Genomic DNA, 54,811 nt, shown 5'->3' with positions numbered 1-54,811 from the left:
GGTGGGCATCGGGGGGAACTCCTGTCTGGGTACTGGGGTCCGCAAAGGGCGCGGCCGGCCCGCGGGGTGCGATCCCCGGGGCCGGCCGCGCCGGTGGTGGGTGGTGCTATTCCTGTTCGAACCAATCGCGGCTGACCTTCTCCAGGTCCGTCACGTCGGAGCGGTCGAAGGCTTCCTGGAACCCGGCGTGGGTGGTGCGGGCCTGGTCGCCGGCGGCTTTCGCGGCCTTCGCGGTGTCGGTCGTCTTCGACGCGTAGGTGAGTGCGCCCTCCGACACCCCGCGGATGATTTTCGCGAGCTCCTGGCACTCCGCCAGGGAGTCGCGGTCCACGCTCTTGGCGCCCAGCGCGTCCGCGTCGGATGCGGTGTCGTCGGCGAGTTCCTTGATGTGGTCCGCGGCTTCCTTGACGCCCTCCGCGTTGCGGGCCAGGGCCTTCTCCTTGGCCTCCGTCTTGCGTACGAGGGCCTTGTACGTCAGCTCCGCCATGATCGAATCTCCCGTCTGGTGCTACGCGGCGGTCGCGTAGGAGCCCTTGTCGTTGTAGAAGCGGAGTTCGGCCGGCTTCGTCTCGTCGCTGTCGACGACGGCCTTGTACAGCGGCGCGTACCTGGTCCCGATGTTGGTCAGGACGACCCGGCACATCTCCGCCGCCCGCTTCGCGCGCTTGTTGAGCTCGGCGGCCTCCGCCGCCTGGGCCTTCGCCGCGTCGGCCAGCTTCGTCAGCTTCGCGGCCAGCTTCTCCCCGCCCTCGACAGCCTTCGCCTGCTCGGCCAGCTTCTGGCAGTCCTTCGCCTCGTCCTCCGCGGCGGCTTCGAGCGACTTGCACGCGTCGGCCACCTTGATCAGGTGGTTCTCCTTGGACTCCAGCTTGCGTTCGTACTGCTTGAAGTTGCGCAGCTCCTTGCGGCTGATCGACCCACGGGCGCCCTCCGTGCCCAGGGCCAGGGTGTTCGCGTCGATCTCCTTGACCAGGAGGGGCTTCACGTCCGTGCTCACTCCGTCGTCTCCTTCATCCGGCGGGGCGATGACAAGCGTCTGGCCGTTGGGCCCGGTGACCGTCGTCCCCTGCTGCTTCGGGGTCTGCTGTTTCGTCTTGTGCTGGGCGTGCGCCTTGTCCAGCCGTGCGTGTTCCTTGCCGTTCTCCTCCTTCTTGTCCTGGTAGCCGTCCTTCGCGCCCTTCGCGTACGCCTTCACGTGGTCGACCACGTCCCGGACCGCGGAGCCGTCGCCGTGACCCGTCTCCCGCGAACGCTGGAGCGGGGTCCGGTTGTCGGTCCCGTTCGAGCTGTGGCCGGCCGCGCCGTTCTTCCCGGAGCCGCCGCTCGAACCGGAGCCGCCGCTCGAACCGGATCCGCCGCTGCTCCCAGAGGAGCCGCCCGAGCCCTGGCCGCCGCCGCCCTTCTTCAGGTCGACCTTCTCGCCCTTGCCCTTGTCGGCCTTGTCCTTCGAGGCGCCGGAATTACCGCCTGACGAGCCGCCCGACGTCGATCCGCCGCCGTTTCCGGAGGCACCGGCCTTTCCGTCCTTGCCAGCCTTTCCGCCAGCTCCCGAGTTTCCCGAGGAGCCGTCCTTCCCTTTACCCCCGGAGTCCTTCGGCCCCTTGGAGCCGGCGTCCTTCGACGAACCTCCGCCACCGTTTCCGCTGGTGCCGCGCCCGCCGCCGGATCCGCCACTACCATTCGAGCCGGACGAGCCGCGCCCACCGCTTCCGGTGGCACCGCCACTTCCACCGCGCCCGGTGCCCGTGGAGCCGTTCCCCGTGGAATTACGGCCCGAATTGCCACCGCTATTTCCGCTGGAACTTTGGCCCCCTCCACCGGCCCCTCCGGAGCCGTTTCGGGTGGGAAGTCCAGGCGACTTCATGACCGTGGTGGTGCGGGCCTCTTTCACCTGGTGCGCACTGGCCCTGGCTTTCTCCAGATCCAGCCGTTTGTTCGCGGCCCCGCCGCCCTTCGCCCAGCGGGTCGCACCCGCCCGGATCAGCGTTTTGAACACGCCTTCCTTGTGCCGGGCACCGGCCGCGTCGGATCCGGCCCCGGTCAAATCCTCCGGGGCCTTGAACTGCTCGCTGGTGACGCCCGGGGAGGAGCGGTCCACCACTTTGTCGGGGTCCGCCTTCGCGGCCGGATCGTCGCCGTCCGGCCTGGCCCCGGCGCCGGTCGCGGTGACCGGTCGGGCGGGCTCCACCGCGGCCATCAGGGCGGCCATGATGCCGGTGTCCGCGGCGGGTGCCGGCGCGGCGGGGGCGGCCGGCGCAGCGGGCGGATCGGGGGGTCCCGCGGGGACCGGGGGCGCCGTATCGGTCGCCATGTTTTCCTCACTCTCCGTGGTCGCGGTGGTTCCTTACTCCTTACCTCCCAGCGGAGAGCAGCCGATCAGCCGGATCATGGGGGTCCGATTGCGGCGCTCTCCGCCAGGGAGGGAGGGAGTAATTAATCACCGTGCGTGACTACGCGTCGGCCTTCTTGCCCTTGCGTGCGAACAGCGCGACGGCCAGGCCGCCGCCGGCGACGAGACCCAGCAGGGCGGGGGAGTTGATCCCGCCGCCCCCCGCGTTCCCGGCGTCCTGGGCGTTGCCGGCGGCCTGCATGCCGGACCCGTCGGTGGTCTCGTACTGCTGCTTGCAGTCCGCCACGACGTCGCCCCTGGAGGGCGATCCGTACCCCTTGCCGATCAGGCCAGAGGAGTCCTTCACGCACTTGTCGACGGCCGCCTGGATCTTCTCGGCGGAGGCGGTGGCGGCCTTCTTGTCGGTGCTCGCCTGCTCGTTCCGGATCCTCATTTCCTCCAGTTCCAGCTTCTTCATCTGGATCTGGAGGGCGGCGGCCTCCTTCTCGTCCTTCGCGACGGCCGCCGAATGGACCTGGAACCAGATGGTTCCGCCGCCGACGACCGCCACCCCGGCCACCGCGATGGCGACCTTTCCACGGCGGGTCAGACCGGCCTTCTTGTGCACGACCGGGGTTCCGTACGGCCCTTCATCGGCGTACGGCGAAACGTCCGGAGCACTGTTCCCGAAGTTCATTCCGGCCGCCATTCCGGCCTGAATTCCTTCGAATGCCCTCTCTTCGTCCGGTGTCATTTCAGTCTCCGTTCTTACGCGCCATGTCGGAGGCCCCAGAAATCGTTGCCTCCACACCGTGGAAGGTGTTGCTGGAAAGGTCGTTCCATTCCCAGAACCGCATGTTCACGCCCTGGCGGGCCAACTGGGACTGGAGGTAATTCACGGCCTTCCCCCGGTCGATCGTGGTGACGTGCCCGGTGGATTCCAGAAAGGTCTGGGCACCCCTGATGCACATACGTCCGGTGGGGGAGAAATCGAAGGACTGGCACCAGCCGTAGCGGGTGAGGACTCCGATCACCTGGACCAGGTGGAACGAGGGCTTCAAGGGGCGCGGCTCCTGCCAGAGCCCCAGGTCAGCCATCGCGGACCGGATCCCCTTGGGGATCATGCGCTGGCCCCAGGTCGGGGGGTCGGGCGCCCAGATCTCCAGGGCCGGCGGGATCACCGCGGGGGGTGCCAGCGCGGGCGCCGGCGGGGTCGTCGTACGGGTGAAGCGCCCGGACTTCGGGGCTGGCCCGGTCGTCGTGGGTGCCATGCTGTGCTCCTTTCTTGCGTGAGTCGACAAGCCGAGGCCCCCCGCTGATCACGCTTCAGCAGGGGGCCTTCGTGCGCCTGAACCGCGTTCGCGGATCTCCAGCCGCTCGGGGCGGCGCCCGAGTTCGGTGCAGAGGAGAGGGATGCGGTCGTGGCGCGGGGCGGGTGGTGCTCGGTTGTGCCTGGCCCGCTGTGTCCGCGCTCGGGGCGCGGTGCGGGCGAGCGGCCTGCCGGCCGTGGCCGTCACCGGTCCGCGCTCGGTGGGTGAGCGCGGGCCGGGGGCGACCATGAGCGGCAGGGGGTGAGCGCGTCGGCGCTCACCGGGCGCTCACCTACGCGCCCGGGGCGGCCTCTTCCACCTGAGCGCGCAGGCGCTGGGCGGTCGGGCGGGAGACCGGAGCGTCGGACAGACCCGCGTCGGTGAGCGCGTCGCGGATCTCCTTCCACTCGGGACGGCGCCCGAGTTCGGTGTAGAGCAGACGGATGCGAGCGTGGCGGCGCTCGGTGAGCGCGTCGCTCTCGCTGCGCGTACGAGCGCTCTCCGCTCGGTGAGCGTCGTCATCGTTCGCGGGGCGCTCACTCCCGTGAGCGCTGGAGGTGAGCGCCGGGCGCTCGCGCTCGCCGCGTGTCTCCTCGGAGGTGAGCGCGCTCATGTCCGGGCGAGCGTGCTCGCTCTCCTCCACCCGTTCGACGGTGAGCGCGTCCTCGGGGGTGAGCGTGTCGGCGAGCGCGGCGGGCGCGGAGCCGAGCTTGAGCGCCATCCGCTTGTCCAACGGTGCCTTCCAGCGCCACAGCAGCCCGAAGTCTTCCTTGAGCTGCGCTCGCATGTAGGTCTCCTCCTGGAGGCGGGTGAGCGCCTGCTGGTAGGAGGTGATCTCCCACAGGATCATCCGGCGGCGAAGCCGGGCGGTCGGGATGGGAGCGAGGATCCAGCGGGAGCGGCGCACCGTCTCCATGCGCTTCTTGCCGGTGACCGCGCCGATCCGGGTGCCGTACACGTGCGAGGCGATCTCGGAGAAGATCACCCAGAGCAGTGTGAGGGCGGCGTGCCCGATGCGGCCTCCGGGGGTGGGGGACGCCTGCCAGTTCAGGTAGACCGTCACCGCCGTGAGCGCGCGGGGCACCCAGCGGATCCAGCGGAGCTCCATGCCCATCCGGATGAGGATGAGGCTGGCGCCGGTGAACGCGGGGATTGCGACGTCGATGCCGACGGGGAGCAGCCACGGCCAGTCCCAGCCCCAGGTGGCGGCCTTGGTCTCCAGCGCGGTGTACGAGGAGAGCAGCCCGAGGGTGGAGACGACCGCGGCCGCCAGGACGATCCCGACGACCAGCACCAGTTCCTGTCCGGACAGCGGCGGCACCCCGCCGGCGGGCCGGGCCTCGTCGCGGGCCTTGCGCCGTGCGGCGCGCGACTCGGCCCTGATCTCCCGGCGCCGCGCCCGCTGCACGGTGCGCTGCGTCGCCGCCTCGAGGACCCGGTCCGCTTCGGCGCGGGCCTGGGCGGCAGCGACCTGGTCGGCCGTGGCCTGCGCCGCCGCCTCCCGGGCCGTCGTCGCGTCCGTCTCGGCCTGCTCGCGCAGCCGGGCGGCGTCCTTGTCGGCCACCGTCCGCAGCTCCTCAGCGCAGGTGCGGGCGTCGGCCAGGGCACGGTCGGCGTCGGCGCGAAGGCCGGCGGCGACCTTCTCGGCTCCGGCCCGTACCTGCGCGGCCTGGCCGTCCGCGCTCTCGCGCACCCGGTCGGCCTCACCCCGCGCCCGCTCCAGCACCTGTTCGGCGTCGATGGTGGCGCGGGTTCGGGTCTCCGCCGCGGTGCGCTCCGCCGCCGCGAGCAGATGGGTACGCGCGGCCTCCGCGTCGGCGACAGCCTTCGCGGCCTCGGTGCGGACCTGCTCCGCCTGCGCGGCCGCCGTGGTGGTGACCTCCTGCGCCTGGCGGTTGGCGTCGGCGAGCAGCTGCTCGACAGTCGCGTTGGCGTCGGCGAGGGCCTGGTCGGCCTTGCCGGTCGCCGTCGTCGTGACGGTGTCGGCGTCGCGGTGCGCGTCGGCGAGCAGCTGCTCCACCGTCGCGTTGGCGTCGGCGAGGACCTGGTCGGCGTCGGCGGCCGCGGTGGTGGCGGCCTCCGTGCGGACCCGGTCGGCGTCCGTCGCGGCGGCGGCCAGGAGTCGGGACTGCTCCGCGGTGGCGGCCTCGGTGATCGAGGCCGCCTCTGCGCGGGCGCCGTCCAGCAGCTCGGTGGCACGCACCTTGCCGTCGGCGAGGATCCGCGCGACGTCGTCGGCGACCTGGTCCCGAAGGTCGGCGGCGCGGTCGGCGGCGTCGGCCTGAACCGGGTCGGCCTCCGGGTACACCAGCGGCACGCTGGTCTCCGGGGCGGCGGCCTGGGCGGGAATGGAGGCCAGCGTCGCCGGTGCCTTGGCGCGCCCGGCGTTACGGGGCTTCGTGTTCGCCGCGGGCTGGCGCCGGCGGCGGGTGGCGGGCTTGGTGGCCACGGGGTTCCTCTCTTCCGGGCGCCTCCGAGAAGGGGCACCGTGGATCTGCGGCGGTGGGTAAGGTCGTGACCAGGCCCTCCGGGGCCCCGGCAGCTTGAATGCCGGGGACTCGGAGGGCCGTCTGCTTGGGGCAGGTGATCAGGGCCGGGCGGGCAGCGTGCTGCTGTCCTGCGCGAGGTGCTGGCGCAGCCAGGCGACGGCGGCCGGGGTCATCGCCCCGGTGTCCGTCTCGCTGAGCGGCGCGGTGTCGATGTCGTGCATCGCGTCCGTCGCCGGGAGCGGCCTCATGTAGGCGGGGTCGATCCCGGCGACGGGGCGGTTGCCGCTCAGCTCGACCAGGTCGTAGAAGAGCTTGCCGTTGTGGACGTTCGTCCAGGACCGCTCCACCCGGCCGACGAAGGTGTGGCCGGGCTGCCCGAGCCAGAACCGCTCGACGTCGCGGAACAGGACCATGTCCCCCCTGATGTAGGTGGTCGTGGGACGGACGGCCTGTGTCCGCGGCCGCTGTGCCATGTTGTGTCCTTCCGTTGAAGTGCAGGGTTTCGGGCTGTGCCCGATCTGCGGGCACGCCAAGGGCCGGTAGCCCGTACGACGGGCGACCGGCCTGGTTGAACAGCGCGGTGCAGGAAGCGAATTGGCTGCGGCTCCCGCCGGGCGGGCGCGAGATCAGTTCTCGGGGAACTGCGGGCAGCCGTCAGGCCGCCGCCGTCTCGTCCTTGGCACCCGGGCCGTGGGTGCGGGCGAACTCGGCGCCGGCGGTGAGCAGGGCGGTGATGTCGGCGTGGGTACGGCCGAGGCGTTCCGACCACGGCGTGGCGCGGGCGGTGGGGGATCCGGTGTGGGCCTGGATCAGCAGGGTCAGGGCCTCGCCCGCGATGTCGCGGGTGTCGGAGTCGCCGTCGTCGCTCTCGCCGACGTGCCGCAGCGCCGCGAACAGGGTGCGGCGGTGGGTTTTGGCGCTGGCGATGTCCTCGCGGATGAAGCGGAGCAGGGCCTTGAGCATGGCCTTGACGGTCATCGAGTCGTCGTCGGCGGGGATGTGGCTGGTGGAGTCGTCGGTGCCGAAGTGCATGACGCGGTCCCAGCCGTCCTTGTCGAGGAGGGCCAGGGTGGCGTCGAGGTGACGGGCGACGGCCTCACCGGTGCTCTCCTCGCCCGACGGGCCGATCCACAGCGGGCGGTAGGCGTCGGCCTCGAGCTCGGCGGCCTTGCGGAGGGTCTCGGCGGTGAACACCACGGAGGAAGGGGTCACGGGCATGAGTGCCTCATTTCTGAGATCAGTGGTCCGGTCTGTCCGGCTCCCCGTCACCGCGAAGCGCCCCTGCACCGGTCATGTCGGTGGGGGCGCTTCGCGGATCAGGCAACCTGCAGACCTGTCACCAGCCGTCGGGGAGGGCCTCGTAGGACGGGGAGCCGAGGCGGGCGGCCGCCGCGTACTCACGGGACGCCTGCGCGCCGCGGCGCCGGGACCTGGCTGCCTCGGGGTGGCCCTCGGCGCTCAGCCGGTCCGCGATCGTCTGCAGGCATGCGGCGGACTGATCGTGGGCGGCGGCGGTGGTCTGCATCTCCGCGTAGGAGTAGAGCGGCGGGACCGGCGGGGCCAGCTCGCCGAGCACGGTGTAGCTGTCGATCTCGGCGGCGCACCACTTGGCGGGGTCGCCGTGGCGGTCGCGGAATCGGGTGAGGGTGTCGGTGTCGAGGGTCATCGGTTGCCTCCTTGTTCACGGATGCGGCGGATGCGGGCGTCCTGGATGTCGGCGAGCCGCCGGTACAGCGGGGCCCCGGCCGGGCAGTGCTGCTCGGACCGGCAGGGCTCGCAGGTCTCGCGGTGAGCGCGCCAGGTGGCGGCGGCCTGCATGTAGCGGGTGCGCAGGTCGTCAGCCATGGCGGTCGACCTTGGGTTTGGGCATGCGGGGTGGAGCCTCTCGGGCTGGTGCGGGGTGAATGTCGGTGACGGGGTGGCCGGCGTCCCAGGCCCTGGCGGCCGCCGTGACAGCGGCCGCGAGCAGGGCAAGGGTGATCGGGTGGGCCAGACCACGTGCGGCGATGGCCCGGACCGCACGGTGCTGTGCGGTCCGGGCAGCTCGTATGTGATGCACGGGTGCTACTTGCCGCCCCCGCACTGGCAGGGCTCGTGCACCACCGTCTGGTACGGCTTGCCGTCGGCCCCGACGTGATTGACCGTCACCAGGCGCGGCGGGTGTCCGCAGCTGCTCATCAGGCCACCGCCGCCCTGGCAGAGGCCGCGGCCGTCGGGGCGGGTACGAAGCCGGGCGGCGGCGGGCAGTTGCTGGGGTCGCAGTTCCACCGCCCGCAGATCCCGCAGGCATCGGTCGACGCCCGCATCGGGAGCGGGCGGGTGAGGAGGAGTACCGGCTGGCGGGTGTAGACGGGCGCCATCTCGGCGAGCGTGCGGCGGGCGTGACGGCCGGCGGACCGCGCGCGGTCGTCGCCGTCGGTCACCAGCTGGCGGACGAGCTGGTGGAAGGCATCGGTCTCGTCGCGCTCGTAGCCGGAGCCGTTGTGTCCGCTGCTCTCGTCTTCGCGGTGGATCTCATCGATGTCACTGGCCTGCGCCTGCAGGGGAGTTGCCATAATGCTCATGCGGATCAGGTCTCCTTGCTGGGAGGATCCGTGCTGGCCCCCGGCACATATGGCGTCTTCAGCGCCGTGTCGGGGGTCGCCCCGTTCCGGGGCAGCGCACAGGGGGGTTGTCCTGTAGCCCCACGCCGACACCAGCCCGCGATGCGGCGGGCTGGGGACGACGTACAGAACAGGAGCAGGTCAGGCCGCGACCGGCATGATGTGGTCGTTGCGCGCGACGTCGTCGGTGCTGCTGGCAGCGTCCGCGTCGCGGGCCGCGGTGGCGAGGTCCAGGGGCTGCTGCCAGTCGGTTGTGACTGCGGTGGTGATCCGGGCGGCCTGGCGGATCTCGCGGTCGATGGCCAGGTCCTGACCGCGACGGCCGCCACGGACCAGGTCGTCGCTCGCACGGTCGCCCGTCCCGTCGCGCAGCGCGAGTTCCTCGCACGCCGGCCTGACGGGGCACCTGGCACACAACTTCTGCGCTGCTGCCTGCTGCGCCGCCCACATCACGGTCGGGGCGCTGCGGTTGCGGTCGAACAGGTCGCGGTACTGCTCCCGCTCACCGCAGCGGGCGCCGGCAGTGACGGCGGCCTGGAGCACGGGGCGGCGAGCTAAGCGGGCGGCTTCGGGGGCAATCCTGTTGAGCGTCATGACGATTCCTCCGTTGTGGGCTGGTGTGCGGGCAGCGTGATGAGCCCCCAGGCCAGGAGGCTTGGGGGGCTCATCACGCTGTTGGGGTTGGTTCAGATATAGAGAAGGGGGGAAGGTCGAGGCGGCGCGGATCAGGCAGCGAGCACGGACCTGTTGTGGCAGCGGGCGGCATACGCGGCGGCGGTCTCGCCCGGGGCCGGGGCGGGCAGCGCGGCCCTGACCGCAGCCGCCAGGGCGGTGTGGGCGGGCTGGTCCGCAGGGGTCAGGGGGCGACCCTCGATCGTGGCCAGGTGCGTGTAGGCGGCGCGGGTGAGGTGCTCCGCGAGGGCGTCGCTCGCGCACCGGTCCTGGTTGGCGTCGGCCAGGGCGCGGAGGATGCCGGTGGCCAGGGCGCGGACGGAGCGGCGGTCCCCAGCGGTCTGGGGGATCATGGCCAGCGGAGCGTCGGCGGGTCCGTCGACGGCCCGGCCGCGAGTGGTGGGGATCGCGTCGGCGGGAACCGTACGGGCGGCGTCGGCCTGGCAGGCGGCGGGCACCGCGCGCTCCCACTGGTCTCGCCGGTCGGCGGGGCGCTCCTGGGGCCGGGCGACCTTGAGGGTCTGGACGGTGGCGCGGCGGTGACGGGTGACGTCGACGGCGAGTCGCTCTTCGCGCGCCCAGTCGCTGTACTGGCGGCGCCAGGCGTAGTCGGTGATGTCCACGTTGACGAGGCGGTTGCTGGAGCGGCAGCGGATCGCGTCGGCGACGCCGGCCTTGCCGGTGTGGTGCGGGACGAGCTTGAGCAGGTAGATGCCGCGGTTGGGGGTCAGGGCCACCCAGGTGCCGCAGTGCGGGCACACCAGCGAGATGCGGCGGGTCTGCGTGGTTTCCACGGTCCGCATGTCGATGTGGCCGGGCGACAGGGTCGAGAGGGTGATCGCGTCGAGGGGGCTGACGCGGGAGGTACGGGTGCGGCCCTTGCGCTGGGCGGCCTTGGGCATGACGAGCTCGGACATGGCGACTCCTCGACAGGAAGGAAGAGGGGGAGGGGGTTCGCGGGGCGGATACTCTCTCCGCCCGCCAGGCCCACGAGCCAAAGCCCCAGGAGTCCTGGCGGACAGACAGCGCATCAGCGCTGAGGTCGTACAAGCAGTTCTGCCGGCCGGGGGGTTTGATCGTGCTACCGCCTCCGACCACCTGCCCACCTCCGAAGAGACGAGCCGCAGAACTGCGACCTCGTTAACGAGGTGCAACCACAGTGAACGTGACCTCGTTAACGATGTCAAGTCACATCACTAACGAGGTAAGCTTGTGGCGAGATAGATCTGGAGGAAAGTCGAGATAGCCCCTTCCGACGGCTCGATAGCCATCGGCCTAGGATCGCTAACGAGGTAGGGAGTGGCATGGCGAGTGAGACAGGCCCGCAGAGGCCGAAGTACCAGCGGATCGCCGACGATCTGAAGGCGGCGATCGAGTCCGGCGAGTACGGTCCTGGGGACCGCCTGCCGGGGGAGAGCGCACTTGCGGCGCAGTACGACGTTGCAGTGCTCACCGCTCGCCAAGCGCTCAAGATCCTTCGCATCGAAGGGCTGGTGGAGACGAAGAAGGGCGCAGGCGCCCGCGTCATCGAGTTCCGTCCCATCAGGCGCCATGGCATTCAGCGCCTCGCACGCGAGCAGTGGGGCGCTGGCAGGTCCATCTGGTCCGCTGACGAGGAGCGCCCTGTCACGATCGATGTTCGAGTCGACACCGTGGCAGCACCAACGCACGTGGCGCGAATGCTGGAAGCGGAAGAGAGCGATCTCGTCTGCTCGCGGTCCCGCCGCTTCCTTCTGGACGGCAGGCCAGTCATGCTCGCGACCTCGTACTTCCCCCTGGACCTGGTAGACGGCACAGCAATCATGCGAGTCGACACTGGTGAGGGTGGCGCGTACGCCAGACTCGCTGAGATCGGCCACGCACCTGCGCATTTCCGCGAAGAGATCCGCTGCAGACTTCCTGTCGCCGAAGAAGCCGAGGGGCTCGGGATGCCCTTGGAGCGCCCCGTCATCAAGCTGTGCCGAACAGCCTTCGATGCTGAACTCCGGGCAGTAGAAGTGAACGAGATGACGATGGACAGCGCGGCCTACGTTCTGGAGTACAAGTTCGATGCGTGAGCGGCCCATCTCGAGCTCCCTCCGGCTGGTCGGTCGTGTGGGAGCCATCACACTCGCCGGGGCCGGATCGCAACATCACAGCGGTTTGTCGAAGCCCGTACGCACACTCATGCACGGGTTTTCAGCATCTGCGTACACATGAGATTTGAGGCCTGCGGCCTAGGCTCACGGCCATGACGATGACGGAGGGGCAGAGGGTGGCAAAGCACCGCGCGGGGTGGCGACCGGACCGGCTGCGGGAGCAGCGGGAGGCCCACGGCCTGACCCTGGAGAGGGCTGGCGAACGCCTTCGTGAGGTTGCCGAGCGGGCCAAGCTGAGGGGCATCCCCGCCGCGAATCCCCAGACCCTGTGGCAGCACGAACAGGGCGAGGTCTACCCGGGCCCGCACTACCGGCGCGCCTACTGTCTCCTCTACCGCGCCACCGAGCCCGACTTGGGCTTCCGCGCCGCCCTGCCGGGTGAGGAGGCGTCCTTCAAGCTCACGCCCATGGACGACGGCCGGCTCAACGACGCGCACGTCCTGGCCGTCGAACGGGCGATTCACCGCATCGCGCCGGGCACTGAGGACGCTGGGCATTTCGCTCTGCAGCAGCGGATCATCGACGCGTGGAAGCGCCGGCACACTGGTGGCGACCCGCACCGTCCGGTCCTGATCCTGGTGGGTGGTTTCGCTGGCAGCGGGAAGACGGAGCTCGCTCGCTTCTTCGTCCAGCTCACTGGCTGGCCGCTACTCGACAAGGACCCGCTTACCCGGCCGCTCGTGGAACGGCTCCTTTTGGCGCTGGGCGGCGACCCGAACGACCGGCACACGGAGCTCTACAGGGAGCGTGTCCGGACTGTGGAGTACGACTGCCTCATGCAGTCAGCCATGGCCAACATCAAGTGCGGGATCAGCACCGTCCTCAGCGCGCCGTTCATCGCAGAGATGACTGACCCGGCCTGGATGCAGCGCTTGGCCAACCGAGCGGGTTCGATGGGGGTCGACGTTTTCCCCGTGTGGGTGCGCTGTGACGAAGAGTCGATGCGTGAGTACATCGGGTTCCGGTCTGCGGCCCGGGACGCGTGGAAGCTGGCGCGGTGGGACGAGTACATGGCCACGATCGACCTGGAGCTGCGCCCGGCTGTACCGCACCTGGTGGTGGACAACCGGCTGGGGACTGCGGTGACGCTCGCGGACCAGGCCCGGCAGGCAATGGGGGCGATGTACGCGTGAACCCGGAGCAGGGCCTGATCCTCTACGGCCCGCCGGCCTCGGGCAAGGACACCGTCACCACCGCGCTCACCGGGCTGCACGCGAAGTACGCGCAGTTCGCCCGGCTCAAGGTCGGGTCCGGCAAGTCGACCGGCTACCGGATGGGCACCGCGGAGCAGCTGCACGAGCTGGAGGCCGCGGGCAACCTCGTCTACGCGAACACCATGTACGGCAACACCTACGTGATCGACCGGCCTGGCATCGACGCGGCGTTCGCGGCCGGGGTGCCCGTGGTGCACCTAGGGCAGATCGACGGCATCCGCGCGCTGGTCGACGGCTACCCGGCCAACTGGTCGGTGGTGCTGCTGTGGTGCCCGCGCGAGGTGACCGAGCAGCGGTCGGCGGGGCGCGGCGACAGCGACACCGCGGCGCGCCTGGCGGCGTGGGATGCGACCCGCGAAGACCTGGACGCGCACCCGGGTACGACCTGGGACCTGACCGTGGACACCACGGCGGCGGCCCCACAGGATGTGGCTCGACTCATCGACCAGCTGCTGGCGCAGCGGGCGGGGGCGGCGTCGGCATGAGCGCGCGCTACGGGTGGGCGAGTCGATCCAGGGCGTCGGTGAGCGTGAGCTCGCTGTCGTCCTTGACCTCATGCCACCGTGCCAGCGTGGACGCGGCCGCGCGCAGCATCTCCGGGGGAAGGCTGGCGGCCGCGAGGGCGTCGGCGGCTTCCTCGAGTTCCGGCCCCCAGCGCCAGGCGCGGGCCGCAGTCTTGGCTACGTACTGCGGCTCGGACAGGTACGATTCGGTGCGCTTCGAGGCGACCTCGATGAGCTCCTGGTCGACGCCGTGCTCGCGAGCCATCCCGATCGCGAGCGCCACCAGTACCCGGCTGGTCTTCTGGAACGACGCGTACGCCAGCTTCAGCGCGGACGCCTTCCCGATCTCCGTGCCCAGCACCGCCGTCTGGACGGCGGTGCCCGCGAACAGCGCCTCGATGCGCTCGGTCGCGACGGCTGGGCCGGACAGATACAGGGTCGGTGTCTTGCCGCCGACCGGTGGGGAGCCGACGACGCCGCCGTCCACGACGGTCGCATCCGGTTCAAGCAGCGCGGCGATCCGCCGGGCCCGTTCGGGGGCGATGGCGTTCGCCTCCACGTACACCCCGGCGAAGCGGTGGCCAGCGACATCGCGGGCCAGGTCCTCGGCAGCGGCCGGCGGGCAAAGGCTGATGACGATGTCGCTGCGATCCAGCAGTTCGCGCAGCGTGCCCACGGACGTCAGGCCAAACTGGGCAGCGCGCGCCGCGGACGCGGTGCTGCGCCCGGCCTCGCACCAGAGGACTGAGGCTGCGTTGGTCGCGGCGCAGGCTGCGACGGCAGCGCCCATGTTGCCGGGGTGGAGGATGCCGACCGTCGGCTGGTCCACGGTGCTACTCCGTCTTGTTCAGAATGGCGATGGCGTCGGTGACGTCGTCAACAACGTGGTGCGCGGCGGAAAGACCGTCAGGCCAGGGGCGACCGCGCAACCAGATGGTGCGCAGGCCTGCCTTGTGACCGCCTCCGATGTCCCCGGCCGGGTTGTCGCCGACCATCCAACCGCCGTCCGCGAGGCTGGCCCCGCAACGCGAGGCCGCGAGTGCGAAGAGGCGGCGATCCGGCTTACGGATCTCCAGGTCACCCGAGACCGCGACACCGTCGACCAAGTCGGCGAGGCCGGTTGCGGCGAGTTTGGCGCGCTGGATGTCGCCAGCCCCGTTGGTGACGACGCCGATCGTCCATGCGGCTGCTCGCAGTCGGGCCAGGCCCTCGAGGACCTCGGGGCGGCAGGTGGCCGTGGCCGTCATCAGGTCGACGTAGCGCTGCCACAAGTGCGCCGCAGGTTCCTGCAGTCCGAAGATGTCACGCAGCCGTGCGAAGTCGTCTGGGAAGGCACGGTCAGCGAGATGGGCGTACAGCCACTCCTGAATGTCCCGCCCGTAGTTCTGCTCGTTGGTAAGCGTGGCAATGGCGTCGGTGAAGGCGGCTGTGCGGTTGACCAGGGTGTTGTCGAGGTCGAAGAGGGCCAGCATGGCTATGACTCTATCGGCGTATCGAAGCCTGCTGCCAGAAACCAATCCCGTCGTGTATCTTTCAGATATTCGTCGATCATGAAAGGGTTGGGGCATGTCCAATGCGGATCCCATCAAGCGGATCGATGCGCTGCTGGACGACGTCCTGCCCCCTCCACATGTGCGAGGGCAGCTGCGCCGTGCCGCTGGGCTGACTCAGCAGGACGTCGCGGAGGCGATCGGTGTGAAGCGGCTCGCCGTAGCGCGCTGGGAGTTGGGCGAGACCTACCCTCGACGCCCGCATCGCGCTGCATACTTGCACTTTCTGAGACGACTGGCGGAGCGCTACCCGGAAGCGACGGGCCCGGATTCGGGCATGCCGACGCCAGCCTCGGAATCAAGGGGGTCGGGGTGACGTAGCCGCCACCGGCCGCGCGCGCCAGACGGCGGACTGACAATCCACCCGGCCTCGCGCGGCCCTTCGTTCCGACCGGGCTTGACACCCCGGATCGGCTACTCAGTCCCGGCTTGACACCCGGTTCCGAGCTTCGGCTCATCGAGCCACTGCATTTCCCACTGCAATACCCCGCCTTGACAAGCGGGTCGGCCCCTTTGACAAGGGCCAACAAGCAAGACCCCGGCCGCTGACAACGGCCGGTGTTTCGCCCAACCACGGGGTCCCGTGACAGGGGCCCTGTGGTCCACCACCGAGACGAGAGGAGAAATCTCCCCCAGCTGTTCGGCCCGTGCCCGCTCCTCACGGAGGGGGCTGGTGTCTCCCAGTTCGTTCGTCGGCCGTCCCGCGTTGCGGGGTGGTCCGGCTCGCTTATGAGAGTTGGTGTATCCGCCATAGTGCAGCACGCGGGTATGTCTTGTCAGCTTGACCTTGTCCGTTTCACCCCGGTACGGGCCACGCGATCTTCCTGTACATCAAGGAAGGCGCTTGCAGTTTGGGGCGTTTATTCAATTTGGCCGTATAAATCCTTGGTCAGAGGTGTAACCGACGCGACAAACGCCGCCGCTGGCTCGAACGGCGCTGACAGGCTCGGCGAGAGCGGGGCTTGCGGGGCTAACCCCCGCCCGGGCCACGGTGCCGCCATGCCTCTCTACCTCTCCTCCTCCTGCCCCGTGTCGACGTCGGCCGCCCCGCTCGTACGCTCGCTGCCCGAGTTCATCAACAACTCCGTCGACGACGTCCTCGAGGGGGCCGTCCCGCCACACGGGACGGGTTCCAAGATTTCTGCCCGCCGTGCGGGAGCGCGGGGGGTAATCCGGGCTAAGCGGGCTCTGTCCACAGGCCGCCTGTTGCAGGGTCGGCGGATGGATCAGGAAGCGCGCGTTTTGCCTGCTGAGGGGGGTGTCCGCTTTGGCGTGTACACCGGCCCGATGACGATGCAGACGGCTTCGGTCCTGGTGGTACCCGCCGCTCCTGTCGGGGCGGTGGGCCGGTGAGCGCCGTGGCGGCGTCGGCCGCCAGGTTCGCGCGCCCCCGTACGGAGTTGTCCGTCCTGGCCGGGCCGGTCCCGGAGCGGGCCGCAGGTCATCCGCTGTCGCTCGGTCGGGACGCGCGCGCCCGCCTGGGTGGCGCCGTGCGCATGTTGCTGGACGTGGCCGGCCTGACCGGGACGTCGGACGCGGTGCGCTTGGCGGTGCTCGTGCTGGCGTCGCGGACGCCGTCGGAGACCGGTGTGGTGAAGATCCATACCTCGGAGCTGGGCCGGTGGATCGGAATGTCGGCGTCGTACACGGCGTCCGTGGTGGTGCCGGGGCTGCGACGCTCAGGTGTGGTGTCGGTGGAGACCGAGATGGGCGAGTACCGCGAGGACATCGGCCTGGAGTGCCGGGTCCTGCCGCTGTGGGCAACCCAGGGGGTGGTGGGACATCCGCTGGCTCTGGCGAAGAAAGAGCTGGCGACGCTGCAGAGGCTGGTGGAGGCGGTGATGGCGCCGGGCTGGGCACACCGGGACGGCTCGGTCACTCCGGCCGGGCTGATCGGTACGCGTACCGGTCGCGGCGCGGCGACGGACCGGCTGGCGCTGCTGCTGCTGGTGCTGGAGGCGCGGGAGACCGGGCGGGTGCGGCAGTGCGGCGGAAGCGTGGACACCAAGCGCGGCCGGGCCGCGGCGACGGTGGCCCGGCTTCTGGGCTGCACGGCGTCGGCGGGGGAGCGGGTGCTGGAGCGCCTGGAGGACCGGAAGCTGGTGCTGCGGGTGCGCCTGAAGACGGCCTCGGGCCTGTCGAACCGGTCGCGGCTGATGGTGCCGGCGGTCGCCGCCGCACACGGCCGCACGGTCGCCGACGACGTCCAGGAGGACCGTGCGGAAGCCATGGCGCCCGAGTTTTCAGACCCCGACGATGCGGCAGGGCCTGGTGAGGCACCGGAGCTGGGGAAGGAACCACAGGTCAGCGGCGTGCCGGTGACGGATGAGGCGGATGTTGCAGAGCCCGACGTTGCGGCAGCCCTTCACACTGACCACCCTCACCTGGTTACTCCCGTCCTTCCTCTCGCTCTCTCTGATGGCTTTTCCGGCGAAGGCCGTGGTGGGTCCGGTGATCTGCCGGACCGCGCGTGCGTACGCGAGGACGGCAGCCCGCTGCGCGGGGAACAGCCGAAGAAGTCCCCGTCGATCAGCAGCGAGAAGCCCGGCCGCGGGCCGGTGGCCGGTGCTCCGGTGCGGACCGTGGACGGCGGAGGTCAGGGCAGGCAGCAGCGAGGGAGGGTGGCTCTGCCGTCGGAGGATCTGCAGGCCGTCTTTGCCCCGGTCGACCTGGTGTGGGCGCGCCTGGAGCGTCGGAGCGCCCGGAAGCTTGTGGAGGCCGCCGCCCGTAGAGAGCTGGCCCGGGTGGTCGGGTTCGCCGGCCGTGCGGACGCTCCGCAGGTCCTCGCCGACCGCGTCGCTCGGCGCCTGGAGGACCAGATGCGGCTGCACGGGCCGATCAAGGACCCGGTGGGCTGGCTGATCGGCCTGGCCCTGCCCCAGCGTCAGCGGTGCGGCGACGTCCGGTGTGACGACCGGCTGCTGCTCGACTCCGGGCAGGACTGCCCGCGCTGCGCAGAGAAGCAGGACGACCGCCGCGACCAGCGCCGTGCGGTCGCGGCCGCCGTCGACGCCGCGATGCCCGGCGCCTCGGAAGCAGAGCGTCGGGCGGCAACCGAGCAGCAACTGCACCAGGACGTGACGGCCAGGGCGTGGGCGAAGGTGTACGAGTGGGAGCAGCACCGGGCGCAAAGGGCCGCCGCAGCTCAGGCCCGTGCCGAAGCCGCGGCCGCGCAGCCCGAGGACGGCATCCCGGCCGCGCCGGTGGCTTCGGTCGTTCTGCCCGCGCCCCGTCCGGCCGCCGCGCTCGCCCCTGACGTCGACGACGTCGACCAGGAGCAGGAGCTCGTCCTCGAGGACCTGACCCGTGAGCAGGTCCGCGCCTGGCGGGTACGCGGGATGAAGGACCACGGCGTCGTCTTCGACCACATCGACCAGTACGGCGAGACGGCGGCCAGGCGCCTGTTCAGCAACCAGCTGGTCGATGAAGCGCAGCGCCTGGAGGGCACGCACCACCTGGTCCTCGGGCACACCACCTGGGGGCAGGCATGAACGACGGCGAGGTGTCCGGCGTCGACCTGGCCCGGGTCGCGCTGCGGGCCGCGATGGAGGCGGCCCGGAAGAACGGCAGCGGCCAGAAGACGAAGAAGAAGCCGCGGACCGGTACGGCGGTGCGGCGCCACGGGCGCGAGCCGATGGGCCTGGGCGCGGCGATCGGCGCGCTGGTCACCGACCGGGCCTGGGAGCTCCCGGCCGTCGGCGGGACCGTGCTGGACCGCTGGCCCGACATCGCGGCCGCCGTCGCGCCGCAGCTTCCCGACCACGTCGCTGCCGTCGCCTTCCACCCGGAGACCGGCCAGCTGGACCTGCGCCCCGACTCCCCGGCGTACGCCACCCAGCTGCGGTTGATCAGCGCCCGCATTGTCGCTGCGGCCAACGAGTCGGCCGACACCAGCGCCGTGCGCGGCGTCCGGGTCCTGGCCGTCGGAGCCGCACCCGCGCCCCGGACCGCGCCCGAGGTCCCGGCCGCCGCGCCGAACGCTCCGCAGGCGCCGGTGAAGGCGCGCGAGATGGGATCGCCCGGCTTCCACCAGGCGCTCGCCGCGCACCAGGCTGTCGTGCCCCCGAGCCGCGTCGACCCGTCGATCGCGGAGGCAGTGGAGCGGCAGACCAAGGCCATGCGGGCGTTCAGCCGCCGGGCGTTCCCCGAGCCGGAGGTGTCTCCGGAAAACCAGCTGGCCCCGATCGAGCAGGCACGTGTCCAGCGTCGCCGCCAGGCCGCGGCGACCGAGGCTGCCGCAATGCGCCGGGCCCGTGCCGAGCGGGCGGGAACGATGTCCCGCAGGTCCGAGCCCTCGTTGGGTAAGACGGCGTAAGTGGCGCCATCACAGTACGGATGGAGACGATCAGTGACGAAGCACCTGGACCCGTGGGACCCCGATTTTGAGTGGCCGGAGGAGGGTGAGCGAGAGCCCGAACCACCCTGTGGTCGCTGCGAATGGTGCCAGGTCGCACAGTCGGCATTCGACGGGCTCCTGGACGTCGCCGATGGCTTGTGGCGTCGCTACCAGGCCCCCGAGCAGAACAGCTTCACCGTCAACGGCCGCAATCTGCACCGGACGGTCTGTTCCTACATCCGAGGTGTGATGCCGACCGAGCACGCTCGCCTGGAAGGGGAGGCGTATGACCTCGCTCTCCAGAAGTGGGCGCACGACGATCACGACTACAACAGCATGGGCGCGGCCAGGCGCTACAGCGCTCATCTGCTACTCGAAATCATGACGCCCGGCGAAACGCAGGAGTGGATCGCTTCAAGAGCCCGGCCGCGCGGGAAGCCGGACTACCGGCTGTGCAAGACGTGCCGCCCAGAAGTGCTCACGGACTCGTAGCGCGTCCCCGTCGTCGGGGGATACGGCACGGCTGCCTGGCAGGGCACGGCGATCAGGGGCGGCGGGCAAGGACGTCGTCGATACGCGACGCGTCAGCGACCCAGGCCGCAGCGGCGGGCGCTATGAAGCCGAGCACGGTCTGGATGTCGTCACGGCGGGCTTCGAGCGGCAGGTGCCAGATGCCCTCGTGGTGGGCGATGCGGTTGCGGAACTTGTGCAGTCGCTTGACCGGGTCCTCCACCGTGTTCAGGGCACGGTTGGGAGCGTGCGGGAAGGCGCCGGCCACGTCGGGCCAGAGGCTGGTCTTGTACTGGCGGGCCAGCAGGAAGCGCCAGAACCCGAAGCTCAGCTCCGCGATGATCTTTCCGCGCGGGATGGCCGTGCCGCCCCGGCCTGCGCGCTGCTGTGCCTGGACGATGTCGCCGCGGGCCTTGCCGCTGAGCGGGACCGCCGCGTCGGCGTACCACTCCGCGGTGCGTCCCCGGCGCTGCTGGCGGGCCACGAGCCGGGCATCGACCGCGTTGCGCAGCATGATCTCCAGGTGCCCCAGCGGCTCGAAGAACGCGGCGGCGAGATCGCTGTTCCACCGGTACAACGCGAGCGCGGCGGTGGTGTCGCCGACGCGCGCGGCCAGGTACGGGTTCAGCCGGTCGGGGCTGATCAGCTCGATGACGGCCTTGTCGCCGGGCGGCTGGATGCTGGTGGGTGGCGTGCTGTGCATGGTGGGGTAATCGTAGGTACACTGGTCGACGAAGACCCTGGAATCGTCCCTGGTAGCCCTCTAACGAGGGCAGGCCATACCCCCAGGGTTCAGACTTTGAGGGCCCCACCAACTGGTGGGGCCCTCAGTTTTTTGTCGCCGTTCCTCTCAGTCGTCAACCCCGGTATTGCGGCGCCGCCCGTTTCGGTGATCTCCGGCCCGATCACGCTCACAGCGACCGAGGCCGTCACCAGACTCGCGATCGTGACCGACCTGAACATCCCCGGCCCCGCCTCCGAAGACCTTCCCAGCGGGGCGGGCCGGACGACAGTCGGCACCGGCCGCGTCCGCTTCCCGCTCGCGCGGTGGGTGCTTGCCCCTCGTACGACGTGGCAGGCGCGCCGCCTGGCCGCCGACTTCGGCGAGGGGATGGACGCCCGGACCGCATGGGTGATGGCACGCCTGGCGCGCCACCCCGACGAGCGCGTCTATGCCATGGGCCACCTGAACGACGACCGACGGGCCGCGGACTGAGCAGAGCTCAGGCGCCGGCCTTCGGCTTGTGCAGAGCGGTTCCCTCGCCGGGCACAGCCTCGTCATCGGTGGACCACAGGGCGCGTCCGAGGAAGTACAGGGCGATCATCCCGGCGTAGATGAACGTGCCCCAGCCGAGGATCAGCAGGAAGACGTTCGCGTCGCCGCGTGGGGCGCTGTAGGCGACGCCCTGCCCGGTGGTGAACAGCCACGGGAACCAGGCGGAGCGGATGAAGCCCGGGTCGGCGTGCCGGCCTCCGCCCCGGCGCCACGCCATCAGCGGGACCGATGCGAAGCCGACACTGGCCAGGCAGTACATGAGGGCGAAGAAGCCGTTGGCGATGAACCGGTGGCCGTTGGTGATCCCGAGGTAGGCAACCCCGGGCAGGAACATCACGGCCGCCGCTCCGAAGCCCAGCACCTCGCCACGGTCTCGAACCTTCGCCACGCTCTTCCCCTGCTGTCGACGTCTCACCCGGCACCGTACCGGCCGCGCCCGGCCGGTACCGCCGATCGGCAAGAAGGGCCGGGAGGACGGGGCCGGCGGCGCGCGGGCTCCTCGGGGGTGGGAACGTGCCGGGTGACGTGCCGGCTGACCCTGGCACTGTGCAGCAAACTGGCTGATGCCGTCAGCAACCGACTGCTCCTGCCGGCCTGGTTCGCCACCGTCCTCGGCCCGGCAGCACCACCCGCGCAAGCTACCGAACGCTGGCTCGAATGCGCGATCCGCGTCCTGCTTTACCGCCTCACCTGCCGCGTCACCGACCGGGTCCTCGCCCTTGGTGAACCGCCCGTTCAGGTGATCCGCGATGGGCACCCTGCCGCGCTCCGGCCGGGATGGGTCCGGCCGTAGCGCCAGGAGATGACGCGTGATGGTGTTCGGCTGCCACTAGGGTGCGTGCCGTGAGCAGCAAGTACGCCGATCTCGGCCGCTTGACAGAGTGCTGGCGGTGCGGAGACACCGTCCAGGCATACCCGGACCCCGCCGGCGAGGAAGTCGTTCTCGATGTCCGTTTGGCGCCCACCAGCCTTGTGCCTGTCGAGTTGCGCTGGCGGGTCAACGGCAACGGCATCTGCCTCCCGCTGGGCTGGGCCGACCCGACCGACACGGTCCGCGTCAGTCACGACCCCATCTGCGCCGGCAGCCCTCGCCCCGACCTTGCGCTCCTGCGTACCTACCTCGGCGGGGAAGACGTCATTGCCCAGGGGCTGGAGACCGTACTCACCGCATTCCTGGAGCGCCTGCCCGAGCAGAACTGGCATCCCACGGCGGACGACGTCCGCACCGTCCAGTGCCCGCGCTGTGAGGCCATCCCCGCTTTTCCCTGTACGGACTCCGAGGACCTGCCGCGTAAGTCCAACCACAGAGAACGCATCGCCGAGTTCCACCAGGCACGCTACAACGCCTCCCCTGTAGCGCGGTTGGCCGGCCGGACGGTCCGCCTGCTTCGCCCCTCGCGCAGCCAGGTGCGCACCATCGCCTGTCCCCGCTGCCTCGCTCTCCCTCGTCAGCCCTGCAGGAACAACCAGGGAAAGCAGCCCCGGGCCGCCAACCACAAGGAACGCGTCGACGCCTACACCGGTGACACCTGAGCACACCGCCCACCTGACCAAGAGGCGGCAGCTAGGTAGCACTGCGGCGATCGTGGGGAGCGTGATAGGTCTCGGAGGCGTCGCTGCCCGTGGCTCGCTCCAGGCGGCGCAGCAGCAGCTCTGCGTGGACGAGCGCGGCGATACCGGTGACCGCGGCAGCGAGCATGACCAGCTAGACAGCGGCCTGCCACGGCGATTCGGTCCGCAGTACGTACGGCGTGAACGCCGCCATCACGACGGCGAGCACACTGATTGCGGCCAGCCAGACGAGTCTCATCGCGTTCTCCTTCGGGCGTCGTCGGGACGGGTCCGCGCTAATTTCACCCGCTTTTGTAGAGTTTCGGCGCGTCATTCGCATCCGATATTCGAACAGACGTACCCAGGACCGGCCGCCGCATCTGGCCGGCGGACAGAGCCCAGTCGACGTCGCCCAACTGCGGCCACTCGGTGACCAGCACCGCAGCGTCCGCGCCGACCATGGCCTCCTCCGGACTCGCGTGACGATGAAGGCACTCGTTGCCGAGCGGGACTGGCTGACGGTGGTCCTGCTGCCCGGGTATGCGCCCGACCTCAACCCGGTCGAGGGCCTGTGGGCGCACATCAAGCGGAGCCTGGCCAACCTGGCCGCCCGCACCCTCAACGAGCTGGAGACTCTGCTCCGCAGGCGGCTCAAAGCGCTGCAGTACCGGCACGGCATCCTCGGCGGATTCCTCGCCGGGACGGGCCTCGCCGTCGACAGACCGGACAGACCCTAATACGCCGAAGTCAGTAAGCGGTGAGCGGAGGGTCCCACCACCTCGTCGCTTCGCACGATCCTGCCCTGTCCGATGAAACGGAATCGATCCCTCAGCCCCAGCCTGTTGCGGTATCTGTCGTCTGAAATGTGGCGTTCGGGTGAGGAAGTCACGTTTCCGCTGGCAACACCCCGCGGCGCGCAGCCCGAGGGGCGCCGCCAATCGGCAGTCTCGGCATCACTGACCGAGTCGGCGAAGAAGGGCAACCTCATGACGGGCAGCCAAGCGGGCACCAAGGGCAAGGAGCCGGAACCGGCGCGGGCGGTATGTGACGGCAACGGGATCCACAGCGTGCGCTGGAAGGTACCCGGCGCGACCCGGTACGAGGTCTACTTCGTACCCGCGCTTCCCGGTCCTGAGACCGAGCCGGTACCGGTGGCCAGCGGGAAGAGAACCGAAGACCTGGCCTTCACTCCGCCCCTACTTGATGAAGCCGGGGCCTATGCCGTTCTGGCGTTCGCCGACGGAAGCCCCTTGCCCCTTGCGGGCTCCGTGCTGGGCACCCAGCCCTCCGAGGGCAAGGCCGACATCAGCGGCTACCTGACCCAGTGGGGGGAGTGGAGCAAGCTCCACCCCCACAAGCCGAACGCCAAGACCCCGGTGGGCTCCCCCAGCGTCAGCACCGTCAAGGGCGTCAAACGCACCAAGCAGACCTACAGCCTGACCAAGAACCCGGATGAGGTGATCACGTTCAATCCGAACACGAACACCTGCTTCCCCGGCGCGATCGTCCAGTCCGGTCCCGCCATCACCCAGGGCTACCTCATCCCGGCCGGCATCGAGGACGCGGACCGCGCCGACATCACGGTCACCGTGGACCGCCTCACCGGACGCCATGAGACGGCCTCCCCGCCGTCAGCGTCCCGCGTCACCGCAGCCATCGGCAAGGCCGTGGGAGACGACGCCCCGGGCCACGCCGACATCGTCTACAAATACACCTCCGCGTACTCCAGCACCGAAGTCGCGCTGGAACTCGGAGTCTCCGCGAGCTACGGAGGTTTCTCCGCCTCCCTCGACATCGACGCCAAACGCGAGGAAATGAAGAACACCGTCATGGTGTACCTCCGCGAACGGGCCTTCACCGCGTTCTGTGACACCTCCACCCCCGAAGCACTCTTCAAGGACACCTTCACCAGCCAGAAAGTCGACAAGCTGATCAACAACGGGAAAATGGGGCCTGGCAAACCCCCACTGCTCGTCAACAGCGTGGTCTACGGGCGCATCCTCACCTTCACCATGACCTCCAAGGCATCCGAAACGGAAATCAACGCGGCACTCAAAGCCGGATACAGTGGATTCGCCGACGTGTCCGCCAGCGTCAAAGCCCACTACAAGCAGATCCTCAAGGACTCCGAAATCAGCATCATTGGAGTCTCCGTCACACCCGACATGATCAAGGGACTCCTGACTGAAGGAAACCTCAACGATTATTTCAGCAAAACCAAGAAGTACAAAGAATACGGAATCATCGGCTACACACTCCAGACCCTTGACGGAGTACCGGCCAAAATGAGCGAAAGCACCACCTATGATGCCGTCGTGTGGGGAGGAGCCGGAACCGTCAACCTCAAGTTCGAGGACTGGCGGTGGGTCGCGGTCGCTGGAACTTCGCCCACTCTGCTCATCGACGGAGAATGGGTTCACGGACAAATCAATCGAGCGTGGCCCGCGAGCGGATTCGCTTCCCCCTTCCACATTCAAGGGATCGCGTGCCCGTGGGGCGGCGACGTACAGACCTTTACGATTGAGCTGACCGTCGACCCGAAGAGCGAGAACTGGTTCGCCAACGGAAACACCAAGCACTACGGGCGGGCGAAGAAGTCTGACAACAAATATTTCGACTACATCGCCACTAAGAATTAACCGATACCTCTCTCGCGCCGGACATGCCGGATTCTCCGCCGTGTCCACACGCATCTGAGACCCATTCCGCCAACTCCCTGTTCCGCTTTCCTGAGTGCGGACACCCGGGCTCCGGGGGGACACGGCCGGTCCAAACAGGACGGAGCGAAGTATGCCCCCCGTGACTCCTGCCAGGACAGCGAAACACCTGGCCAGACACACTGCCGACAAAGACGGGCAGCAGCGCATGAAGAAGGCCCTCCTCGGCAAGATCGAGGGCGGCACCACCGAAGCCAACCTCAGCCAGGCACTCAACGCCGTCTACGACACAGAGGGAAAGGACAGCGGATTCTGCGAAGTCGACAAAAAGCAGCGCAATATCCGGCACTGCAGCGCCGGAAAATCCGGAGGCAGTGGGGACGGAGCCACCATTTTCTACTACTGGGACAAGGACACCGCGACGCCGTACCTCGGTATCATCGCCATGGGGCACCACCTCGATGGCAGCCACTACCAAATCTACGAAAATTACGGGCAGTACACCTCGCCGTTCCAGTGCAAGAAGAAAGTCAACGTCCGAGGTGACCAGGAAATCTGATCGGCGAGCTGGCCGACGGCCACACGGCCGTCGCCCCGAGGCTGCATGGGCAGGAAATCTTCAGCTGCCCCGTACTGCATGACCGGGGAAGCGGGCAGTCCCGCGTACGAACACACACTGAAATAGACATTCGGCACACGGCAAGGAAATGGCCGCTGGCGGCGCACCCCTGACCGCGGCCGGCGCGGTGATGTACTTCCTGTCCGGGCCCGGCCTCCCTGTACTCGTTACCGGCTTGGCGTTGCTCCTCACCGGCCTCGCCATGGCCCTCGCCGACCGGCGATAGACCCCCGTTCGACATCGTCTGCACGCCCCGACACCCCGGCAGGAATCCTGCGGCGATGATCTGGTAGTGGACCAGCCTGACGGCGTCGTGGTGGTGGGATCTTGCCCGTGCCGGACTCGGCGGAAGCGCGGTCAGGTTGGCGTTCGGCGGCGGGGCGCGGTGATGTCGGCGGCGTCGACCGGTGTGGTGCTCCAGGCGGTCTCCTCGGACTGGCCGCCGCCGGGCGGTGGCGTCAGGCCGAGGACTGTGGCCGCGCAGGCCGTGGTGAGGCGGTGCCACAGGCAGGCGTCGTAGATCATGGCGTGGTGGCCGCGGGGCATGCGGATGCCGCGGACATGGGCCCCGGCCGCGTGGGCGCGGCGGAGGTAGTTCCAGGTCTCCGTGGCGGAGGTGATCCGGTCGGCCTGGTCGTGGAGGGCCATGACCGTGCGGCCTGCAAGGTGCCCGACCGGTTCGCCGGGCGGGCACCAGGGTGCCAGGGCGACGACACCCCGCACGTCTGGATCGTCCGCGGCACGCAGCGCTGCTCTCGCGCCCATGGAATGACCGACCAGCACGACGGGAAGCGGCCCGGCAGTATTCCGCAGTTCTTCCAGTGCGCGTCTGGCGTCCTGGACGGGGTCGGCCCTGTGCCCGTTCCAGCCGCGCAGCCGGTAGCGGACGGAGGCGACCAAGACGTCCGAGAAGCGTGGGTCTTGGTTCATCGTGCGGGCGAACGGCCGCATCCTCAGGCGGGGGAGGTTGAGCAGAGGTGGTGGCGTGAGGGAGTCGGCGCGACCGCCGTGCAGGACAAGTACCGCTCCGGACGCGGGCAGGAACGGCGGCTGAGGCAGCCGGAGAGCACTGTGTTCGCGCGGGCTGTTAAAGCCGTGGCTGTTCACCGGGTGCCCCCGACGGATGTTTTCGGGGGAAGCGGCAGGAAGCCGCTGGTGCGGGCGGCGTACTCGGCGTAGCCGGGGCGGTCGGCCATGTGCTTCTCCAGGAGTCGCTTGCCGCTGCCCACCGTGAGCAGCAGGGTCATGAGGACCGGGGCGATCAGGACGGCGAGGGCGGGCTGCCAGGCGGTGCAGGCGAGCAGGTAGAGGCCCCACCAGACGAGGCTGTCGCCGAAGTAGTTGGGGTGCCTCGTCCAGGCCCACAGGCCGCGGTCCATGATGCGTCCCCGGTTGGCGGGCTCCTCCTTGAAGCGTGCCAGCTGGTGGTCGCCGACGGCCTCGAAGGCCAGCCCGAGCGCCCACACCGCGATCCCGCACCAGGCGAGCGGGCCCAGAGGTTGGGAGCTGTAGGAGGCGGCCTGGACGGGCAGGGAGATCAGCCAGACCAGGGCTGCCTGGGCGACGTAGACGGTGCGCAGGGCGTACAGGGTCCGGTTGCCGGGGGCCTTGTCGAGGAGGGCGGCGTAGCGGGGGTCCTCGCCGTGGCCGCGGGAGCGCCACGCGATGTGCGCGGCCAGCCGCAGCCCCCAGACGGCGGTGGCCGCGGCGACGAGCAGGCGCCGCCAGTCGTCGCCGTGTCCGGCGGAGAGCAGCCAGGTGGCGAGGGCGACGGCGGCGAAGGCGAGGCCCCACGCGATGTCGACGATGCGGTGCAGCCCGCGGCGGACGGCCACGGCGAAGGTGGCGAGGAGCATTGCCCCCGCCACGGCCGCGCAGGCGGCGAGGTTGACGCCGAGGGCTGCCCAGTTGGTGCCGGTCATGCCGGGCTCTGAGCGGTGTACCAGGTGGTGGGTGTGGCCGGCATGGCGGAGGTCCCCTCCCGGGTGGGGCGTACGGCGAGGATCTGGTCGACGCCCATGCGGCGTTCGGCGAAGGCCAGCGAAGCCCCGGCCAGGTAGAGGCGCCATACCCGGCCGGTGGTCTCTCCGACCAGGGCCTCGACGTCGCTCCAGCGTCGCTCCAGGGTGGCGCGCCAGGCGTCGATGGTGGTCGTGTAGTGCTCGCGGAGGGATTCGGTGGAGCGGACCTCCAGGCCGACGTCCTCCAGCAGGTCCACGGTCCGGCCGACGGGGCGCATGTGCATGTCGGGGGCGATGTACGTCTCGATGAAGGCGCCGCCGCCGGGGGTGTGGGCGCCGCGGGACATCTGCTGGATCAGCAGTCGGCCTGCGGGGCGCAGCGCGTCGTGGAGCTTCGTGGTGAAGGCGGGGTATTCGGCGTCACCGACGTGTTCGCCCATCTCGACGGCGGCGGCCGCGTCGTAGCCGCCGCCGTCAATGTGCCGCCAGTGTCGGAGGGTGACGTCCACCAGGTCGGCCACCCCCTCGCGTGCGGCCCGCTCGGTGACGAAGTCGCGCTGGGCGCGGGAGAGGGTGACGGCGGTGACGCGCACCTTGTGCTCGCGGGCGGCGTGCACGGTGAGGGAGCCCCAGCCGCAGCCGACGTCGAGCAGCCGGTCCCCGGCGCGCAGTCCGAGTTTGCGGCAGATCAGTTTGAGCTTGTCGCGCTGGGCGTCGGCGAGGGTGTACGTGGGGTCGTCGGGCCGGGTCCAGTAGGCGCAGGAGTACGCCATGGACGGGTCGAGGAGGAGTGCGTAGAACTCGTTGGAGAGGTCGTAGTGGTGGCTGATTGCGGCCCGGTCGCGGGAGGCGCTGTGCAGGGGGCCGCTCAGCCGGGCCCGCCCGTGCGGGCGCGGCGGGGGCGGACCGGCGGCGCCGAGGCGTACGGCGAGTGCGGCGGCCGCCGCCATGCCCGCCGGCCGGGGGCGGGCCGCAGGGCGGTCGCGGACGGCCTTGCCGGCCCGTGACAGGACGTCGGCGAGGTTGCCTTCGACGTCGAGGTCACCGGTGACGTACGCCTCGGCGAGGCCGAGTTCGCCCGGCTGCCACAGCAGACGGCGCAGCGCTTGGGGTGAGCGGAGCGTGACGAGGGGGGCGTCCGCGGGGCCGGACTGGCTGCCGTCCCAGGCACGGACGCGCACCGGGAGGGTGCCGGGCAGGAAGTGGCCGAGGAGCTGGGCGAGTCGGTCGGCGGCGGGCCTCACGGTCGGGTCCCTTCGGTAAGGAGGAGCTGGCGCACGTCGAGGTAGCCGGAGCGGAATCCGGCTTCGGAGTAGGCGAGGTAGAACTCCCACGTGCGCTGGAAGACGGTGTCGAAGCCGAGGGCGGTGACGGCGGGCCGGTTGGCGGTGAACCGCTCCCGCCACAGGCGCAGGGTTTCCGCGTAGTGCTCGCCGTAGCCGTGGTCGGCGGCGGTGGTCAGCCCGGCGGCGGCGGAGTGCTGGGCGATCGCCCGGCGGGAGGGGATCAGGCCGCCGGGGAAGACGTACTTGCTGATCCAGGTGTGGGTGGCGGCGGTGTGCAGCATCTGCTGGTGGCCCATGGTGATGGCCTGAAGGGCGATCCTGCCGCCGGGGGCGAGGGCGCGGCGAAGCGCGGTGAAGTAGGAGGGCCAGAACTCGGCGCCGACGGCCTCGATCATCTCGACGCTGATCACGGCGTCGTGGCGGCCCTCGGCGTCGCGGTAGTCGCGCAGCTGCACGTCCACCCGGTCGGCGAGCCCGGCGGCAGCGATGCGCGCACGGGCCAGGTCGGCCTGTTCGGCGGAGAGGGTCAGGGTGGTGACCTTCGCGCCGCGGGCGGCGGCCCGCTGGGCGAGTTCGCCCCAGCCGGTGCCGATCTCCAGCAGCCGGGTGCCGTCGCCCACCCGGGCGAGGTCCAAGAGGCGGTCGATCTTGCGGTGCTGGGCTTCGGGGAGGGAGGCTGGGCGGGCGGGGAAGCCGGTGAAGAGGGCGGAGGAGTAGGAGAGGGTGGGGTCGAGGAAGGCGGAGAACAGGTCGTTGGACAGGTCGTAGTGTCGCTGGATGTTCTCGCGGGCACCGGCGCGGGTGTTGCGGTCGGCGGCGGGCCGGGCGGACACCCACAGGCCGCGCAGCCGCCGCAGCGGGGCGGGGACCAGCTCGTCGACATGGCGCGCGAGCACGGTCAGTACACCGGCCGGGTCGTCGCTGTCCCATTCCCCGGCCATGTAGGACTCGCCGAAGCCGATCAGGCCGTCGCGGCCGATGCGCCGGTAAAAGGCGTCCGGGTCGTGCAGGGTCAGCAGCGGGCCGGCGACGCCGGCGGCGGACGCGGTCAGGCCCAGCCGGTCCAGCGCGCGGCCCACGAGGTGGCGGGCGACGGCGGTCCGGGCGGCTCCGGCGGAGGGCAGCCGGGCCACGTCGGGCCAGCGCTCCGCGTCGACCTCGCTACGGCGCCCAGCGGGCGCGGCGGGGCCGGTGGCGCGGGCCGGGGAGGTCCGTCGGCGGGGCTCGGTCTGCGGGGGGATCCCGACGGCGCGGTCGGACGGCCGGGTGCGGCCGGGGGACGTGGTGGCGGGCTGGGTCACGAGGGCGTGCCTTCCTGCGGGGTGGAGTGGGGACGGGGGTGTACGGGCAGACCGCGCAGCAGCAGGGCGATGCCGTGGCGGCGGATGCCGGCCCAGACGGCGGCGGTCGACCACGGTCTGCGGACGGCGGCAGACAGCAGGGCGGGGATGGTGGCGGGGCGCCAGCGGCCCCGGACGACGGCGGTGAACGCCCGGCCCTCCGCGTGGTCGAGGTGGACTGCGAGCCGCAGCCGGTCTCCGGGCAGCGGAAGCCGCATCCGGTAGCGGCCCTCGACCGCGAAGAAGGGCGAGACGTAGAACTCCTTGTCGGTCTCCGCCTCGTCGCTCTCGTCCGGCCGCAGCAGGTAGCAGTGGCGCTGCCCGTAGGTGTTGTGGACCTCGGCCACGACGCAGACGAGAGCGCCGGAGCGGTCGTGGCACCAGTACACGCTGAGCGGGTTGAAGACGAAGCCGAACACCCGGGCGTGCGCCAGCATCGTGACGCGGCCGCCGTCCAGGTCGATGCCGTGGGCGGCCAGGTAGGCGTCGAGTCCGGCGCGGATGGTGGCAGAGCCGCCGGTGAAGTGGTCGCGGGCGTCGAACCGGGCGAGCGGGCGCACCGGCCGGGGCAGCACGGGCAGCCGGTCCAGGTCCACGCACCACAGGTACGTGCGGTGCCGGAAGGCGTGGCGCAGCGGGGTGGTACGGGCGTGCGTGATCACGCACTCGTAGAGAGCAGCGGCGGGTGTCCCGGCCGACGCCGGTGCGGCGGTCTTCGTGCGTGCGGCAGCTCGCGCGGTTCCGGTCACCAGCGCACCCCCAGGGACCGGGCGGCGTCCGCGCCGGAGCGGCAGCCGTCCTCGTGGAAGCCCCAGCCGTGCCAGGCCCCGGCATACGCGGTGACCCCATCGTTCAGGCGGGGCAGCTGCCTCTGCGCGGCAACCGATGCGGGGGTGTACACCGGGTGCTCGTAGACCATCCGCTCCACCACCCGGTCGGCGGCGATGCCGTCCTCCCCGCCCAGGGTGACGAGGTAGTCGGCGCCTGCGGGCAGGTGCTGCAGGCGCCGCATGTCGTAGCTGACGCGGACCGGCTCTGCGGAGGGGTCGCAGCCGCTCATGCGGTAGTTCCAGCAGGCGCGGGCGCTCGGTGAGCGCGGCAGGACGGCGGTGTCGGTGTGCAGCACGGTGGGGTTGCGCGAGTAGGTGAAGGCGCCCAGGAGCCGCTTCTCGTCTTTGGTGGGGTCGGCGAGCAGGCGCAGCGCCTGGTCGGGGTGCGTGGCGATGACGACGGCGTCGAAGGCGTCGGTGCTGCCGTCCCCGGTGGTGATCAGCGCGCCCCGCCCGGTGCGCCGCCCGGTGCGCCGGACGGTGTCGACCGGGCTGGAGGTGCGGATGCGGTGGATGTGTTTGGCGGCGGCGGTGACGTAGGCGGCGGATCCGCCGGTGACGGTCTTCCATTGCGGGGAGCCGGTGACCGACAGCAGGCCGTGGTGGTGCAGGAAGGTGAAGAGGTAGACGGCCGGGTAGGACAGGGCCGTCTGCGCGGGGCAGGACCACACCGCCGCGACCAGCGGGAGGGCGAAGTGGCTGACGAAATAGGGGGAGAAGCCGCCCTGGCGCAGGAAGTCCCTGAACGTCAGCGTCGGATCCGTCCCGCGGGCCAGCATGCGGCGGGCACCGCGGTGGAAGACCGGTACCTCGGCCAGCAGCCGCAGGTAGCTCCAGCGCCAAGCCCGCCGGGAGGCGAACAGGGCGGCCGGGCCGCGGGCGCCCGCGTACTCCAGGCCGCAGCCGTCGCACCGCACCGACATGCTCATCTCGGCGTCCTGCGTGCCGACGCCCAGCTCGCGGAAGAGCCGCAGGAGGGTGGGGTAGGTGCGCTCGTTGTGGACGATGAACCCCGAATCCACCGCCACCGTGCGCCCACCGGGGCCCGGCATGTCCCGGGTGTGGGCGTGGCCGCCGAGCCGCCCGTCCGCCTCGTACAGGGTGACCTCGTACGAGGACGCCAGGATGTAGGCGGCGGTCAGGCCCGCTGCCCCGCCTCCCACGACGGCCGCTTTCCGCGCTTCCACCACAACCGCTCCCGCCACTTGACACGCCGCCAGGCTGCTGCGTTTCACCCGTACTTCGCAGCGGCCCGGCGGCCGGATTGGAGGAGATCCGCGGCTGTGGGGCGGCTCGTCGCGGGAGTCGTGCGTGGGTTCAGGCGGTGAGTCGGGCGAGCTGTGCGGCCAGGGCGGTGGCGGGCGGGTAGGTGGCGCCTACGGCGGTGACGTGCTTCCAGTGCGGGCGGCCCGTGCCGGTGAGGATGAACACCGCCCGGCGCACCCCGATCAAAGGTGCGGTGATACCGAAGGACTTCGCCACCGTGAGCCCGGTGTCGGACAGAAGCGGCATGTACAGGCCGCGGCTACGGGCGAACTTTTCGTGACTGTGACGCCTTGGGGGGCTGATGCCCCATACGGCGGATCCGGCGGCCCCAAGGTCGGTCAGGCCGTCGGAGTAGGACCGATCTTCAGGATGGGGGCCGTGGGACCTCGCTTCGATGGGTTGATGCGCCCGGCGCCCGGCGGGCCGGGGCGCCGGGGTGCGGTCAGGCGGGAAGGTTCATCAGGAGCAGGGGGTCGGTGGTGGGCTGGGGGGATCCTCCGGCGGGTTCGAGGGTGAGGCCGACGGCGCCGGCGTCGGCGGTGTTGCCGGTGAGGATCACGGTGCCGTCGTGTTCGATGAGTCCGGCCGAGAGCATGGTGCCGTCGTGGTCGAGCCACAGCTGGTAGGTCTTGCCCGCCTCGGGGGCGGGCAGGTTGGCGGCGCTGAAGACGGCCTTGTTCTGCCGGGCGGAGGCGACCACGGTGGTCAGCGCGCCGTTGGCGGCCTTGCCGTGGACGGTGCGGGCATCGGGGGCGGCCAGGACGGCGCCGACCGCGTCGAGTTGCTGCCGGGCCTGACGTGCCTGCTGCTTCAGCTCCTGTCCGCTCTGCGCCTGCCAGACGGCGACGCCGCCCAGCGCCGCGGCGGCCAAGCTGGCCGCCAGCGCGAGCGGCACGGCCCGGCGGCGAACGGTGCCGCCGAGAGCGGGCACCGGGGCGGGGGCGGGTACGCGCGGCGGGAGCTGACGTACGCCGTCGATGGCGGCCATGACCTTTGCCTTGGCCGTGGCGGGCGGCGGCTGGGAGGCGGCTGCGGCCAGGCGGGCGGCGGTCGCTTCGAACTCGGCGGCTTCCTGCCGGCAGGCCTCACAGGCCTGAAGGTGGGCGTCGAAGGCTTGCCGTTCGCTGTCCTCGAGTGCGCCCAGCGCGTAGGCGGCGGCGAGGGTGTGGGCGTCGGTGGCGTGGTGTTTCACGTGGTCACCCCCATGCAGTCGCGGAGCCGGATGAGCCCGTCGCGCATGCGTGTCTTGATGGTGGGAAGAGGAGTGCGCAGGGCTTCCGCGACCTCACGGTAGGTCAGCCCCCGGTAGTAGGCCAAGGTCACCGCCTGGCGCTGGAGTTCGGTCAGACCTTGCAGACAGCGGCGCACCTGCTCGGATTCCAGGCGGGTTTCCACCTGCTCGGCGACCTCGTCGAAGGCGGTGGTGTGCTCGCGGGCGGCCTGGGCGTGCTCGCGGTCGACGGCCGCCTGGGCGGAGCGGACCCGGTCCACGGCCCGCCGGTGGGCGATCGTGGCCGCCCACGTCTGGACGCTGCCGGCGTCGGGCCGGTAGCGGGCGGCTTGCCGCCACAGGTCGATCATGACCTCTTGGGCGACCTCCTCGGACTGCGCCCGGTCGCGTACGACCTTGACCACGATCCCGAAGACCAAGGGTGCCAGGGCGTCGTAGAGGGCGGAAAAGGCCTGTTTGTCGCCGTGGGCGACCTTCTGCATGACATCGGTGAGATGGTGGCGGGCGGGGTCTGCGGGGCGGCCGGTGTGGAAGGGGATCGGTTGGTTCACCTGCGGGGCTCCGGCCGTGGAGAGAAGGCGAAGCCGCGGCCTGGGCGGGCCGTCGGGGGGCGGGGTGTCCATCGCATGCCGGTCCTTGTCGTCGCTCGTGCGGGGCCGGACCGCCCCCGGGGGACGGTCCGGCCTGGTGAAACCTGTGCGTGTGTCGTCTGGTCTTCGTAGCCGACAGGCCTGCGGATGGGAGACCTCTTCGTCACCCGCACAAGCCGGGATTGACCCGTAAGAGGGAAGCCGGCGCTTTTGGGCAAGCCGGTGGGCCGGCGGCGGCGAAGTGCCGGTGTGAGGGACACCGAAGGCATTCGCGGGTCTTCCTCACCGGCCGCGCGGGACCTCCGAGCGGCCGCACACCCTCACGGAAGGATATGAAGACATGGTTGATGTACGGCGAGGTCTGGCCGTGGCCCTGGCGGCCGGCGCGGTCGTCGTGGCCGGGGCGTCGGTGGCGTCCGCCGACGTCGGCGCGCAGGGTGTCGCCGCTTACTCGCCGGGCGTGGGCTCGGGCAACCTCATCCAGGTGCCCATCCACATTCCGGTCAACGCCTGCGGCAACACCGTCAGCGTCATCGGGCTGCTGAACCCGTCCTTCGGCAACACCTGCATCAACGCCTGACCCACACCGGGGACAAGAGCCCCGGTCCGGTGCCCTCAAGACGGGGAGGCGCCGGCCGGTGACCCGACCCGGCGCGGTGCCGGGCGCGGCCCTGGGGACGCGCTGCGTGCCAAAACCGCTGCTGGGCGGGTCGGCTGTGGGTGGCTGTCGGCACAGCCACCCACAGCACCCCGGTACCACTGAGCGGCCTACCAGGTGAGGACCGCGATGACCTGCTTGCCGAGGGCTGTGCGGCTGACGAAGAGGTCCGCGCCGAGGGCCCGGACGATCTCCAGCCCGCGGCCGCCCGGCCCGATCCGCCGCCTGCCGCGCGCACCGGGGCGCCCGGACAGGCCCGGCGTGCCGTCGCAGATCCTCGGTGACAGCGCGCGGGCAGACGGCGGGCTGACGTAGTGGCCGGGCACCAGAGCGCGCACGTTCACGTATGCGGTCATCGCACTCATCTCCCTGCTGCGCCGCGGTATCCCTGACCTTCCTGCCCGCCGTTCTCCTCCTGTGCGGGCAGCGGGTACTGCGCCCCGCTGGCGCGACGCCGCCGGGAGGCGGCCGGTGGAGCAAGGCCGGCCGTGCGATCGAGCGCTGGCCGCGCGGGGTGTGGGCCGCATGCCTGGTGCTGCTGGCAGCGGGAGCGGTCTTCGCCCCGCTCCTGGGGCAGGCCGGTGTTCGCTTGCACCGGGCCCTGCCTGCCGGTTCGCCCTCCGTTGCCGGGCACGACGTCCTTGCGCGCCACTTCCCTGCCCGGGCGGCCAGCCCTCTGATCGTCCTCACGCCTGCCACCCGCGTATCCGAGGTGCGCGGCCGGACGGCCGCGACGCGCGGGGTGGCCACGACTTCGGTCCCTACCCCACCCGGCGGGCAGACGACGGTGGTGGCGACGCTGACGGATGCCCCGGACAGTGCCGGTGCTCGCGAGACGGTGGTGCGGCTGCGCTCCGCGCTGGTGGGGACCGGGGCGCTGGTGGGCGGCCAGAACGCACAGCTCACCGACCTCCACCAGGCCTCCATCGACGGCCATCGGCTGATCATGCCGCTGGTGTTGGCGGTCGTCTGGGTCATCCTAATCGTTCTGCTGCGCTGTCTGCCGCTGCTGCTCGTAGCGGCCGCATGGATCAGCCTGTTCACGGCGTACGGCGCCGCCGCCCTCGTCCTCCAGATGGTTGCCGGCAGCGCCGCCACCGAGCCGGCCGTGGTGCTGTTCTCGCGGTCGGCCCGCGGCCTCCGCACCGGCGAGGTGAAGGCAACATCACCGGTCGGTTCACTCTTTCGGATGCCGGACCAATCCGCCGGGCGGGGGCCGCCGAATGGCGGGTGTGAGCAGCTTCCGCAGCATCCTCTCCCTCGCCGCCCGGGGCGCCCTGTCCGGCATTCTGGCCGCGTTCACGGCGCTGGCCGTGGCCGAGCTGGTCGCCGGACTGGTGCGTCCGGCGGCCGGGCCCGTGACGGTCGTCGGGGGAGCGGTGATCGACCGGACACCTGCCGCGGTGAAGGACTTCGCGATCCGTACGTTCGGCGAGAACGACAAGACCGTCCTGCAGCTGGGAATCCTGGCGATTCTCGCCCTCTTCGCCCTCGGTCTGGGCATCCTGGCCCTCTCGCACCGGCGGGCCGGCGCCGCCGGCGTCCTGCTGTTCGGGATCGTCGGTTCTGCTGCGGCCCTCGGCCGCCCCGACTCCACCGGCATTGGCGACGTGCTGCCCTCCCTCACCGGAGCCCTCGCCGGGGCGCTCGTCCTGTATTTCCTTGCTGTCAAAGCCGCACCCGGCCCGGCCCTCGCCGGTGGAGACGCTCAGGCCGCGACCGGCGGGTGGAGCCGGCGCGGTTTCCTCACCGCGGCCGGGGTCACCGCTGTGGCAGCCGGCTCGGTCGGCGCGCTCGGCCGGTACTTCGCCGGCCGCCAAGGCCGCGGCGCTGTCGCCTCCCGCAACAGCCTGGTCCTGCCGGCTCCCGCCTCACCGGCGCCCGCCGTCCCGGCCGACGTCCAGTTGAAGGTGGCCGGCATCAGTCTCTTAACCACCCCCAACTCCAACTTCTACCGCGTCGACACCGCCTTGACCGTGCCGAAGGTCGACGCAGACACCTGGCGGCTGCGCATCCACGGCCGCGGGGTCACCCGGCCGCGCACCTACCGCCTCGACCAGCTCCTGGCCCGTCCCCTCATCGAGCGCGACATCACGCTGACCTGTGTCTCCAACGAGGTCGGCGGCCCCTACATCGGCACCGCCCGCTGGCTCGGCGTCCCCCTTGCCGACCTTCTCGAGGAGACAGGAGTCCGGGCACCGTCCCGAGGGGGCAAGGCGGATCAGCTGGTGGCCCGCTCGGTGGACGGGATGACCCTCGGCTCCCCGGTCGAGGACGTCATGGACGGCCGGGACGCGATGCTTGCGGTCGGGATGAACGGCGAGCCGTTGCCCTTCGCCCACGGCTTCCCCGTGCGGATGCTCGTTCCCGGCCTGTACGGGTACGTATCGGCCTGCAAGTGGATCACCGACATCGAGCTGACCACCTTCGATGCCTACGACCCGTACTGGGTCAAGCGGAAGTGGGCCCGGAAGGCGCCGATCAAGACGCAGGCCCGCATCGACACCCCCAAGCCCTTCGCCCGCCCCGCGGCCGGCAGCATCACTGTCGCCGGGGTCGCATGGGCCCAGCACCGCGGCATCACCCGCGTCGAGGTCCGCATCGACGACGGCCCGTGGCAGGACACCGACCTCGCTGTCCAGGCCACCGTGGACACATGGCGCCAGTGGTCCTACCCCTGGAAGACCACACCCGGCGGGCACACGATCACCGTCCGCGCCACCGACGGCACCGGTCAGGTGCAGACCGAACAGCGCACACGGACCATCCCCGACGGCGCGAGCGGCTGGCACAGCGTCTTCGTCACCGTCCCCTAGACCACCCGGCGCGGCCGCACGGCCGCGTTCCGGGCAGCACGACCACCGGCGTCAACACCCCAGAGAAACCCTTCAAGGAGCAATCGATCATGAAGAACATGAAGATCCGCCGTACCGCGATCGCCGTCGCCGCAGCCGCCGTGCTGCCCTTCTCCCTGGCAGCGTGCTCCGATTCCGGCAGCGACACCAAGGCCGCCCCCACCGCGGCAGCCGGCGACCAGGCCAAGACCGGCGAAAGCACCACCGCGGGCGAATCGATGACCGGCGACCAGCCGTTCGGCCCGGCGTGTGCCGGAGTACCGAAGGAGGGCGCCGGCTCGTTCGACGGCATGGCCAAGGCCCCGGTCGCCACCGCCGCCTCCAACAACCCGGCCCTGTCCACCCTCGTCGCCGCGGTCAAGCAGGCCGGGCTCGTGGACACCCTCAACAACGCCAAGGACATCACCGTCTTCGCGCCGACCAACGACGCCTTCGCGAAGATCCCGAAGGCCGACCTCGACAAGGTCCTCGCCGACAAGGCCACCCTCACCAAGATCCTCACCTACCACGTGGTGGGCCAGAAGCTGACGCCCAAGCAGCTGGAGAACGGATCCTTCGAAACCCTCCAGAAGGGCATGGTCACCACCACCGGCTCCGGCGAGTCCTACAAGGTCAACGACACCTCCAACGTGGTCTGCGGCAACGTCAAGACCGCCAACGCCAACGTCTACATCGTCGACACCGTCCTGATGCCCAAGTAACCCTCGGCAGGAACACGAACCAGCAACGGCCGGTGGCCCCGCCTCCTTCCCTCGAAGGGCGCGGGGCCACCGGCATCGTCGGCTGCTTTGAGCGGACCGGCAGACAGGCCCGGCACGCCGGCCGCCGTCGGGACCGGGTGCGCGCGCCGGGTGGCAGGGCGTGCCGCTACTTCTGGTTGATGGGCAGGGCCAGGTCGGTGACCTGGTACTTGGTCGGGAAGGCGCCCTTGCCGGTGGCCTTGCCGGCCAGCACGTCGATGGCGTAGAGGCGGTAGGAGCCGCCAGTGCCGATGGCGGCGAAGCCGTAGTTCGTTCCCGCGGCCGGGTTGTAGTAGATCTCGAATCCGGCATCCAGGGCGGCGTCCACGTCGAGGCTTCCGGTGAGGGCCAGGGTGCCGGCGCTGGCGGGGGACTGCAGGGAAATCCGGTCGGCCATCGTGTCGAGGTCGAACGGGGTCCTCGCGGTGGCGGTGTTCAGGTCGTCGTTGGTGTAGGCGGCGCCGGTGACCCCCATCGCGGTCGACGGCGGCGTGGTGGGATTGGTGAGGGTGCCGTCGACGGTGGTCGTCAGCGGCGCTGCCGCATCGTCGATGTTGTGGCGCAGGTTCTGCCCGGTGTTGGAGATGACCCGCAGCCTGTTGGCGGCCGGGTTGAAGTCCACGCCGAACGTCGTTTGGTGCGCCAGGCCCTGGCACATCACCGGGCCGATGGCGGCCCGCACGTCCGGATCGCCGGCCGGCGCCCCGCTCTGCGGGACGCCGGCGCACACCTGTACATGGACTACTGACCCGGCAGGACGGCATCGGGTCGAGTCGGGGGGCGCGATATTGTGGGGCCCCTGATGTCTGTTGCTTTTCATGATCCGGCAGGAGCGTTCCGCGTGCCCGAGGACCCCATCGCCCAGAGCGAGCTTGCTGCCCTGACCCGGCGTTTCGAAGAGGTCGCGGGGAAGCATGACCGCGAGTTCGGGATCATCAAGTCCGACCTGACCGCGGTGCGCCTGCAGATCGGTAACCTGGACCAGAAGGTCGAGGCTCTCGACAAGAAGATCGACCGGAACCAGGCCCAGATCATCGAGCTGCTCACCCAGCTGGTGGGCCGGGATCCCGACGCCAGCTGACTTTCTCCGGGCCCGGTGCCCGGTTCTTGCCCGTACACGCACGATGGCCCCGACCAGACACATCTGGTCGGGGCCATCGTGCGTGTACGGGGTCAGTTCCCGGTGCGCAGGTGTTCCTGCCGGGCGTGGACCAGGCCGCGCCAGGCGGAGCGGACGTCGTCCTCGCTCTTGGTCCAGCGGGTGGTCGATGGTCCGGGCAGGGGCAGGGCGGCCATGAAGTGGGCGATGTCGGTGAAGTAGGCGAAGCCGCCGGTAGCGGTGAGCTCGCGCAGACGGCTGATGGTGGCGGCCAGGTCCTGGTCCTCGCCGCGGACGGCATGGTGGAAGGCGAGGGCGAGCTCCACGAAGCGGTGGAGGAAGGGGAGACCCGCGGCCTCGATGTCGGCGTGCAGGCCCTGGGCGCGGCGGGGGACGCTGTCGGTTCCGGCGTCCTTGATCAGGGCGACGACCTGGGCGAGGAGGGTGTTGGAGCGCTGATCGAGGCCGTTCAGGAACCGGTGGGCGAGAGCGAGCTCGTCGCCGGCCCGGCCGGGGTCGGCGAAGGAGAGGGCCAGGGCGAGGCGGACCTGCGTCATGGCGCGCTCGCCGACCGCGCCGTGCTGCTCGGCTTCGCTACGGCCGGCTTCGAAGGCGGCGACGGCCTGGGCGGTGTCGGCGTGGGACCAGTGGATGTCGCCGAGGACCCGGTGGTGGCGGCCCTTCCACCCCAGGGTGGGGGCGGCGGCCAGGGCGGTGGGGAAGTCGCCGGCGAGGCGGGCCAAATTGGCCAGTCCCCGGCGGGCCCGGGGTGCGTACCGGCCGCCCGCGTCGGCGACCTGCTGCATTCCTGCGCGGGCGGCCCGGTTCTGGCTGAGGTCCTTGTACGCCTTCGCCCGGTAGTAGAGGCCCACCTCGGCGAGCTCGGCGGGCAGCAGGCCGGTGTCGAGGACGGCGGTGAGGCGGTCCGCAGTGCGCTGGCGGTGTTCGTGCTGACGGCGGGCGATCGCGGTGAGAAGTTCGGCCAGCGCGTCGGCGGGGGTGTCCGGGACCGGTTCGGTGCCGGTGTCGGTGGGCAGGGCGAGGGGCTCCCACACGGAGTCTTCGGTGTAGGCGTGGGCGGCGTCGGTGAGCCAGCCCAGGTCGGTGAGGTGGTGGTCGCGGGCCAGGCGCAGGCCCTGGCGCAGGCACGCGACGAGGAGGAGCCGGCTCGGGCCGGTTGCGGCGGCGTTCGTCCATTGGTCGCCGAGGGCGGCGAGGGCGCGGGTGGCGGCCTGGTGCCAGTCGGCGGGGGTCCAGCGGTCGTCGCTGTGGTCGTCGTCGCGGACGGCGGTGCGGATCGCGCGGTGCAGGTGGTAGGGCCACAGCGCGTAGGGGTCTTCGGTGACCAGGGGCCGCTCGGTCAGGCGGCGGGCGGGGGCCTGCTGGGTGAGGCCGGCGGTGCGGGTGGCGAGGTCGAGGTCGAAGGCGTCCAGCAGGGAGACGCTGCGCAGCAGGTGGCGTTCTTCTGGGGTGAGGTCGGAGAGGGTGCGGGCCAGGAGTGCGGGGAAGCTGCAGTCGAAGTCGGCGGCGGTGGGGGTGCGGCCGGTGCGCCGGATCTCCAGGAAGCGGGAGACGGCGAGGTCGAGGTGGAGGGGCAGGCCGTGGGAGCGGGCGGTGATCGCGGCCCGGATGTCGGCGCCGATGAGGGGTTGGTCGTGCTGGACCAGGCGGCGGGCGAGGTGGGTCTCGCAGTCCTCGGGGGAGAGGTCGCCGATCAGGTACTGCCGGGCGCCGGATCCGGCTGTCCGTGGCTGCGGAACCGTCAGGGAAGAGGAGGTGGCCAGGCCGGGCCAGGCGGTGGGGCCTGTCCAGTCGAGCTGGCCGTGGAGTGCGGGGTCCGCCCACGGCAGACGGCTGCGGCCGCCGATGACGAAGAAGACGTTCGGCATGAGCCAGACCAGGCGCTGCAGCAGCCGCTCGAAGTCCCGGTGGCGGTCCGCGGTGTCTTCGAAGGTGTCCAGCAGGACCACCGGGGTGAGTCGCTTCTTCGCGGGCAGTTGGTTCAGGTCCCAGGCAAGCAGGTGCGGGTAGTAGGACAGCGCCTCCAGGTCGGGGGTGGCCTCCAGCAGGGCCGCCGTCCTGGTGGCGCCGGCCAGGGCCTGGGCACGTTCCTGACGTTCGCGCAGCGCCGACACGAGCGCCGAGGTGAGCTGTCCGGCCGCCGAGCCGACCAGCCCCGGCAGCGCCAGGGCGGCGGCCATTTCCCCCACCCCGGCCGTCAGCTGTCCGGGCAGCATGTTCGCGAACTTCCCGGCCAGGCCAGTGCGCCGGACGTACTCGTCTAGCGGCTCACCGGGGTGCACGTGCTCCCAGTAGTGCCGCAGCGCCACGTCGAAGGACGGCATCGGCCGGCCGAGAGCCTCGGCGAGCGCGAGGCGGATCGTCAGGATCACGCGCTCGAGGTCCGAGCCGGCCGATGCCGCCCGGGACAGGTCGATCCGGATGGGCAGCACCCGGTCCGTCCAGGTGGGTGCGCCCCACTGCGCGGGGCGGTGCTCGGCAGCGGTGAGCGCTGCCTCGATCTTGCGGAGCAGGGTCGACTTCCCGACGCCGCCCACCCCGTGGAAGACGATCAGATTGCGGCGGGGGGCTTCGAGGTCCTCCACGTCGAAGGACCGGCCTGCGATGCGGTGCAGGTGCTCCTCGAGTGCGGCGGCCACCAGGACCCACTGGCTGTGCCGGTCGGTGAACGCCTCCGCGACGTCGAACGCCGACGGGTCGTTGGAGCTGAACAGCGCACGCAAGTTGTCGGCCATGGTCCCCCCACAGGTGATCGTCTCAGCCCCAACCTATGCCGCCCGGTAGCCGCGGGCGGGCACTGTGGCGGGCACGTCCGGTCCGCACCGGGTAATGGACGGAATACCGGCGGCGCTCGACAATGATTGTTTTGCCGTCTTCCCGTGGAAGAAGTTGGTTCTCGTGCACGATCCGGCAGCCCCCTCCAGTTCCTCCGAGCCGTCCGATGCGGTCGGCCCGCAGGTCCCCTCTGATCTGGTGAGGGAGGTGATGGCCTGGTACACCCGTGAACTCCTGGCGGAGCGCCGTTCCTCGCAACCCGACCCGGAGCGGCTGGAGCACCTGCTCGCCCGGCAGCAGGAGTGCGTGCGGGACCAGGCGCGGCTGAGGGATGCCGACACGCAGGAGGCATCCCGTATCACCGCTCTCTACGCGGCCCGGCTGAAGGAGCTGGAGGCCACCGGCCCGTAACTGGCATCGTTGCGGGCCCGGGGAAGGGGGAGGGCGGCCACGGGCGTGGGGCCGGTCAGTCTCCGCGGCTGGAGGTGGTCGGGCATCAGCGCTCGCGCCAGGCGGGATATCTGCTCCAGGTCGTGGCGGTAGTGCGGGAGCTCCGTGCGCAGGCGGCGCTGGAGGGCCCAGAAGCGTGCCGCCTCCTGGGAGGTGTAGGGGCGGGTCTGCTCGGCGAGCAGCACGTCCGCTGCGGCTCTCGGCCGTGACCAGGAGCCTTGAGGGGTGCGGTCGTTGCGGTAGAGGACGGTGCCGTCGCGCCGCCACACCATGACGGAGTCGGCCACCGGCTCCTGCTCGGCTGCGGCGACCGCGTCGGCGAGCACGGCGAGGTGCCGGTCGTGCCCGGAGGCGGTGGTGAACCGGCCGTGCCCGCCCAGCCGGTTGACGTCGGCGCAACGCACCGCGGTGCCCTGCCGGGAGTCCGCTGCCCGCACGGCCAGCACCACCAGCTCCACCCGGTAGCCCGCCCGCCGGTAGGCCATCGCGCTTTCCACGAAGGCGGCCGGGCTGCCGGGGGCGATCTCGATGGTCACGTCCCCGCGCCGTTCTCGAACCGCCGCTTCGGCCATCGCCTGCCAGGCCCGGTAGTCCGCCCGGATCCGTTCCCCGGCCGTACGCGGCTCCTCGCGCAGCAGGTCGTAGTAGTCCGGGTGCATCGCCTTGAAGTCGTCGCCGCTGATCTGCGTGGGCCGGCCGCGCAGGGCCCGGCGCAGCACCTGGGCCTGGCTGGTCTTGCCGGAGCCGGGCTGGCCCATGACGTAGACCGCGACCGGTTGTTCCTGCGGCGTGATGCCCTCCAGGAGCGACGGCGCGATCAGTACGTCCCAGATCCACCGGTGTTCCTCGGCGGAGAGGCGGTGGTAGTCGACGCCCGGCGCCTGCCTCCTGGCCTGTGCGGTACGCCGCAGCGGCTCGGCCAGGGCGGCGGCACGCTCGCCGTCGCGTCGCACCGCCAGGGCCCAGTCCTCGGGCAGCCGGGGATCGTGCGCCCGCCGGTCGGCATCGGCGAGCTGGCGGCGGAAAGCGCCGGTCTCCGCCGCGTCCCACGGCCGTAACCGCTCGGCCAGCAATGCCTCCCGGGCCCCGACCGGGTGGAGCCACCTGCCATCAGGGGTGACTTCGTTGGCGTACAGGACCTCGCCCGCGCGCCGCACGACGACGACACGGTCGGCCAGGCGCCCGGCCTCGATCTCGGCCAGGGCTGTGGCCAGCGCGGCCGCGCAGGCGTCGTGGTTGTCCCACCCCACGTACCGCGCCCCCTGGCCCTCTTCGGCGAGCCGCAGGTACCGGTCCAGCACACCGAGCTGTGAGACGGCCTCCGGCACGGCCAGGGCCACCACCTCGACCCGGTAGCCGGCCGCGCGGTAGGCAGCCACCGAGGCTAGCCACCCGGCCGGGTCGGCCAGGGCCTCCTCCGCCACGACGTCGTACCGGCACGCCCGCGCACGGGCCTCGACCTCGGCCTGCCAGCGGTACGTGTCCGGCCGCACCCGCACCCCGGCTGTCCGAACGTCCTCCGCCAGGAAGCCGGAGTAGCCGGGGTGAGCGGTCTTGTAGGCGTCCCGTTCCACCCGCACCGCGCCACCCCGCTGCTCCAGGGCTGCGTGTACCAGGTCCATTACGAGTGTCTTGCCGCTGCCGGCCTGCCCGGCCACGAACACCACCACCGGGTGTTCCTGCGACGCTGCGCCCGCCGTCGACTCCGACACGATCGTCTTGGCGGACAACTCGCCGTACTCCTTCACTGACGTCTCCTGGCCGTGGTTGCGCGAGCGTGCCCTCGTGGGCCGTTCGGTATTGACCTCATCGATCGCCCACTCTACGCCCATGATCGCGAAACGTACGCGATTCGCACTTGATTCGTACGGGCAACGTACGCGATTCGTGCGTTCCGTGGGGTAGAGTGTGGGTCAGGAGGTGTTCCATGTCCGAGTTGTTCGACGCGGTCGACGCGCTGCTCGCGTCCCGCGCGGTACTGCCGCCCCCGGCGGAACGCAAACGGCTGCGAGCCGCACACGGCCTGACGATTGACGAGGTGGCAGGCGCGCTGAAGGTGCGCCGGGCCACGGTGTCCGGCTGGGAGTCCGGCAAGACCGAACCCCGCCCGCCCGAGCGCGACGCCTACGCCCGGCTGCTGGACAAGCTCGCGGAGCTCTACCCCGCCGACGCTGCCGCGCCCGCCCAGGAGGCGGCGGTGCCGGCCACGTTCACTGCCGAGCCCGAACCGGCAAAACCGCGGCCGCTGTCCACAGGGCCGGCGCCCGAGGCTGCGGTCATGACTTCAACCGAGAACACCCAGACCAGCCCCGCCCCTCTCGCCACTGCTACAAAGGCCGCGCCGGGTCCGGCGCGCACCACCAGGCCGTCGACGTCGCGCCGTCCCGGCACGCGGAAGGCGGCCCCGGCCAGCACCCCGGCGGGCATCGATCCGCGGTTCGAGAACGGGCCGCTCGCGGTCGTCGACGTCGAGGACGGGCAGGTGCTGGCGTACTGCACCGGCGGCCTGGTCCTGGACGTGCCCGCCAAGTCCCTGCCGTCCCTGGTCGACTGGACGCTCAAGGAGGCGAAGCTCGGTCAGCCGAAGCTGTCCGGCCCGGGAAGGCCGGCCGACCCGCTGATCGTGCTCACCGAGGCCGCGTGTGAGCGCTACGGCCTGCCCGTCTCGCTCACGGCGGAGGAGAAGGACGCCGGGCGGATCCCGGAGGGCCACAAGGTCGTCAAGCAGCTGGTGCGCGCCGACTGGAAGCTGACCAAGCGCGGGTTCGGACCGTGGGCGCGGATCTACCGCCCCGCCAAGGGTTCGGAGCGCCAGTGCGTGCAGCTGTGCATCCCGTCGTGGAACGCGCTGGACGTCCGGTTCTGGGGCGGTGCCGCGCAGCTTCCGCCGGCGGAGCTCGCCCGCGTCCTGGGCGTCTACGCGTCCAGGGTGATGACGCCGCGCGGCTCCACCGCCGTCACCGGCCTGGAGCTGATGACCGCGCTGCACCCGCCGACCCACGCCGTGCGCGATGAGGAGACCGGCGTCCTGCGGCAGGCCGAGACCAAGACGCCCGGGTCGCTGGGTAAGGACCCGGTGGACTGCGCGCCGTGCGAGGCCCCCGACGGGCACCCGCTCCTGGCGGACCTGCCGCGCTTCACCGTCCGGGGACCGGCGGACAAGCTGTTCGAGGAGGCGTACGACTGGGCGCGGCCGATGACCGATGCCGAGTGCACCCTGCGCTACCTGGTCGGCCTGGACGTGAACATGGCCTTCGCCGCCGGCGCGAACGGGCTGACCGTCGGCCTCGGTGAGCCGACGCACGTCAAGAACCCGGTGTTCGACCCGAAGCTGCCCGGCTCGTGGCTGGTCGACCTGTCCCACGTCGACCTGTCGAAGGTGAAGGTCGGCAAGGAGTGGGTGGAGCTGGACGGCTCGCTGCTGCCCTCCCCGTTCACGCCGAAGGGCGACCGCCCCACGGGCCCGGCCTGGTACGCGACGCCCACCGTCGCCTACGCGGTGGAGCTCGGGTACGACGTCACGCCGACCGAGGCGTGGGTCCGGTACGACAACGGCCGCTACCTGGACGGCTGGTACCAGCGGCTGCGTGACGCCTACCTCGCCACGATGGCCGACCTCGGCGTCGACGCCGACCTGTCGCCGCAGGACTTCCTCGCGGCGATGGACGGCTACAAGGAGCGCGACCCGGAGCTGACGATCGTCGTCTCGGCGATCAAGGCGACGGTCAAGGGCGGCCTGGGCAAGCTGCGCGAGCGGCCCCGGGGTGAGGGCTGGCGGCCGGGCGAGCGGTGGCGTGCCCTGGAGCGCCCGACGTGGCGCCCCGACATCCGGGCGGCGGTCATCTCCCGCACCCGGATCAACCTCCACCGCAAGATCGTCAAGCACGCGGCGTTCACCGGGCAGTACCCCGTCGCGATCCTGTCCGACTGCGTCGTCTACGCCGCGAACGGACCGGGCCCGCTGGACTTCCTGCCCTACCGGGAGGGCAAGCCGCTGCCCGGCGGCTTCAAGCTCGGCATCAACCCCGGCCTCGTCAAGCACGAGGGCACCCAGACCGTCCTGTGGGGCGAGGAAGTCCGCGAGCGGTTCAACGCCCCGGAGCTCAACCTCGCCCGGTCCATCAAGGACGGCACCGTCACCGACGCCGACAACGGCGAGTAGGGGAGTACGCAGGCGATGAGCATGTTCGGGGACGGCCTGGACAAGGCGGTGCAGAAGGCGTTCACCCGCCCGGCACCCAAGTCCGCGGGCCCGCAGATGCGGTACATGGTCAAGCAGCTCGGCGGCACGAAGGCCGTCGCCGAACTGCTCGGCATGTCCCAGCGGCAGGTGGAGCGGTACGTGGCGGGCAAGGCCAAGAAGCCGCGCGCCGACCTCGCCGCGCGCCTGGAGCGCGAGGTGACCAAGCGGTGGCAGCCGCAGATCCGGGCCAAGGCCCGCGAGAAGGCGGCGACGACCGGCGGCATCGTCATCGACGCCCGCGCCCGCATGGGCTACACCGCGCCGATCGGCTCCACGGACCAGGACCGCATCCGGCACCTGACCGTCGCCCTGCCACCCGTCTACGCCGCCCGCCTCTTCGACGCCCAAGCGGCCGGGGCCAGTGACGACCGCCTGCGGGAGATCGCGGCCGAAGCGCTCAAGGAGGTGTACTTCCAGGACGGCGGCCGCCGCGCCGGGAGCCTGGACGAAGTCCGCATGCTCGATGTCGAACACCTCGAGTTCGACCTGTAGCAGCCGCGCCCCGAACAGCCCGCGAGCCCGGACTGAGCCGAAGCACGGTAGTTGTCACCAAGGCAGCTTGTTGTCACTGGGATCGAGGACCGGAGTACTTCGGGTCGGCCGCCGGTGTCCCGTCGCACTCCAATTGGCAGATTCTCAATGCTCTGCAGACTGACCTTGCGGATTCTCATTCGCTGCGGAGGCGGACCAGACGGCGAGGTCGCCTCCCGGCAGGGACACGAACCGCCATCCTCCCGGTCCTGCGATCTGCCACGCTTCGAACGCCGCATCGGCTGGACACGTCAGATGCGTTCCATCCTCGAACACCATCCGGAGCGTGCCGGACTTGAAGGCGACCGCAGAGACGACCTTCGTCCCGAAGAGCGGAAGGACTGCGGCCACGTCCTGAGTCTCCGGCACCAGAAGCACGCCGGGATTAGTTCGGGCCGGGCCGGATGAGAGTCGAGCGGGCGTTTCGAGCACGACTTCCCAACCTTCACCGAGGGCCAGCGTGAGGCGGTAGTCGACAGTGATCCCAGCGACACCCCACCCGCGGAGATTCAAGATCCACCGATCTTCGTGTTCGACCGGCTCTGCTTCAGTGCTCATCACTCCACCATGGTGCCCGGCACCAGCCGAGGGCGACGGACGGTGCCCAGGGATTCCACCGAAGCCAGTTCCGTTGAGAATCCGACGGAGTGTGTTCTCGAACCTCCTGGCGAACCAGCAGCTCAGACCAAGATGCAGAGACAACTCCGATGCGACGGGACAGCTGGGATTGGCGGAGCTGCTCAGGCGTCCGCAGAGGGCTAGGGGCAGTGACATCAACCGTGCTTCGCACGCCGCTGGTGACAGATAGCGCGCCGCATCGGTGACAACCCCCGCGCTTCGTCCGATCGAAGCCGCAGCTCAGCGGATGCCGATGGTGACAACTCTCGTGCTTCGGCTCACGGACCAGTTGGTCCGGGCTCGCTCGCGTGTGGGGGCGAAGGCCCGGCCGCTGTCCACAGGCGGACCGTGGTCCCTGGAGGTATGAGCGATCACGAGCAGCAGCCGGCCCCGCGCCGCGGCAAGGTCCTGGAGGCCCTCGCGCGGGCGGAGCGGAAGGTCTTCACCCGGCCCGCACCGAAATCCGCAAATGCACAGGTGAAATTCCTCCTCACGCGGGCGAAGGGGTCGACCAAGGCCCTGGCGGAGCGCCTGGGCGTCTCGCGCCGGACGGTGGAGCGCTACCGGGCAGGGAAGCTGAAGACCCCGCAGAAGCGACTTCAGGCCGCCCTGGTGGAGGAGACGGAATCCGAGTGGCAACCGCAGGTCAGGGCACAGGTGCGCGCGGCGGCATCCACCTCCAGGGGGATGATGGTGGAGGTGACGGCGTACTTCGGATTCACCTGCACGGGCAGCTCGGACGATGGCCGCGAGCGCCAGATCACCACGGACATCTCGCCCACCTACGTGAAGCAGATCCTGGAGCTCCAGGAAGCCGGTGCGACGGAGGAGGATCTGCATCCGATCGTCGCGGAGGCCATCACGGAGTCGTATTTCACGGAATGGGGCACACGGGCGGATGGCCTCCGCGCGGACTTCACGTCAGTGACGTCAATTTCCTTCCGGTTCTGACCCGCCCAAATTCAGGGCCTGCTATAAAACGTATCGGCGGGCCGCCGTACAACGCTCTGGCGGCGGCCCGCACCGAATCCACACGATGAATGCGAGACCGAAGATGACCCGCTTCTGGCCGCCCGGCGAGACCACCCGCCGACCGCCCGCCCCGCGAACCGCCGCGCTCTACGATCCGGCCCGCGCCGCCCGAATCGGCCGCCGCGTCGTACGGCGCCGGGCGAAGGGAATGGACGCCGGCGCCATCGCGGCGGCCCTCGATGAAGCGCGGTTCGACGCCCGACAGGCGTCCCGGCACGAGGACCTGGCCGACGACGTACGCGGCCCGGCGGAACTCGCGGAGTGGGAGCGCATCGACCAGCTGCTCTCCGCGGCCGCGCCGGGCACGGTCTACGACCTGGACACCGACGACGTCGTCCAGGCCGAGCTCGCCGCCGACGCCGCGGCCGCCGCCGCCCGGGAAGCCGAGCTGCGAGAAGCGATGCGGATCGCGGCCCGCGTGGATGAGCTCCAGGCGCTGCGCGAGCTCGGCACGCTGGAGCAGACCGAGCCCCGCATCGGCGACGAAGCCGTACGCGACGAACTCACCCGGCGAGCCGGCGGGTACGTCCAGGCCGACGTCGACGCCTGGCTCGCGCGTGCCCTGGCCGCGCACCGCGGGCACTACCGCGACCCGGGCGCCCGCGAGGAAGCCGTCGGCCTTCTGACACCGCCGGTCCGCGCGCACGCCGCGCTGCTCGCCGAACTCGCCCGCCTGGTCCCCGACGCCGACGGCGACCAGCTGGCGTTCGCGGCCCGCCTTGCCACCACCGAGCCCGAAGCCGCCGGTGCGCTCGCCGCGTTCCTGACCTGTGCGCTCACCCCGCCCGCTGATCACCGACGGTGACTATCGGACTGTCACGCTGGGGTGTCACACACCCTCGATCCGGCTGTCACGCTGGGGTGTCACGCTGCCGATCGGGCCCGCAATCACGGGGCTGACCCCCGGTTTCGGCTCCACCACCGAGCAGCGTGACACCCTCGCCGGGTGCGGGTACGGAACGTAATCGCCGGGACCGGGCCCGGTGGGCCGGTGGGTGCGGAAGAATCGCCGGGATGACGACCGACGGCGCCACCGCGCAGTACGAGTTCCAGGTCGTGGCTCGGTGCACCGACCCGTCCCACCCGGGCGCCACCACCCTGATCTACACCACCCACGCCACCTCGATCGAAGAGGCCGCGGCGAAGGTCCAGGCGCTGCGCCTGGCCAAGATGACTCCGGGGCTCTACCGCATCACGCAGGTGACCGAGCGCGAACGGGAGTGCACCTGCGCCACCCCCGGATTCGGCGGGCAGTGCGCCGGCGAACCCTGGTGCGCCAAGGTGGAAGCAGCCGCGGCCGCGAGCCCCGTGCCCGAGTGAAGCAGAGCGGCCCCCCAGCCACCGTGCGGCCGATACCGTGGTGACACACGCCCGTTCGCGCCCTGGAGGCCCTCGATGAGCGAACAGCCGGCCACCCCCGCCGACACCGCCGCCCGGCAGCTGGAGCCCGCGGCCGCCGACGCGGTCCGCGCGTACGCGGCCAAGACCCGCGCCGACGCCGACCGCTTCGCCGCCGTCCTCGAGGACATCGCCACCAACGGCCTGCCCGACCCCGAGCAGTGCACCCCGTGGGAGGAGCTGCGCGAGGCCCACCTCACCCGCCTCGCCGCCCAGCGCCCGGCCGTCGCCTGATGCCCACCCCGCACGGCCCGCGCCGCGCCCGCATCACGTTCTCCGACTCCGCCGCGAAGCAGCTGGAGGGCATCACCAGCGAGGCGGACATCCACGCCCTGGACCGCGCCCTGGTCGTCATCTCCGTCGACCCCGAGGTCGGCGAGCCGATCCCCGGCACCGCAGCCGGCCCCCAGCTGCGCCAGTACGCCGACGACGTCGAACGCGTCCGGATCTTGTACTGGATTTCGGTGTTGCAGACCGTCGTCGTCGTCGCGTACATCGAGGTCTGACCCGCCACGTCCTGGACCAGGCCGACCGCGTGCTGCTCGTCCTGGTCGAAGACGCCGGCGCCGACGGCGAGGACCGGACCGCTGCAGACCACCATGTCCGTCGTCTGGTGAGGGATCGGGTCCGCCGGTTGGTGAGGGATCGCTCGCGTATGAGGAAGACGTAGGACTGACTGACCAGATGACGAGCGCGTTCTTCCCACCCGCCGTAGGCGAGATTCCGGCAGTAGAGGCTGTGCAAGATCTCGCTGACGCGGATGTTCGGTCGGCGGTTCTGATGGGTGCGCAGCATTCGCACGGTCGGGCCACCGTGCCCGTCACCTCCGGGCGCGCATGATCCTTCCCGACGCTGTGCAGCCTCCTGCGCCGCTCCGAGCGCCTCCGGGCTGCCGAGCGACGATCACGGGTCTCTCAGGCCCTCACAGCGGCGTACAGCGCTTCGCGCGGCCCGGAGGCATCCCTCGGGCTCCCTGGCCGACTTGCCGCCGGCTCGTCTCCAGCGCCGGTGTTCTCGCTCTCCCGGCCGCGAGCTCCGCTCTCAGGGGGGAGAGTTCAACCCGCACATAGGTACTACAAGTACCTAACTACATTGGGGTGCAAGAAGCTGTCCCGACGCGGCCCGCTCAGACGGCCTCCGGCGGCCTCCCGGCGAAGCCCCGGCGAGGGCCTCCAGCACCGCCCGGCCCTTGCACCCTTCTGGGTTGCTGCCCGTCGTGCTGCACGGGCTGCTGCTCCTGGTGGCGAAGGGTGCAAGGGCAGCGCGGGGTGCAAGGCCAGGTGCTGCTCCGGTCGTCCTGCTCGCGGGGCAGCATTCGCCGACCTGGGCGGCACACGGGTGCTGCACGGGTAGCAAGGCCGACCTCACCGGTGCAGCGTCCATCCGCTGCACCGGTGAGGTCGAGCGGATGGACGCTGCACCGGAGCTGGCTACGTGGACGCGGGCTGCTGCAACCGGGCGGGATGCCCGTCGGCCGCGGCAGACGAATGTGCCCCTGGTGCACTTTCCTGTGCACCAGGGGCACATTCCGCCGTTGGTCATCACCCGGGGGTGATGACCAACGCCCGCGCTGGTGTTGCCCATCTGCGCCTTTCCCCTCCAGGGGAACGATGTACGCGCTGCGGAAGCAGTCGCCGGTTTGTTCTGGAGAACCAGAACAAACCGGTTTACCTGGTGCTACCGCCCCGCATCGCCGTACGCCGCCGACCTGCGGCTTTCCCCTGGAGGGGAACGGTGTACTGCTCTGGGCACGAGAACGGCGCCGCACCTGGGGTGCAGCGCCGTGTTGCCCGGCTGGGCGGGCGGCCGGGTCAGTGGACGCGCTTGAGGCGGGTCGTCTTGGTGATGGGCGTGACGTTGCCCTTGGCCTTGGCTTCGGCCTTGCGGGCCTTCTCGTCCAGGTGGAGCTGGAAGCGGCGCTCGTACTCGTCTTCGAAGTCGCCGACGTCCAGTCGCATGTCCCGGGGCAGCGCCTTGACGGCTCGCTGCTGCTCGCGGGGGTCGCTGAACGCACCGATCATCGGGTGGAGCTGGAAGCGTCCACGGCGGACCACGGTGACGAGCCGGGCGGCGACCAGATGCTGCATGGCGCGGCTGATCATGCCGCGCTCCATCGCGAGGCCGGCCGCGAGTTCGTCGTGCGTGGCGACGACCAGGCCGCCCGGCTTCTGCTCGGTCATCATGTGCAGCAGCAGGGTGTAGGCGGTGGGAGGCAGCCGCGGCACGTACGCGAGACCGTTGAAGCTGCCCCACAGCACGTTGCGGCGCGGAACCCATTCCTCGGCAGCGGACGTCATGACGTGGCCTTCCCTTCCCCATCCGACTCCTTGCGCACTTCCAGTTTTGCGCCGGGAGCGGCCATCGCCCGGAACGCGTCGGGCGCGTCCGGGTCCTCCATGATCTCGCGCAGCAGGTCCAGCTGCTCCACCCTGTCGCTCATACCCGCCTTGGAGCGCTTCTTCTCGCTCTTCTGCGGCTCCCGCAGCCCGCCCCTGAGCGACGCGGCCGGGTTGAGCTGGTAGAGGCCCCGCTGGAGCCTGCGCAGCGCGCCGTCGGCCTCCAGGACGTTGAAGACGCGGCTGATGTGAGGCCGGCTGTACCCGAGGGCCTCGGCGACGTCCTCGTGCTTGGCCTCGATCAGGCCGCCGGGCTTCTGCGAGCCCATCAGGTGGAACAGCACCACGAGCACGAACCGGTCGTCGTCGTAGCGGACGGCAGCCCAGCGCATGAACTCCAGGCTGTCCATGGAGAACGCCTCGCCGATGAACCCCGTACTGGAGCCGACCGGGAAGACCTGGGCAGCATGGCCGGCGGGCAGGTCGATGGTGGAGCCGGAGGACCGGTTGTAGGCGGTGGGCGGCGGCTTCGGGCGCCGCCGACGACGGGACGGGGCGCCGGGCAGCTTCGGCGCTGCACTGCCGTCCAGGGGCCCTGAGCTCATGGGGTCGCTGCCTCCTTGATCGTCGTGGTGCCAGAACCATAGCGGAGAACCGTGGCAGTAGTGCCACCAAAACGCGGCAGTGCCGACACGGAAGTCACCCGTACGTCAGCCCTGGACTGACCCTCCGCTTCCGGATCGGGTCCGAACCTCCCACTGACGCACCGTGCGCCGTTTCGTGGCAGTAGTGCCACGAAACGATGTTGATCGGTCAGGACCGGCTGACGTCGCGACCGAGATATGTCAGTCCTGGGCTGACATATCTTTCTGAACTCGGCTCCCTGACCTGCGGAAACGTACGGCTCTTGCTTCTAGAGCGTGCGCGCGCGTGATACCGGTTCTCCCCTCAGTGATCAAGCACCGCCACGCCGTGGGATCCGCCCATCAGCAGCAGCATGAGAGCCCGCCGGCCGGACCCCGTCGTGGCGCGCGCGGCTTCGCGTGCGGCCCCGTCGGTCCGCTGCGGGTCGTGGACGGCAGCAGCGGCTCTGAGTCTCGGGTGGTACCGGCCGTGACGCTCAAAAGCATGGAAGCGTGGCCGGTGCCGGTGGGCGGTTCCGCCGCCCGGCCCTGGGGGGCCATTCGGCTCCGGTAACCTCCGCACGCCGGAGTTCAGGCTTTCCGGTATCTGAGGTACCGTTCTGTGGCTCGGGTCCGCAGCTTCCCAATTCGTTATTCCTCGCGCGAGTGGGGGAAACCGAATTCCGGCGCTGACCTTGCATCAAAAGCCGCGCTCCGCCCGGGTGGTTGGGGGGTGTCCCGTGTTTCCGCCAACGGTACATGCTGCATCAACCCGATGCATGCACTACACTGGAACTCACACGAACGAGCGACCCCCACCCTCGTAACCAGCCCGGCCCGCGTCAGCGGGCCCCAAGGTTCTGGAGGCGCAGCCGGAAGGACCGTCAGGCGGGGGAGCGCAGCGGACCCGCCCGGAGCGCCCCACGCTCCCCAACTCCCCTACTGGAGGCCCCACTAGCCGCACCTGGCACCCCGTCAGCCCCCGCCGCGCACCGCACGGCCAGCCGGGCGCGCAGCGGCCGGCCCCACTGCCTCCAGGAGCGCAGCGGAGGGAGGCGCCCACGCTCCGCGTGGGCCAAGGGAGCGCAGCGACCGCGCCCCTTGCACATCGCGCAGCGATGTGGTACCCGCAGATAGGAAGAGCAAACGACTTTAATACCGACACAGAAAA

59 protein-coding genes and 1 pseudogene (1 of these 60 cut by a window edge) are annotated in these 54,811 nt (G+C 70.8%); 26 read left to right on the top strand and 34 right to left on the bottom strand.

Translation table 11 applies throughout. From position 1 onward, the window contains the following. The 13 genes from AB0D53_RS37670 to AB0D53_RS37610 form a co-directional block, all read right to left on the bottom strand. Positions 1–9, bottom strand: partial view of a hypothetical protein gene (locus tag AB0D53_RS37670; protein ID WP_362453875.1) — the beginning only. It extends 2,325 nt beyond the left edge of the window; 9 of the gene's 2,334 nt are visible here — the first part of the coding sequence; the start codon lies at positions 7–9; its stop codon lies beyond the left edge, outside the window. A gap of 97 nt (positions 10–106) precedes the next feature. Further along, positions 107–487 (bottom strand): hypothetical protein, encoded by a 381-nt coding sequence (locus AB0D53_RS37665; RefSeq protein ID WP_362453874.1) that lies wholly within the window; start codon positions 485–487, stop codon positions 107–109. A gap of 21 nt (positions 488–508) precedes the next feature. Beyond that, positions 509–2,311 carry a hypothetical protein gene (locus AB0D53_RS37660; protein WP_362453873.1) on the bottom strand — a complete coding sequence of 601 codons (1,803 nt, stop codon included), beginning with the start codon at positions 2,309–2,311 and terminating at the stop codon, positions 509–511. Positions 2,312–2,450: 139 nt separating this feature from the next. Beyond that, complete coding sequence (locus AB0D53_RS37655; protein WP_362453872.1) at positions 2,451–3,083, bottom strand: hypothetical protein; 633 nt, start codon at positions 3,081–3,083, stop codon at positions 2,451–2,453. A gap of 1 nt (position 3,084) precedes the next feature. Continuing rightward, positions 3,085–3,600 (bottom strand): hypothetical protein, encoded by a 516-nt coding sequence (locus AB0D53_RS37650; RefSeq protein ID WP_362453871.1) that lies wholly within the window; start codon positions 3,598–3,600, stop codon positions 3,085–3,087. A 331-nt stretch (positions 3,601–3,931) separates the two neighbouring features. Then, the gene (locus tag AB0D53_RS37645; protein ID WP_362453870.1) at positions 3,932–6,088 is read right to left on the bottom strand and encodes a DUF2637 domain-containing protein; all 2,157 of its coding nucleotides are present in this window, start codon (positions 6,086–6,088) and stop codon (positions 3,932–3,934) included. Between the two features lie 138 nt (positions 6,089–6,226). Next, entirely contained in the window at positions 6,227–6,601 is a 375-nt protein-coding gene (locus AB0D53_RS37640) for a hypothetical protein (RefSeq protein WP_362453869.1), read from the bottom strand. A 181-nt stretch (positions 6,602–6,782) separates the two neighbouring features. Continuing rightward, entirely contained in the window at positions 6,783–7,346 is a 564-nt protein-coding gene (locus AB0D53_RS37635; protein WP_362453868.1) for a hypothetical protein, read from the bottom strand. Positions 7,347–7,464: 118 nt separating this feature from the next. Beyond that, complete coding sequence (locus AB0D53_RS37630; protein WP_362453867.1) at positions 7,465–7,794, bottom strand: hypothetical protein; 330 nt, start codon at positions 7,792–7,794, stop codon at positions 7,465–7,467. Beyond that, positions 7,791–7,973, bottom strand: a complete 183-nt coding sequence (locus AB0D53_RS37625; RefSeq protein ID WP_362453866.1) for a hypothetical protein — start codon at positions 7,971–7,973, stop codon at positions 7,791–7,793. The genes AB0D53_RS37630 and AB0D53_RS37625 overlap by 4 nt, the downstream gene beginning before the upstream one ends. 332 nt (positions 7,974–8,305) lie before the next feature. Next, positions 8,306–8,692 (bottom strand): hypothetical protein, encoded by a 387-nt coding sequence (locus tag AB0D53_RS37620; RefSeq protein ID WP_362453865.1) that lies wholly within the window; start codon positions 8,690–8,692, stop codon positions 8,306–8,308. 180 nt (positions 8,693–8,872) lie between these two features. After that, complete coding sequence (locus AB0D53_RS37615) at positions 8,873–9,325, bottom strand: WhiB family transcriptional regulator (RefSeq protein WP_362453864.1); 453 nt, start codon at positions 9,323–9,325, stop codon at positions 8,873–8,875. A gap of 131 nt (positions 9,326–9,456) precedes the next feature. Next, positions 9,457–10,320 carry a hypothetical protein gene (locus AB0D53_RS37610; RefSeq protein ID WP_362453863.1) on the bottom strand — a complete coding sequence of 288 codons (864 nt, stop codon included), beginning with the start codon at positions 10,318–10,320 and terminating at the stop codon, positions 9,457–9,459. Between the two features lie 387 nt (positions 10,321–10,707). On the opposite strand from AB0D53_RS37610, the gene AB0D53_RS37605 reads away from it, so the two are divergent. The 3 genes from AB0D53_RS37605 to AB0D53_RS37595 all read left to right on the top strand — a co-directional run bounded on the left by AB0D53_RS37605 (position 10,708) and on the right by AB0D53_RS37595 (position 13,240). Then, positions 10,708–11,460 (top strand): GntR family transcriptional regulator, encoded by a 753-nt coding sequence (locus AB0D53_RS37605; protein WP_362453862.1) that lies wholly within the window; start codon positions 10,708–10,710, stop codon positions 11,458–11,460. A 173-nt stretch (positions 11,461–11,633) separates the two neighbouring features. Next, complete coding sequence (locus AB0D53_RS37600) at positions 11,634–12,674, top strand: AAA family ATPase (RefSeq protein ID WP_362453861.1); 1,041 nt, start codon at positions 11,634–11,636, stop codon at positions 12,672–12,674. Further along, positions 12,671–13,240: a guanylate kinase gene (locus tag AB0D53_RS37595; RefSeq protein ID WP_362453860.1), complete on the top strand. Its 570-nt coding sequence runs from the start codon at positions 12,671–12,673 to the stop codon at positions 13,238–13,240. Before AB0D53_RS37600 ends, AB0D53_RS37595 begins: the two co-directional genes overlap by 4 nt. Before the next feature lie 7 nt (positions 13,241–13,247). On the opposite strand, the gene AB0D53_RS37590 is transcribed toward AB0D53_RS37595, so the two are convergent. Continuing rightward, positions 13,248–14,087 (bottom strand): DUF1932 domain-containing protein, encoded by an 840-nt coding sequence (locus AB0D53_RS37590; protein ID WP_362453859.1) that lies wholly within the window; start codon positions 14,085–14,087, stop codon positions 13,248–13,250. Positions 14,088–14,091: 4 nt separating this feature from the next. Beyond that, on the bottom strand, positions 14,092–14,730 hold the full coding sequence (locus tag AB0D53_RS37585; protein WP_362453858.1) for an HAD family hydrolase: 639 nt from the start codon (positions 14,728–14,730) through the stop codon (positions 14,092–14,094). A 94-nt stretch (positions 14,731–14,824) separates the two neighbouring features. Between AB0D53_RS37585 and AB0D53_RS37580 the strand changes: the two genes are divergently transcribed. From AB0D53_RS37580 to AB0D53_RS37565, 4 genes are all read left to right on the top strand, one after another. Then, on the top strand, positions 14,825–15,124 hold the full coding sequence (locus AB0D53_RS37580) for a helix-turn-helix domain-containing protein (RefSeq protein ID WP_362453857.1): 300 nt from the start codon (positions 14,825–14,827) through the stop codon (positions 15,122–15,124). 1,033 nt (positions 15,125–16,157) lie between these two features. Beyond that, complete coding sequence (locus AB0D53_RS37575; RefSeq protein ID WP_362453856.1) at positions 16,158–18,299, top strand: hypothetical protein; 2,142 nt, start codon at positions 16,158–16,160, stop codon at positions 18,297–18,299. Beyond that, a complete protein-coding gene (locus AB0D53_RS37570; protein WP_362453855.1) occupies positions 18,296–19,123 on the top strand; it encodes a DciA family protein in 828 nt (275 codons plus the stop codon). Before AB0D53_RS37575 ends, AB0D53_RS37570 begins: the two co-directional genes overlap by 4 nt. Before the next feature lie 33 nt (positions 19,124–19,156). Continuing rightward, positions 19,157–19,636, top strand: a complete 480-nt coding sequence (locus AB0D53_RS37565) for a hypothetical protein (protein WP_362453854.1) — start codon at positions 19,157–19,159, stop codon at positions 19,634–19,636. Between the two features lie 52 nt (positions 19,637–19,688). Here AB0D53_RS37565 and AB0D53_RS37560 read toward each other — a convergent pair whose 3' ends face one another. After that, positions 19,689–20,357 carry a hypothetical protein gene (locus tag AB0D53_RS37560; RefSeq protein WP_362453853.1) on the bottom strand — a complete coding sequence of 223 codons (669 nt, stop codon included), beginning with the start codon at positions 20,355–20,357 and terminating at the stop codon, positions 19,689–19,691. A 243-nt stretch (positions 20,358–20,600) separates the two neighbouring features. On the opposite strand from AB0D53_RS37560, the gene AB0D53_RS37555 reads away from it, so the two are divergent. Beyond that, positions 20,601–20,870, top strand: a complete 270-nt coding sequence (locus AB0D53_RS37555) for a hypothetical protein (protein ID WP_362453852.1) — start codon at positions 20,601–20,603, stop codon at positions 20,868–20,870. A gap of 7 nt (positions 20,871–20,877) precedes the next feature. Here the strand turns inward: AB0D53_RS37555 and AB0D53_RS37550 are convergent, their stop codons facing one another. After that, positions 20,878–21,318: a hypothetical protein gene (locus AB0D53_RS37550; protein ID WP_362453851.1), complete on the bottom strand. Its 441-nt coding sequence runs from the start codon at positions 21,316–21,318 to the stop codon at positions 20,878–20,880. 132 nt (positions 21,319–21,450) lie between these two features. Here AB0D53_RS37550 and AB0D53_RS37545 point away from each other — a divergent pair, with 132 nt between their 5' ends. Together AB0D53_RS37545 and AB0D53_RS37540 are read left to right on the top strand one after the other, a co-directional pair. Further along, positions 21,451–21,723, top strand: a complete 273-nt coding sequence (locus tag AB0D53_RS37545; RefSeq protein ID WP_362453850.1) for a hypothetical protein — start codon at positions 21,451–21,453, stop codon at positions 21,721–21,723. 50 nt (positions 21,724–21,773) lie between these two features. Next, on the top strand, positions 21,774–22,463 hold the full coding sequence (locus tag AB0D53_RS37540; protein ID WP_362453849.1) for a DUF6083 domain-containing protein: 690 nt from the start codon (positions 21,774–21,776) through the stop codon (positions 22,461–22,463). A 320-nt stretch (positions 22,464–22,783) separates the two neighbouring features. On the opposite strand, the gene AB0D53_RS37535 is transcribed toward AB0D53_RS37540, so the two are convergent. Continuing rightward, the gene (locus AB0D53_RS37535) at positions 22,784–22,942 is read right to left on the bottom strand and encodes a hypothetical protein (RefSeq protein ID WP_362453848.1); all 159 of its coding nucleotides are present in this window, start codon (positions 22,940–22,942) and stop codon (positions 22,784–22,786) included. Between the two features lie 24 nt (positions 22,943–22,966). Here AB0D53_RS37535 and AB0D53_RS37530 point away from each other — a divergent pair, with 24 nt between their 5' ends. The 3 genes from AB0D53_RS37530 to AB0D53_RS37520 all read left to right on the top strand — a co-directional run bounded on the left by AB0D53_RS37530 (position 22,967) and on the right by AB0D53_RS37520 (position 25,697). Continuing rightward, on the top strand, positions 22,967–23,218 hold the full coding sequence (locus AB0D53_RS37530) for a transposase (RefSeq protein ID WP_362453847.1): 252 nt from the start codon (positions 22,967–22,969) through the stop codon (positions 23,216–23,218). A gap of 72 nt (positions 23,219–23,290) precedes the next feature. Then, positions 23,291–25,120 carry a thiol-activated cytolysin family protein gene (locus tag AB0D53_RS37525; protein WP_362453846.1) on the top strand — a complete coding sequence of 610 codons (1,830 nt, stop codon included), beginning with the start codon at positions 23,291–23,293 and terminating at the stop codon, positions 25,118–25,120. Between the two features lie 160 nt (positions 25,121–25,280). Continuing rightward, positions 25,281–25,697 carry a hypothetical protein gene (locus tag AB0D53_RS37520; protein WP_362453845.1) on the top strand — a complete coding sequence of 139 codons (417 nt, stop codon included), beginning with the start codon at positions 25,281–25,283 and terminating at the stop codon, positions 25,695–25,697. Positions 25,698–26,114: 417 nt separating this feature from the next. Here AB0D53_RS37520 and AB0D53_RS37515 read toward each other — a convergent pair whose 3' ends face one another. From AB0D53_RS37515 to sigK, 9 genes are all read right to left on the bottom strand, one after another. Continuing rightward, entirely contained in the window at positions 26,115–26,771 is a 657-nt protein-coding gene (locus AB0D53_RS37515) for an alpha/beta hydrolase (RefSeq protein WP_362453903.1), read from the bottom strand. A gap of 89 nt (positions 26,772–26,860) precedes the next feature. Continuing rightward, a complete protein-coding gene (locus AB0D53_RS37510) occupies positions 26,861–27,679 on the bottom strand; it encodes a DUF1295 domain-containing protein (RefSeq protein ID WP_362453844.1) in 819 nt (272 codons plus the stop codon). Further along, positions 27,676–28,962: a cyclopropane-fatty-acyl-phospholipid synthase family protein gene (locus AB0D53_RS37505; protein WP_362453843.1), complete on the bottom strand. Its 1,287-nt coding sequence runs from the start codon at positions 28,960–28,962 to the stop codon at positions 27,676–27,678. The genes AB0D53_RS37510 and AB0D53_RS37505 overlap by 4 nt, the downstream gene beginning before the upstream one ends. Then, positions 28,959–30,305, bottom strand: coding sequence for a class I SAM-dependent methyltransferase (locus AB0D53_RS37500; protein ID WP_362453842.1), 1,347 nt, complete (start codon positions 30,303–30,305; stop codon positions 28,959–28,961). Before AB0D53_RS37500 ends, AB0D53_RS37505 begins: the two co-directional genes overlap by 4 nt. Further along, positions 30,302–31,006, bottom strand: a complete 705-nt coding sequence (locus AB0D53_RS37495) for a DUF1365 domain-containing protein (RefSeq protein WP_362453902.1) — start codon at positions 31,004–31,006, stop codon at positions 30,302–30,304. Before AB0D53_RS37495 ends, AB0D53_RS37500 begins: the two co-directional genes overlap by 4 nt. Before the next feature lie 83 nt (positions 31,007–31,089). Beyond that, complete coding sequence (locus AB0D53_RS37490; protein WP_362453841.1) at positions 31,090–32,337, bottom strand: FAD-dependent oxidoreductase; 1,248 nt, start codon at positions 32,335–32,337, stop codon at positions 31,090–31,092. A 154-nt stretch (positions 32,338–32,491) separates the two neighbouring features. Continuing rightward, entirely contained in the window at positions 32,492–32,836 is a 345-nt protein-coding gene (locus AB0D53_RS37485) for a redoxin domain-containing protein (RefSeq protein WP_362453901.1), read from the bottom strand. A gap of 46 nt (positions 32,837–32,882) precedes the next feature. After that, entirely contained in the window at positions 32,883–33,632 is a 750-nt protein-coding gene (locus AB0D53_RS37480; protein ID WP_362453840.1) for an anti-sigma factor, read from the bottom strand. Further along, positions 33,629–34,153: an ECF RNA polymerase sigma factor SigK gene (gene sigK, locus AB0D53_RS37475; protein WP_362453900.1), complete on the bottom strand. Its 525-nt coding sequence runs from the start codon at positions 34,151–34,153 to the stop codon at positions 33,629–33,631. The genes AB0D53_RS37480 and sigK overlap by 4 nt, the downstream gene beginning before the upstream one ends. A 448-nt stretch (positions 34,154–34,601) precedes the next feature. Between sigK and AB0D53_RS37470 the strand changes: the two genes are divergently transcribed. After that, entirely contained in the window at positions 34,602–34,841 is a 240-nt protein-coding gene (locus tag AB0D53_RS37470; protein WP_362453839.1) for a chaplin, read from the top strand. Positions 34,842–35,029: 188 nt separating this feature from the next. On the opposite strand, the gene AB0D53_RS37465 is transcribed toward AB0D53_RS37470, so the two are convergent. Further along, positions 35,030–35,275 carry a hypothetical protein gene (locus AB0D53_RS37465; RefSeq protein WP_362453838.1) on the bottom strand — a complete coding sequence of 82 codons (246 nt, stop codon included), beginning with the start codon at positions 35,273–35,275 and terminating at the stop codon, positions 35,030–35,032. On the opposite strand from AB0D53_RS37465, the pseudogene AB0D53_RS37460 reads away from it, so the two are divergent. The 3 genes and pseudogenes from AB0D53_RS37460 to AB0D53_RS37450 form a co-directional block, all read left to right on the top strand. Then, positions 35,266–36,003 (top strand): annotated as a pseudogene (locus AB0D53_RS37460) (MMPL family transporter); the annotation flags it as partial. The gene AB0D53_RS37465 and the pseudogene AB0D53_RS37460 overlap by 10 nt on opposite strands. Positions 36,004–36,142: 139 nt before the next feature. Further along, positions 36,143–37,735, top strand: a complete 1,593-nt coding sequence (locus tag AB0D53_RS37455) for a molybdopterin-dependent oxidoreductase (protein ID WP_362453837.1) — start codon at positions 36,143–36,145, stop codon at positions 37,733–37,735. 89 nt (positions 37,736–37,824) lie between these two features. Beyond that, positions 37,825–38,475 (top strand): fasciclin domain-containing protein, encoded by a 651-nt coding sequence (locus AB0D53_RS37450; protein ID WP_362453899.1) that lies wholly within the window; start codon positions 37,825–37,827, stop codon positions 38,473–38,475. A 166-nt stretch (positions 38,476–38,641) separates the two neighbouring features. On the opposite strand, the gene AB0D53_RS37445 is transcribed toward AB0D53_RS37450, so the two are convergent. After that, positions 38,642–39,172 carry a DUF4394 domain-containing protein gene (locus AB0D53_RS37445; RefSeq protein ID WP_362453898.1) on the bottom strand — a complete coding sequence of 177 codons (531 nt, stop codon included), beginning with the start codon at positions 39,170–39,172 and terminating at the stop codon, positions 38,642–38,644. A gap of 183 nt (positions 39,173–39,355) precedes the next feature. On the opposite strand from AB0D53_RS37445, the gene AB0D53_RS37440 reads away from it, so the two are divergent. Beyond that, complete coding sequence (locus AB0D53_RS37440; protein ID WP_362453836.1) at positions 39,356–39,595, top strand: hypothetical protein; 240 nt, start codon at positions 39,356–39,358, stop codon at positions 39,593–39,595. A gap of 92 nt (positions 39,596–39,687) precedes the next feature. Here AB0D53_RS37440 and AB0D53_RS37435 read toward each other — a convergent pair whose 3' ends face one another. Continuing rightward, positions 39,688–42,369 carry an ATP/GTP-binding protein gene (locus AB0D53_RS37435; RefSeq protein WP_362453835.1) on the bottom strand — a complete coding sequence of 894 codons (2,682 nt, stop codon included), beginning with the start codon at positions 42,367–42,369 and terminating at the stop codon, positions 39,688–39,690. A gap of 163 nt (positions 42,370–42,532) precedes the next feature. On the opposite strand from AB0D53_RS37435, the gene AB0D53_RS37430 reads away from it, so the two are divergent. Beyond that, positions 42,533–42,820, top strand: a complete 288-nt coding sequence (locus tag AB0D53_RS37430; protein WP_362453834.1) for a hypothetical protein — start codon at positions 42,533–42,535, stop codon at positions 42,818–42,820. Here AB0D53_RS37430 and AB0D53_RS37425 read toward each other — a convergent pair. Beyond that, positions 42,778–44,607, bottom strand: coding sequence for a zeta toxin family protein (locus tag AB0D53_RS37425; RefSeq protein WP_362453833.1), 1,830 nt, complete (start codon positions 44,605–44,607; stop codon positions 42,778–42,780). The two genes, AB0D53_RS37430 and AB0D53_RS37425, sit on opposite strands and share 43 nt — an antisense overlap. 179 nt (positions 44,608–44,786) lie before the next feature. On the opposite strand from AB0D53_RS37425, the gene AB0D53_RS37420 reads away from it, so the two are divergent. Both AB0D53_RS37420 and AB0D53_RS37415 read left to right on the top strand, forming a co-directional pair. Then, positions 44,787–47,021 (top strand): helix-turn-helix domain-containing protein, encoded by a 2,235-nt coding sequence (locus tag AB0D53_RS37420; RefSeq protein ID WP_362453832.1) that lies wholly within the window; start codon positions 44,787–44,789, stop codon positions 47,019–47,021. 15 nt (positions 47,022–47,036) lie between these two features. Then, entirely contained in the window at positions 47,037–47,594 is a 558-nt protein-coding gene (locus AB0D53_RS37415) for an XRE family transcriptional regulator (RefSeq protein WP_362453831.1), read from the top strand. 144 nt (positions 47,595–47,738) lie between these two features. Here AB0D53_RS37415 and AB0D53_RS37410 read toward each other — a convergent pair whose 3' ends face one another. Then, complete coding sequence (locus AB0D53_RS37410) at positions 47,739–48,191, bottom strand: DUF6188 family protein (protein WP_362453830.1); 453 nt, start codon at positions 48,189–48,191, stop codon at positions 47,739–47,741. 423 nt (positions 48,192–48,614) lie between these two features. On the opposite strand from AB0D53_RS37410, the gene AB0D53_RS37405 reads away from it, so the two are divergent. The 5 genes from AB0D53_RS37405 to AB0D53_RS37385 all read left to right on the top strand — a co-directional run bounded on the left by AB0D53_RS37405 (position 48,615) and on the right by AB0D53_RS37385 (position 51,187). After that, positions 48,615–49,202, top strand: coding sequence for a terminal protein (locus tag AB0D53_RS37405; RefSeq protein ID WP_362453829.1), 588 nt, complete (start codon positions 48,615–48,617; stop codon positions 49,200–49,202). A gap of 85 nt (positions 49,203–49,287) precedes the next feature. Next, a complete protein-coding gene (locus tag AB0D53_RS37400; RefSeq protein WP_362453828.1) occupies positions 49,288–50,088 on the top strand; it encodes a hypothetical protein in 801 nt (266 codons plus the stop codon). Between the two features lie 209 nt (positions 50,089–50,297). Further along, positions 50,298–50,603 (top strand): hypothetical protein, encoded by a 306-nt coding sequence (locus AB0D53_RS37395; protein ID WP_362453827.1) that lies wholly within the window; start codon positions 50,298–50,300, stop codon positions 50,601–50,603. 75 nt (positions 50,604–50,678) lie between these two features. Beyond that, on the top strand, positions 50,679–50,915 hold the full coding sequence (locus AB0D53_RS37390; RefSeq protein WP_362453826.1) for a hypothetical protein: 237 nt from the start codon (positions 50,679–50,681) through the stop codon (positions 50,913–50,915). Then, positions 50,915–51,187, top strand: a complete 273-nt coding sequence (locus tag AB0D53_RS37385; protein ID WP_362453825.1) for a hypothetical protein — start codon at positions 50,915–50,917, stop codon at positions 51,185–51,187. Before AB0D53_RS37390 ends, AB0D53_RS37385 begins: the two co-directional genes overlap by 1 nt. 1,305 nt (positions 51,188–52,492) lie before the next feature. Here AB0D53_RS37385 and AB0D53_RS37380 read toward each other — a convergent pair. Then, entirely contained in the window at positions 52,493–52,978 is a 486-nt protein-coding gene (locus AB0D53_RS37380) for a hypothetical protein (RefSeq protein ID WP_362453824.1), read from the bottom strand. After that, entirely contained in the window at positions 52,975–53,622 is a 648-nt protein-coding gene (locus tag AB0D53_RS37375) for a helix-turn-helix domain-containing protein (RefSeq protein WP_362453823.1), read from the bottom strand. The genes AB0D53_RS37380 and AB0D53_RS37375 overlap by 4 nt, the downstream gene beginning before the upstream one ends. Positions 53,623–54,811 lie beyond the last annotated feature (1,189 nt).

The sequence above is a fragment of the Streptomyces sp. NPDC048295 genome (genome assembly GCF_040652135.1).
Lineage (GTDB): Bacteria > Actinomycetota > Actinomycetes > Streptomycetales > Streptomycetaceae > Streptomyces.
This window is presented reverse-complemented; position numbering and strand designations above follow the sequence as displayed.

Bases quoted from the DNA above. Each gene is read 5' to 3' on its own strand.
- AB0D53_RS37665 (WP_362453874.1), bottom strand. From the start codon at position 487: ATGGCGGAGCTGACGTACAAGGCCCTCGTACGCAAGACGGAGGCCAAG.
- AB0D53_RS37535 (WP_362453848.1), bottom strand. From the start codon at position 22,942: ATGGTCGGCGCGGACGCTGCGGTGCTGGTCACCGAGTGGCCGCAGTTG.
- AB0D53_RS37580 (WP_362453857.1), top strand. From the start codon at position 14,825: ATGTCCAATGCGGATCCCATCAAGCGGATCGATGCGCTGCTGGACGAC.
- AB0D53_RS37405 (WP_362453829.1), top strand. From the start codon at position 48,615: ATGAGCGATCACGAGCAGCAGCCGGCCCCGCGCCGCGGCAAGGTCCTG.
- AB0D53_RS37560 (WP_362453853.1), bottom strand. From the start codon at position 20,357: ATGCACAGCACGCCACCCACCAGCATCCAGCCGCCCGGCGACAAGGCC.
- AB0D53_RS37650 (WP_362453871.1), bottom strand. From the start codon at position 3,600: ATGGCACCCACGACGACCGGGCCAGCCCCGAAGTCCGGGCGCTTCACC.
- AB0D53_RS37385 (WP_362453825.1), top strand. From the start codon at position 50,915: ATGCCCACCCCGCACGGCCCGCGCCGCGCCCGCATCACGTTCTCCGAC.
- AB0D53_RS37390 (WP_362453826.1), top strand. From the start codon at position 50,679: ATGAGCGAACAGCCGGCCACCCCCGCCGACACCGCCGCCCGGCAGCTG.
- AB0D53_RS37395 (WP_362453827.1), top strand. From the start codon at position 50,298: ATGACGACCGACGGCGCCACCGCGCAGTACGAGTTCCAGGTCGTGGCT.
- AB0D53_RS37570 (WP_362453855.1), top strand. From the start codon at position 18,296: ATGAACGACGGCGAGGTGTCCGGCGTCGACCTGGCCCGGGTCGCGCTG.
- AB0D53_RS37585 (WP_362453858.1), bottom strand. From the start codon at position 14,730: ATGCTGGCCCTCTTCGACCTCGACAACACCCTGGTCAACCGCACAGCC.
- AB0D53_RS37625 (WP_362453866.1), bottom strand. From the start codon at position 7,973: ATGGCTGACGACCTGCGCACCCGCTACATGCAGGCCGCCGCCACCTGG.
- AB0D53_RS37610 (WP_362453863.1), bottom strand. From the start codon at position 10,320: ATGTCCGAGCTCGTCATGCCCAAGGCCGCCCAGCGCAAGGGCCGCACC.
- AB0D53_RS37410 (WP_362453830.1), bottom strand. From the start codon at position 48,191: ATGAGCACTGAAGCAGAGCCGGTCGAACACGAAGATCGGTGGATCTTG.
- AB0D53_RS37510 (WP_362453844.1), bottom strand. From the start codon at position 27,679: ATGACCGGCACCAACTGGGCAGCCCTCGGCGTCAACCTCGCCGCCTGC.
- AB0D53_RS37465 (WP_362453838.1), bottom strand. From the start codon at position 35,275: ATGACCGCATACGTGAACGTGCGCGCTCTGGTGCCCGGCCACTACGTC.
- AB0D53_RS37470 (WP_362453839.1), top strand. From the start codon at position 34,602: ATGGTTGATGTACGGCGAGGTCTGGCCGTGGCCCTGGCGGCCGGCGCG.
- AB0D53_RS37435 (WP_362453835.1), bottom strand. From the start codon at position 42,369: ATGGCCGACAACTTGCGTGCGCTGTTCAGCTCCAACGACCCGTCGGCG.
- AB0D53_RS37445 (WP_362453898.1), bottom strand. From the start codon at position 39,172: ATGTGCCAGGGCCTGGCGCACCAAACGACGTTCGGCGTGGACTTCAAC.
- AB0D53_RS37600 (WP_362453861.1), top strand. From the start codon at position 11,634: ATGACGATGACGGAGGGGCAGAGGGTGGCAAAGCACCGCGCGGGGTGG.
- AB0D53_RS37640 (WP_362453869.1), bottom strand. From the start codon at position 6,601: ATGGCACAGCGGCCGCGGACACAGGCCGTCCGTCCCACGACCACCTAC.
- AB0D53_RS37620 (WP_362453865.1), bottom strand. From the start codon at position 8,692: ATGAGCATTATGGCAACTCCCCTGCAGGCGCAGGCCAGTGACATCGAT.
- AB0D53_RS37525 (WP_362453846.1), top strand. From the start codon at position 23,291: ATGAAACGGAATCGATCCCTCAGCCCCAGCCTGTTGCGGTATCTGTCG.
- AB0D53_RS37380 (WP_362453824.1), bottom strand. From the start codon at position 52,978: ATGACGTCCGCTGCCGAGGAATGGGTTCCGCGCCGCAACGTGCTGTGG.
- AB0D53_RS37655 (WP_362453872.1), bottom strand. From the start codon at position 3,083: ATGACACCGGACGAAGAGAGGGCATTCGAAGGAATTCAGGCCGGAATG.
- AB0D53_RS37660 (WP_362453873.1), bottom strand. From the start codon at position 2,311: ATGGCGACCGATACGGCGCCCCCGGTCCCCGCGGGACCCCCCGATCCG.
- AB0D53_RS37630 (WP_362453867.1), bottom strand. From the start codon at position 7,794: ATGACCCTCGACACCGACACCCTCACCCGATTCCGCGACCGCCACGGC.
- AB0D53_RS37375 (WP_362453823.1), bottom strand. From the start codon at position 53,622: ATGAGCTCAGGGCCCCTGGACGGCAGTGCAGCGCCGAAGCTGCCCGGC.
- AB0D53_RS37455 (WP_362453837.1), top strand. From the start codon at position 36,143: ATGGCGGGTGTGAGCAGCTTCCGCAGCATCCTCTCCCTCGCCGCCCGG.
- AB0D53_RS37450 (WP_362453899.1), top strand. From the start codon at position 37,825: ATGAAGAACATGAAGATCCGCCGTACCGCGATCGCCGTCGCCGCAGCC.
- AB0D53_RS37400 (WP_362453828.1), top strand. From the start codon at position 49,288: ATGAATGCGAGACCGAAGATGACCCGCTTCTGGCCGCCCGGCGAGACC.
- AB0D53_RS37635 (WP_362453868.1), bottom strand. From the start codon at position 7,346: ATGCCCGTGACCCCTTCCTCCGTGGTGTTCACCGCCGAGACCCTCCGC.
- AB0D53_RS37605 (WP_362453862.1), top strand. From the start codon at position 10,708: ATGGCGAGTGAGACAGGCCCGCAGAGGCCGAAGTACCAGCGGATCGCC.
- AB0D53_RS37615 (WP_362453864.1), bottom strand. From the start codon at position 9,325: ATGACGCTCAACAGGATTGCCCCCGAAGCCGCCCGCTTAGCTCGCCGC.
- AB0D53_RS37415 (WP_362453831.1), top strand. From the start codon at position 47,037: ATGAGCATGTTCGGGGACGGCCTGGACAAGGCGGTGCAGAAGGCGTTC.
- sigK (WP_362453900.1), bottom strand. From the start codon at position 34,153: ATGCAGAAGGTCGCCCACGGCGACAAACAGGCCTTTTCCGCCCTCTAC.
- AB0D53_RS37530 (WP_362453847.1), top strand. From the start codon at position 22,967: ATGAAGGCACTCGTTGCCGAGCGGGACTGGCTGACGGTGGTCCTGCTG.
- AB0D53_RS37420 (WP_362453832.1), top strand. From the start codon at position 44,787: ATGTCCGAGTTGTTCGACGCGGTCGACGCGCTGCTCGCGTCCCGCGCG.